Raw genomic sequence first — 50929 nt, forward strand, 5'->3', positions numbered from 1 at the left:
CGCGCGCCAGGCTCCACGCCCGCCGCGCGGCCACCCCAGGCTCCGCGGGGCACCGCACCGCGGCCGCCGACCCTCGGCGGCGGCGCCCGGGCGGGCAGGCCTCCGGGCGAACGCCCGCACGCCACAACTCCGCCGGTAACCGCCGCGGTGGCACAAACCGCCGGCGACAAACGCCCCCGCGCCACAACCCCGCCTGCCACCGCCCCCGAGCGACACAAGCGGCCGGCTGCGAACGCCCGCGTACCAGAGCTTGACCAGCGCCCCAGCGACACAAGCCGCCAGAGGCACCCCGCGCCACAGCTCCACAGCGGCCGCGCCCACCGGCCCCGGCAACCCCACCCAAGCCGCACCACACCGCCGCCTCAGGCTGGCGCGGCCATGCGACCAGGCGTCAGCTCGCCTACGCGGCCACCGGCTCCAGCAGCCAGAGGCCGCCCGCGATCAGGCAGCTGATCGTTGCCACCGCGAAGACCAGTACCCACAGCACCGGGGGTACCGCCGTGAGGCGGCCCAGCTGGTCCGCGTCGGAGTCGCGGGCCTGGCCTCGGCGTCGCTTCGTCTGCAGCTCCGCCACCGGGCGCACGCCGCCGAACAGGAGGAACCACGTCACCAAGTAGCTGAACGGGGCCTGCACCTCGACCGGCGCGACGAACGCCACCAGCGCGAGCACCACCGCACTGGCGACGACGGTGAACACCCCGTAGGCGTTGCGCACCATCACCAGCACGCCGAGCAGCAGCAGCGCGATCAGGACGAGGACCGTCCCGGCCAGGTCGACACCCAGCAGGCTGGCGAACAGCAGCCCCAGCACCGACGGCGCCAGGTAGCCGGCCATCGCGGTGAACGCCATTCCCGGGCCCTCGGGCTTGCCGCGCGAGACGGTGACGCCCGAGGTGTCCGAGTGCAGCTTGATGCCCTGCAGGCGCCGTCCGACGAGCACCGCCGCCAGCGCGTGGCCGGCCTCGTGCACGATCGTGATGACGTTGCGGACCGTCCGCCAGGGTGTCCCGCCGACCAGCACGACCAGCAGCGCCACCCCACCGGCGACCAGCGTGATCACCGCGGGCGCCTGGGCCTGCTCGAGCAGCGAACCGGCCGTGGCGGGGTCGGTGGCAGCCGCGCGCAAGGTCGACAGGGCGTCACCGGCCGGGCCACCGTGGGCGAGTTGAACGGGCGAGCTCACCCGGACACCTCACCACAGGCGACATCTGGCTACGGTGAGTCCCCACCGCTCGCGATCATCCGCCTTCCGGTATCGGGTCGTTGCATTCTCCTTTCCGCAGATTGACGTGGGCAGGACGTGGCCCGGCTCCGGCTCGGCCGCCGCAGTCCCGAGGCCGGGAGCGACAACGCGAACAAGCCATCACAACCGGGAGGCGACGCGCGCTCGCCGCCGGCACCTCAGGTCAGGAACCTCCTTTCCAACCGCCTCGGACCGGGCTGAGACCGCCGGCGGCGGTGAAGTGCCGCCGACGACCAGCCGGCAGCCCGCCGGGACCGCGGACGCCGTCAGCTCATCGCGACTCCCGCAACCGTGCCTCCCCCTCCACTCGGAACAAGAACGACACCCAGCTCCGGAACGGCGCCCAAGCCGCCGCGATCTCTGCCAGCTCGGCGACTCCCGCGTCCGGCACGTGGTACGCCTGCCGCATGAACTCGTGGAGGCGGGTCTCGGCGAGTGGGAAGACGTCCGGGTGGCCGGCGCCGCGGATCAGGACCAGCTCCGCGCCGAACCGGCCGATTCCCGGCAGGAGCTGCACCTGTTTCAGCGCCTCGTCCGGTGGCATCGAGCGCAACGTCGCCGCGTCGAGCAGGCCGTCGGCGGCCGCCTGAGCCACTGCCCGCAAGCGGTGCAGCTTCTGCCCCGGGGCGCCCGGCAGGTACTCCAGCTTCGCCAGTGCCGCGGGCGGCGGGAACGACGGCAGCCGCAGCCCGGCCACCTCGACTTCCGCGCCGTAGCGCTCGGTCAGACCGCGCCGCAGCCGGACCGCCTGGGACATCCAGATCCGGTGGCTCAGCACCGCCCAGCACGCCGCCTCGTACGGCGACGCGAACAGGACCGGCCGCAGTCCCGGATGCAGGTCCTGCAGCATCGACACGACCGGGTCTCGCTCGCCGGCGCCCCGGAACCCCGAGCCGTCGATGTCGAGCGAACACATCCGCTCGACCTGCGCCACCACCGCCTCGGCCTGCGAGGCGGGCGCCCGGACCTCGATCGCCACCTCGCCGGGCGATCTCTGCCGCAGCACCGCGCCCACCGGGGTCCACTCGCCTTCGAGCGGGAACGCCAGCCGAAGCACGCCAGGTTCCGCTTCCGGCAGCCCGAACGGGGCGAAGCCGGTCATGAACCCGGCCGCCGCGGCCACATCGAACTCGCCGCGCACCGTGATTTCGCTGTCCAGCAGGGAAATGGTCATCAGTCCTCCTCGGATCGAACCTTCGACTGCGACGCTAGGCACGACCACCGACAATTCCGGGCCTCGAACGCCTGATCCCGATTCGGTTCACTCGATCGAGTGCAGCAGAACTGGCATACTGCCGGTATCCGAACCTCGGGAGGGCCTGTGCCGACCAGCCGAACCACCGCCCGCGAGCGGGTGAACGCCCTGCTCGAGGCCCCCGCGGCCGCCGACGACGGTGGGTTCCTCGACCTGCTGGGCACCGCGAGCCAAGCCGGCCCGCCGACCGGGCTGACCCAGCGGCTGATGCGCACGACGCTGCTCCCGCAGGTCTACGAGCGGTACTGGCGCCCCACCCTCGGCCGCGCGCTGAAGGGCCCGCTCGGCCCGAGCATGGCCGGCGAGGTCCGGCTCGCCACGAAGCTCCTCGACCTGAGCCCCGGCGACACCGCGCTCGACGTCGCCTGCGGCACCGGCCGGTTCACCCGCGCGTTCGGCGCGTCCGTCGGCCCGGACGGGCTCGCGATCGGCCTCGACGGCGCGCGCACGATGCTCGCCAAGGCCGTCGCCGAAGGCGGCCCGGACACCGTTGCCTACCTGCGTGCGGACGCGGTGCGGCTCCCGCTGCGGGAGTCCACTGTGGACGGCGTCTGCTGCTTCGCCGCCCTCCACATGTTCGCCGAGCCCGAAACCGCGTTGGACTCCTTCGCGCGCGTACTGAAACCCGGCGGCCGGGTCGTGCTCCTCACGAGCGCGCGCCGAGGGTGGCAACCCGCGCGACTGGCCGATTCGGCCGGCGGGATCCTCAGCGGGCAGCGGATGTTCGACCGCGGCGAGGTCTCCGCGAGCCTGCGCGCCCGCGGCTTCACGGAAATCACCGAACGGTACTTCGGTGTCACGCAGATCGTGGCGGGCCGGCTGAGCTGAGCGCCACGGATTGTCGGAGTCTGCGGTTAGCATCGCCCCATGACCCACCACGATCCCCTCCCGCCCGACGACAGCTACCTCCGTTCCCTGGTCGAAGCCACCGCCGACGCCGTCGCGGCCGCCGAACCACTGTCTTCCCCGCACACCGGGGCGGACGAGGCGACGCGCGCCGAAGTGACCGCCGCGGTCGAGCGCAGTTCACCCGATCTGGTGGCGTTGAGCCAAGATCTGCACGCGCACCCCGAAGAGGGCTTCGCCGAGCACCGTTCCGTACAGGCGGTGGCGGATCTCCTGAAGCGCCACGGGCACGAAGCGACCGTCGGCGTCGGCGGGCTCGACACCGCACTGCGGGTCAGCACGAAAGCGCAAGCGGGCCCGCACATCGCCGTCCTCGCCGAGTACGACGCGCTGCCCGGCCTCGGCCACGCCTGCGGTCACAACGTCATCTGCACCACGGCGACCGGCGGGTTCCTCGGCGCGGCCGCGGTCGCCGAGCGGCTCGGCGGCCGGGTCAGCCTGATCGGCACCCCGGCCGAGGAAGGCGGTGGCGGCAAGGAGATCCTCGCCCGCGCCGGCGTGTTCGACGACGTCGACGCGGTGATCATGCTGCACCCGTTCAGCCACGACATCGCGCTGCACCCGTTCCTCGGCCGCCGTCAGCTGGAGATGGTCTTCCACGGCGTCGGCGCCCATGCGAGCGCCCAGCCGTTCATGGGCCGCAACGCGCTCGACGCCGCCGTCGCGGCCTACCAGGGCGTGTCCGCGTTGCGCCAGCAACTCCCGCAGAGCGACCGGGTCCACGGCGTGTTCACCGACGGCGGCGCCCGGCCGAACGTCATCCCGGAACGCGCCGCGCTGCTGTTCTACCTGCGGTCCCAAAGCCCGGAGACGCTGCGCGACCTCGCCACGCGCATGACGTCGATCGCGGAAGGCGCGGCGGCGATGACCGGCTGCGGCGTCGAGCTGGTGTGGGACGCCCAGGCCGCGTACCTGCCGATCCGGTTCAACACCGCGCTCGCCGGCCGCTGGACGGTCAACCAGCTGGGCACCGGCCGCAAGCCGCTCCCGCCGGGCATCGTGCCGGAGTCGCTCACCGGGTCCACCGACCTCGGCAACCTCTCCTACCGGATGCCGGCGCTGCACCCGATGCTAGCGGTCTCGGGACCGACGGTCGCCTTGCACACCAAGGAGTTCGCCGAAGCGGCCGGTTCGCCGACCGGCGACGCGGGAGTCCGGGACGGCGCGCTGGGGCTGGCCCTGACCGCCGCCGACTACCTGGGCGACGCCGAGCTGCGGAAAGCGGTGCACGACGAGTTCGAGGCGGCGGGAGGTGCGCTCGACGTCCCGTCGTTCTTCGCCTGATGCCTTGATGGCTTGCTGCCTGAGGATTGCCTGAGTTTTCTCAGCTGATTCTTCTCAGCAAAGCTTGAGGTATTTCCACAGGCTGTTCACAAGCACGGGCGCGAATCTAGTGCCATGACCGAGAACGAGAGTCGGCCCGGCCCCGCCTCACCCGGTGGGCACCAGCCGCACCAGAGCACCCAGCAGTACGGGCCGTACGCGCAGCAGTCGCAGCCCCAGCCGCAGCAGAACTACGGCTACCAGCACCAGGCCGCGCCGAACCCTCTGTTCACCCACCAGATGCCGGCGGGCCAGGCGCCCGCGGCGCTGAAGACCAAGCCGCGCAAGGGCGGCCGCGTCGCGATGATCGTCAGCGCGACCGCCCTCGGCGCCGCGCTGGTCGGCGGGGTCGGCGGCGCCGCGATCGTCGGGCTCACCACGACTTCGGCCGACGGCACGACGACGTCGGTGAGCACGCCGGCCGCGAACGGGCAGACGGTCGCGAACTCGACCACCTCCGGCGACGTCAGCGGCGTCGCGGCGAAGGTGACGCCGAGCGTGGTCCAGATCAACGTCACGACCGACCAGGGCGAGGCCATCGGCTCCGGCGTCATCCTCACCGCCGACGGCCGGATCCTGACCAACGCGCACGTCGTCGACGGCGCCCAGAACGTCGTGATCACCACCTCCGACGGCAAGAAGTACCAGGCCAGCGTGGTCGGCGCCGACACCAAGGCCGACATCGCGGTGGTCCAGGCGCAGAACGCCAGCGGCTTGACGGCGGCGACATTGGGCGACTCGAGCAAGCTCGTCGTCGGCCAGGAGGTCGTCGCGATCGGCTCGCCGGGCGGGCTGCAGAACACCGTCACCACCGGCATCGTCAGCGCGCTCAACCGGAACCTGTCCGACATCGGCCAGGGCGAGCAGCAACAGCAGTCGCCCTTCAGCCGCACGTCGAACCAGTCGCAGGACTCGCCGAGCTACACCGCGATCCAGACGGACGCCTCGATCAACCAGGGCAACTCCGGCGGCGCGCTGGTCGACGCCCAGGGCAACGTGATCGGCATCAACTCGGCCCTCTACAGCCCGACGGCCTCGGCCAACGGCTCGGCGGGCAGCGTCGGGATCGGCTTCGCCATCCCGATCAACGACGCCAAGAAGATCGTCGACCAGATCGTGAACAACTAGGACGCGGACGAGCCGTGGTCGGGGCGGCTCGTTCACCTGCCCGCTTCGGGGAGCGGGGGAAGAGAGCGAAGGCCGTTTCGAGAGTCAATCGGGGGCTCTCGAAACGGCCTTCGTGCTGTTCAGAGCGTGTAGGTCAGGGTCAGCCGGTGGTCTTCGCCGTCGATCTCGATGTCCGCCTTCCCGGTGATGCCGGTCAGCTCGCCCGTCCCGGAACCGGGAAGGATCGTCACCGTCATCCCGGAGTCCTCGCCGGCGGTGTGGTGCAGGACGAAGCTGCCTTTGCGGGCGTCGACCGCGACCTCGAGCCGCTCGAAACCGACGTACGCGCGCGATGTCGCGTTGTTCGCCGTCAGAAGCTCGACCTTGCTGGTCCCCTCGACCGCCCCGGTGAACGTCTTGGCGATCGCCACCCGGGCGAGCTCGGTGCCGCCGAACTCGTCGGTCGCCTGCGGCTCCCACTGGTCGACGGTGAACGACGCGGTGGCGGTGCTGGTCATGGTGATCCCTTTCTTCGATGTAGGTACCAGCCTCCCAGCCATACCTGACAGCTTGCGTCAGGTTTTGTCAGCGCCTTCGATTGCCGAACAGCCCACGCGTGATCTCCCGGCCCAGCGCGCTCGCCGCCGACCGCATGAACGACTTCACGGCCGGGTTCTTCATCGCCGACTCGATGAATCCCGGATCGTCCTTGTTCTCGGGCGCGGGCTTCTCGGGTGCGGGGGCCGGGGGCGCGTCGGGAGCCGGCGCGGCCTCCGGAGCGGGTGCGGCGACCTTCGCGGCCAGCTTCTCGTACGCCGACTCGCGGTCGATGGTCTCCGAGTACTTCGCGTGCAGGTCCGACGAAGCGACCGCGGCCGCGACGGCCTCGGCGCCGATCGACCCCATCTTCGACCGCGGCGCGCGCAGCCGCGTCCACGCCACCGGCGTCGGCGCGCCCCGCTCCGAAAGCACCGTGACGATCGCCTCGCCGATGCCCAGCGACGTCAACGCGGTGTCGAGCTCGTAGTACTTCGTCTTCGGGTAGGTCTTGACCGTCTTGGCCAGCGCCGCCTGGTCGTCCGGGGTGAACGCCCGCAGCGCGTGCTGGATCCGGGCGCCGAGCTGCGAAAGCACGTTGTTCGGGATGTCCGTGGGCAGCTGCGTGCAGAAGAACACGCCGACGCCCTTCGACCGGATCAGCTTCACGGTCTGCTCGATCCGCTCGAGGAACGCCTTCGACGCGTCGTTGAACAGCAGGTGCGCCTCGTCGAAGAAGAAGACCAGCTTCGGCTGGTCGAGATCGCCTTCCTCCGGCAGCTCCTCGAACAGCTCGGCCAGCAGCCACATGAGGAACGTCGAGAACAACGCCGGCTTCGACTGCAGGTTGTCCAGCTCCAGCAGCGTGACGACACCCTTGCCGTCGGTCTGCCGCATGAGGTCGTGGACGTCCAGCTCGGGCTCGCCGAAGAAGTCCTCGCCGCCCTGGGCTTCGAGGTTGGACAGCGACCGGAGGATCACGCCGGCCGTCGCGGCCGAGACACCGCCGATGCCCTTGAGATCCGCCTTGCCCTCGTCGCTGGTCAGGTGCGTGATCACCGACCGGAGGTCCTTCGTGTCGAGCAACGCGAGGCCGCGCTGGTCGGCCCAGTGGAAGATCAGCCCGAGCGTCGACTCCTGCGTCTCGTTCAGGCCGAGCACCTTCGACAGCAGCACCGGCCCGAAGCTGGTGATCGTCGCCCGGATCGGCGAGCCCTTGCCACCGGTGCCCAGCGAGAGGAACTGGACCGGGTACGCCGTGCCCGCCCAGTCGTCGCCGAGCTCCTGCGAGCGCTTGCCGACCTTGTCGTTCGCCTCGCCGGCCGCGGCCAGCCCGGACAGGTCGCCCTTGACGTCCGCGAGCACCACCGGCACCCCGGCGGCCGACAGCTGCTCCGCGACCAGCTGCAACGTCTTGGTCTTGCCCGTCCCGGTCGCGCCGGCCACCAGGCCGTGCCGGTTCAGCGTCGCCAGCGGCAGGCGGACGGCCGCGGACGCGTCTGTCTGGCCGTCGATCACCACCGCCCCCAGCTCCAGGGCGGCGCCCTCACTCGCGTAACCAGCGGCGATCTCGCTCGCCGGCGACCCCTGTTCCGTCACTCTCAGCTCCCCGATCGTGTGTCCTGGACCACACCGGGAGCGTAACGCGCCGTACGCGCAGGTAACGCCCCTCATATCCCCGTGTCGGGTTAGGGTCACCAGGTGACCGACCGCCTAGTCTGGATCGACTGCGAGATGACGGGGCTCGACCTCGGCAAGGAAGCGTTGATCGAAATCGCCGCCCTCGTCACCGACGCGGAGCTGAACGTGCTCGGCGACGGAGTCGACATCGTCATCCACGCCGACGAGGAAAAACTCGCCGGGATGCCCGACGTCGTCCGCGAGATGCACGCCCACTCCGGCCTCACGGAAGAGGTCCGCGCCTCCACCGTCACGCTGGAAGAGGCCGAGCGCCGCGTCCTCGACTACATCCGCGAGCACGTCCCCGAATCGGGCACCGCGCCGCTGGCCGGCAACTCCATCGCCACCGACCGCGGCTTCATCGCCCGCGACATGCCGGCCCTCGACGCCCACCTGCACTACCGGATGGTCGACGTGTCGTCGGTCAAGGAGCTCGTGCGCCGCTGGTACCCGCGCATCTACTACGCCAAGCCGGAAAAGGGCCTCGCGCACCGGGCGCTCGCCGACATCAAGGAGTCCATCGGCGAACTCGACTACTACCGGCGCGTCGCCTTCGTCCCGCAACCCGGCCCGACGAGCGACGAAGCCAAGGCGGCGGCCGCTGAAGTGCAGGAACAGCAGCAGAGGTAGCCCCCTGCAACCCCGGCAAGGGCACCCGCTACGATTACTGCCATCGAGGTGATCGCAACAGGGTTCCCTCGCTGATGGTGGGCGTAGCTCAGCTGGTAGAGCACCTGGTTGTGGTCCAGGAGGTCGCGGGTTCGAAACCCGTCGCTCACCCCATCACCCCAGTTTGGATCTTCGGTCCGGGCTGGGGTTTTTGCTGCGCGCGACGTTCGGCCGTTGGTGGTAACCCTCACGACCGGATGGCTCAACGTGCGAGCGTCCCGCCGCGGGTGCACCGTGTTCTGGTGGCACGCTCAGGACCGAAGCTCAAGCGGAAGAAGAAACTGCGGTACGAGGACATCACCGTCGTCGACCGGTCGCTGCTGAAGCGGGCGGTGGGGGCCGCCGCGCTCGGCAACGCCATGGAGTGGTTCGACTTCGGCGTCTACGCCTACATCGCCGACACCATCGCCGAGGTGTTCTTCCCGCCCACCGTCTCGCCCGGCGTGCGGCTGATCGGGACGTTCGGCGCCTTCACCGCCGCCTTCCTCATGCGGCCGCTCGGCGGGCTCGTCTTCGGGCCGCTCGGCGACCGGATCGGCCGGCAGAAGGTCCTCGCCGTCACGATGATCATGATGGCGATCGGCACCCTGTGCATCGGGCTGATCCCGTCCTACTCCTCCATCGGCGTCTGGTCGCCGATCCTGCTCGTGGTCGCCCGGATGGTGCAGGGGTTCTCCACCGGCGGCGAGTACGGCGGCGCGACCACCTTCATCGCCGAATACTCCCCCGACAAACGCCGCGGCTTCATGGGCTCCTGGCTCGAGTTCGGCACGCTGTCCGGGTACGTCCTGGGCGCGTCCGTCGTCACCGGCATGAAGGCCTGGGTGCCCCACGAAACGCTGCTCGACTGGGGCTGGCGGGTGCCGTTCCTGGTCGCCGGGCCGCTCGGCATCATCGGGCTCTACCTGCGGCTCAAGCTCGAGGAGACACCTGCGTTCCAGAAGCACGCCGAAGAGGCCGAGAAGCGCGGCCGCACCGGCGAGCCGTTCTGGAAGATGTTCACCGACTACTGGCCCGCGCTGCTCATCTGCGTCGGCCTGGTGCTCGTGTTCAACGTCACCGACTACATGCTGCTGTCGTACATGCCGACGTACCTGTCCGAGCAGCTGCACCTCGACGCCACCCACGGCCTGCTGCTGATCATCGTCGTCATGGTCGTGATGATGCTGATCATCCTGGTCGGCGGGCGGATCACCGACAAGGTCGGCCGCAAGCCGGTCATGATGGCCGGCTGCGTCGGGTACGTCGTGCTGTCGTGGCCGCTGATGCTGCTCGTCCACGACGGCGGGCTCGTCCTCACCTTCCTCGGGTTGATGGGCCTCGGGCTGCTGCTGCTCTGCTTCGAGGTCTCGATGCCGGCCGCGCTACCCGCGTTGTTCCCGACGGCGATCCGGTACGGCGCGCTGTCGATCGCGTTCAACATCTCGGTGTCGCTCTTCGGCGGCACGACCCCGCTGGTGATGCAGTCGCTGATCTCCGCGACCGGCCACGACTTCTGGCCGGCGTGGTACATGATGGCCGCCGGTGTGGTCGGCGCGATCGCGGTGTACTTCAGCCGCGAGACGGCGAACAAGCCGCTCTGGGGCTCCGGTCCCGCCGTGGCGAGCGAAGAGGAAGCGCGGGCGCTGGTGCGCGAGTCGTCGACGGGCTAAGCCGCTTCGAGCAGCAGCCCGGCCAGCTCGGCAGGCATCGTGATCATGCAGTCGTGCCCGGTCGGCAGCTCCCGCACCGGCTCGCCCGGTGGCACGGCGCGCCGGGTGATGCCCGTCGGCTCGCCGCCGACGCAGTGGATGTGCGTGCGCGGGATCGCCTTCGCCGCCGGGTCGGCCAGCCGGACCGGTTCGGTGAGGCAGCGCACCGGCTGGTCCGACAGCATCGAGCGCAACCAGGCGACGTCCTCGGGGTCGGTGACGCCGAACAGGCCGTCCAGCGGCGGAACGCGCCAGCCGTCGACGGCGTTGTCGATCAGCTGCTTGGTCATGGGAATGACGTCGGCCGCGGTCTCGCCGTCTTCGGGGACCATCGCGTCGAGGAACACCAGGCGCGCGACCCGCTCCGGCGCCCGGTCGGCGGCGCCGGAGATGACCATCCCGGCGTAGCTGTGCCCGACGAGCACGACGTCGTGCTCGCTTTCGAGCAGACTGGCGATGTCGTCGATGTGGGTGCCGAGGCCGACTTCCGGGCTCAGCAGGTGGGCTTTGTCGCCATATCCGGTCAGCGACGGCGCGAGCACGCGGTGCCCGGCCGACTCCAGCAGGGGGACGACGCGGTCCCAGCTCCGCCCGGTGTGCCAGGCGCCGTGTACCAGCAAGAACGTGGACATGGAACCATCGTGATCAGGCGGCCCGCATGGGGCAATAAGGCACTTTCGAGTGCCCCGGTTCTCAGGAGGTAACCGTGCAGGACGCGTGCGAGGCCCGCGAAGTCCTCGGGATCGTCGGGGACAAGTGGGCGCTGCTGGTCGTGCGGATGCTCAAGGACGGGCCGCGGCGCTTCACCGAGCTCAAGCGGTCCATCGACGGGATCAGCCAGCGCATGCTGACGGCGACCCTGCGCGACCTCGAGCGCGACGGGATCGTGATCCGGACGGTCGTGGAGGTCATGCCGCCGCACGTCAGCTACGAGCTGACCACGATGGGCCGGACGCTGCGTGAGGCCACGGCGCCGCTGCTGGAGTGGAGCATCGAACACCTGCCGCACATCGCGACGGCCCGCGCGGAGTACGACGACCGCTAGTTCGCGGCGGTCCGCCACTCGTCCCACGACAGCTGCCAGACGCTCCAGCCGTCGGTGGGCTCGAGCTTCGGGCCGCCGCTGTTCTGGACCGTGACGATGTCGCCCTTCTTCGACGTGTCCATCAGCCACTTCGTGTTGTCGGTGGACAGGTTGAGGCAGCCGTGGCTGACGTTGCTGTGCCCCTGCTGCCGCACCGACCACGGCGCGGAGTGGTAGAAGATGCCGCTGTAGGACAGGCGGACCGCGTACTGGACGAAGGTGCTGTACCCGCCGGGCGAGTCCTCGGGGACGCCGTAGGTGGCGGAGTTCATCGTGTAGCCGGTGTGCTCCTGCATCACGGTGTAGGTGCCGGCCGGGGTGTTGTGGCCCGGTTTGCCCATGGAGGTCGGCATGGTCTTGACCTCCTTGTCGTTGATCGACACGGTCATCTGGTGGGTCTGGCCGTCGGCGACCGCGACGAGCTTGTCGCCGATCGCGCCGGTGATCGTCTTGTCCTCGCGGCCGTAGCTGCCCTTGCCGAGCGCCTTGCCGTAGACGGCGGCGTCGATCTTGATCTTGGTGCCGCTCTTCCAGTAGTCCTTCGGCCGCCAGGTGACCTGCTTGTCGCCGGACCAGCGGAAAGCGCCTTCGGCGGCGGGCTCGGCGGTGACCTTGAGCGCCTTCTCGGCGGCGGCCTTGTCGGCGACGTTCCCGCTGAAGGTGAAGATGAGCGGCATCCCGACACCGACGGTCTCGCCCTCGGCGAGGTTCACCGAAACGCTGAGCTGCCGCGCGGGCTTGACGGTGCTGAAGCTCGCTTCGGCGTTCACCGGCTTCCCGTCGGAGCCGGTCGCGGTCGCGGTCAGGGTGTAGGCCTTGTTGTAGCCGAGCGGCTCGGCGGAGTCCCAGCCCGAGCCGTCGGCCCGCGCCTTCCCGGCGACGACCTTGCCATCGGCGCCGGTCAGCTTGACGTCCCCGACCTTCCCATCGGCCACGGTGACGCTGACGGGCTCCCCGGGCGCGACGTCCTTCGCATCCTTGGCAGGACTGAGCGTGAGCACGGCGGGCTTGGCCACGGGCTTCGGCGCACTGGAGGACGCCGGCTCCTTCGGCGGTTCACTCGAAGGAGTACTGCTACAGCCGGCCACCGTGAGGCCGATCACGCTTGCGGCCAAGATCAGCCGCACCCCCACACGCGTCATGTCCACCTGCCTGTTTCGCCGTCGATGTCCGACTACAGTGTGCCCGACCAGCCCCGACACCGGCACGGCAACGTCCGAACCGGGGTTGGGGACCCCCCGTGAAACGGCCCCTGAACCGGGTGCTAATCTTTTCCACGTCGCCGAGGGAAACCTCCGGCAGACACCGGCGCCATTAGCTCAATTGGCAGAGCAGCTGGCTCTTAACCAGCGGGTTCGGGGTTCGAGTCCCTGATGGCGCACACCCCACCACCTCAGGCAGATCTTCATTGGCCTGGGGTTTTGTGGTATTCGGACGACTTTCTTCCGCTTGCGCACCGTCCACTGTGGTCTCCTGCGAGCCCGAGGGGAGCCCGAGAGCGCAGGCCCGGTGCAACGGCTTCCTCGGGATGATCCCGGCCACCTTCAAGGCCGCGTCGTCCAGCACTTCTTTGGCGACACTCGTGTAGAGGTCCATAGTCACCCTGATCGACGAGTGCCGGAGCATGTGCTGGATCACCTTGATGTCCACCCCGGCACCCAACGCCAAGGTAGCGGCGCCGTGCCGGAGACCGTGCAGGGTGATCGGAGGCAGACCGGCCAGCCTGATCAACCGCGCGAACTCGTCCGCCACGTCGGCCGGATGCAACGGGCTGCCGTCGAGCTCGGTGAAGAGCAAGTCCGTGTCGACCCAGGCAGCGCCCAAGCGGGCCTTGGCCTCGTCCTGCTGCGCCAGATGCATCCGCAGGACCAGCACCGTGTTCGGGTTGATCGGCACGATCCCCTCCGACGACGGTGTCTTCGGCTTGCTCTGGCCGGTCTCCCACCCGTACTGCACGATCTGGTTGGCCACCTCGATCGTGCCCGCGTCCAGGTAGGTGTCCGAACGACGCTGACCACACGCCTCACCCCGCCGCAGACCGGTGTGAGCGACCAGGTCGAACAACGGATAGAGCCGGTGGTTGACCGCGAAGTCCAGGAACTGCCCGGTCAGCACCGCGTCCCACACCATCACCGGATACGGCACCACCCCGGTCTGCCGCCACCGCGCCACCCGCTCCGGAGTCCACAACATCGGCTTCGGCCGCACCGCCGGCGGCAACTCCACCAGCTTCGCCACGTTGTGCGTCAGCAGACCCTGATCGACGTGCGGCCGCAGGATCGCCCGCAGCGTCTCCTTGATCCGATGCAACGACGTCGGCCCGACCGGACGCTGCCACTTCACCGCCGCCACCTTCCGCGGGTCGCCGCCGGCCCGGTACTCGGCGATCAGCTCGTTGTGGTCAACGATCGCCTCGAACATCGCGTCCAGATGCCCGACCCGCAGCCGGTCCTCCCGGATCTTGCCCAGATGCGGCCGCAGGTACAGCCGGACATGCGACTCGTACGAGCGATACATGTTCCGGCTCACCGTGCGCTTCTTCCGCGCCAGGAACCCATCGAACACCACGTCCATCAGCGGGTGCTCCAGCACCTGCGCACCGGCCCGGACGAGACGACGCACGTTCTCGATCTCGGGCAGTGGCCCCTTCTGCGAGATCAGTCCCGCGAGCAAGTCCCCGATCTTGCGCGAGGTCTCGGCGTCGCCCTCCTCCGCGATCCCGAGCAGGTCTCGCACCCGCTGCAGCCCCTTCTCCGCCTCACCCGCGCTCTCGTACCCGCCGCGACGCCGCGGCCGGCGACTATTCTGCTCGTCCTTCGGCAACTCGATCCGGAAGTACCACTGCCCGTGCCGCTTGTTCGCCAGCTTCGGACACGCATCACCGAGCGACTTCCTGTTCTCGTCCCGGCAGGAACACCGCCGGTACACCGATCCATCGGCCACTGAGGACCTCTCCCCTCGTTCGTCAACCACCCACCAGGGGCTTTCTCGTCGCCCGATGCTCGCGCTGCGACCACCACTCGGGGAAGCCCGAGTCCAGGAAAGTTCACCGGATCAGGTGGCCAGCCCCAGCAGGCGCAGCAACCCGGACGTCGGCACCTTGTAGGTCGCGCCGGCCCGGAAGACGGGGCAAGGAAAGGAGCCACCGCGGGCAAGCGCATACGCCGTGGTCCGCCGGATTCCCAGCGCCCTGGCGGCCGTCATGAGGTCCACGACTGCCGGCAACCCGGCCACGTCCGCCAGGGTCATCGGCCGGCCCATATTGGCTGTCATGCGTACAGCCCCAGCCGTTCCAGCGCAAGCTGGTGGCACGCCGGATTCAGATCGATCCCGATGAACCGGCACCGATGCTCTCGCGCAGCGATACCGGTGGTCCCGCTCCCGGAGAAGGGATCCAGCACAGTTCCACCAGGACGGCAGCCCAGCCGAACGCAACGCCGCGCGATCTCCAAGGTCCCTTTCGCGGGATGGCCAACCCGGCCGCGGTCCGACGAGACACTCCAGACAGTGGTCTCGCCGATCTCGCAGAAGTCTCGGGACAGGATGAAGAGGTTCTCGTAGCAGTGTGAGAACCGGTCTCGCACGCTCTCGGGACGGGCGTTGGGCTTGTGCCAGATGATCTCGCGCCTCAGCCACCAACCGCGGTCCAGCAACTCCAGCACGACCCGCCACGGCACGCCGACGAGATCCTTCGCACGGTGCGACGCTTGCGGTGGACGGTGTGAACCGTACGGTGTCCGAGCCCGCTCCGCCGCGGTGCGAGCCGTCGAACCGGCCGCGACGTAGTGCCCCCACGATCCGCCGTAGCTGTCGCCGAGGTTCAGCCAAACAGAGCCGCCCGGAGCAAGTATCTGGGCCACCTCGTCGAATACCGCCGCGAGCCGGGCGACGTACGCCTCCACTACCGCTTCCCCGCCCAGTTGCCCGGCAACGCCGTAGTCCCGCAGGCCCCAATACGGTGGCGACGTCACTACGCAATCGACCGAGTGCTCAGGAAACTCGCGTAACGCTTCCGCGGCATCGCCTTGGCGGAGAATCACCTGGCCGTCGTCGTACTGGATCATGCGAAGCTCGGCTCATGCACGAAAAGCTCCAGTAGCCGGCCATCGATGGGGCACGTAGCCGTGATGAAACGTTCGACAATGCCTCCCACCCCAGGAAGGACAACGTCTCCGGGATTCTTGCCGTACCTGAGGCGGATCACGTCCGCATCGAAATGGTACCGATGATTCGAAACGAAGAAGAACCCGATCGCGTTCATAGAACTGTCTACGGCTAACGGCCCGACGAGTGCGTTCCGGAGTGTCCATCCTTGTTTCTTCAACACGTAGGCGACCTTCCAGCCCGCCAGCGCGCTCTCGAAGACCAGCAACGTTGACGCCGGCGGTGCAAGAACCCGGCGTAGCGCCGCCCACACACGGCAGATGTCGGCGACGACATCTGCCGAGGCCGTGGCAACGTCAGGCCGAGCCACCACACAGTCCACGGCTTGGCCGGCGATCCCCGCTATCCGAGCCAGCGCATCCGTGACAGATCGTCGAAAATCATCAGACACCAGAACAACCTCCGCGTCATCGGCTGACACGAGACACGGAGATCAAGAACCGATTCGATGCCCAGCCTTCAGACGCGACCCTGCCACAGCATCAGGGCGATGCGGACTCCGCGGGGGAGCACGGACAAGTGGCTCAAGGCAGGCAGATCTTGACGGCGGCGATGGCGGCGATCAGTCTCGCTGTCCTGCTGACAGGGTGCGACACCGACGATGGGAATGACACCAGCGCCACCGGCAACCTCTTGCGGGAGTATCAGCCGCGGTACGAAGCGGTGCGAGGCGTCCTCGACGGTTTCGCCTCGCGTGTGCCCGAGGCGAGTCCGACCGCCCCGGTTTGTGATCGACAGGTGGCGCCGGCCTTCGACCTCGCCGGGGGCGCGAGGTTGGGTGATCCGGGCAACACCGAGCTCGTCATGGCGGATCAGCTGGCTACACCGGAGGAGGCGCTCCGTGCCGAAGCGTCCCCTGCCGACTACACCAGGTTCTCCGTGACGCCCGGCTATCTCACGCACGGGCTCGGGGTCAGTCGCCTGTCTTCCTCCATGTCGCCCGGTGAGCTGGCGAACTTCCTCGGCTATAGCGGGTCTGCGGCCATGGTGAATGCACAAGATCAGCCGACCCGGCTCAAGCTGCTGCTCGACGCCGGCCTCGGCGTGCGGTACCTGGTCGCCGTCCGCACGGTGCGGTATGAACCGGCCACCCCGAGGCCGTCCGGCAGCGTGACCGTTGATGCGTACGTCCTCGACCTGGCCAAGGGCGACATCCCCTGCCGGTTCCAGGCCACCGGGGCGTCCCCGGGTGTCATGGTGTACGAGCAGTCAAGACCGGGCGACCTGACCCAGCTCGTTTACGAAGACATTCAGAACCACCTTGGAATAGCGGTCGATGACGTTCTGACTCGATTCAACGGCCAGAGGTAACGCTTCCTCCCGTCCGGCGTCAGGTTTCCGTGCGGTGCCAGCCTGGTCAGCCAGCTCGGTGGTTCCGCCGCGGCCGACTTGCAACGCCGCATCGCTGAGCACCTGGCCGGTGAACCAGGAAACCGGCCACGGCGGCGTTTCGGCCGCCTGAACTCCCCTACCGCCCGACTGTCTTGTCACGCGGACGACGGACCGCGCCGACGACACTTCGACCGGGACCTCCGAGCACCCTGAACCGGCTGCATTGGGAACTCGCCGCGCGTGCCGCCGTGCTCGATCCGGGTCAGGGGTCGCTGTGCACGAGCGAGGCCCAAGAATCGGGCCGGTCGGGGTAGACGCCTCGAAGGCCCAGCGACACGGCTCGCAGCGCCTCGGCGGCACCATCCGCTCCGGTCCTGCCAGGCAACAGGCGGTAGAAAGCGCGCGCGGCGTCGGCGGCGATCCGGTCGGACAGCGGCCAGAGACTGGCGACGACGTGCCGGAAGCCGGCCAGCTGTGGCCGACGCGGCTGCCTGAATCGCGGCAACGATCCTGTCGCCGTCGGCATGCCGTGACGTCCAGCTCGTGCGATGGTTCGCCGACGTGGTTGTGCGCCGATGCCCTGAAGCTGACTCCGCCAGCGTCCATGAGCGACTGGAGATGGCAAGACCGCAATCGGACGTCGAGCAGGACGGCGTAGGTACCTTTGAGCCATTGCAGGGAATATGGCTGTTCGAAGTACTTGGAGGTGCCGTGTGAGCGTGCCGGACGATGATGTCGAGGACGCCGGCGACTACTTGGACAAGTCGCCGTCCGCGGGGCGCATGGGCAAGGCCGTGGAGTACCTCGTGGCCGCCGCGTGCATTCTGGCCTCTCGTGGGGAGCTGAACGTCTCCACCTCGTTGGTGGACGACGAGGGCGTGGACCTGGTCTTCAACCGGCGCGGCAGCTCGGCCACGCTGGCTGTTCAAGTCAAGGCGCGGATGTCCGACAGCAAGCGGGTGCGGGCCGGGTCGTTCGTGGCGTTCGTCCGCTCGCAGACCTTCCGGCCGCGAGCCGACCTGGATCTTCTGTTCGTCGCGGTCGACGTGACCGAAGCGCGGTTGACAACCGCCTGGCTGGTGCCGAGCGAGGACTACGCCGCGCAAGCCGGGCCGCCGAACAGCCGGGGCAGACTGCGGTTTTATGCGTCACTCAAGCCCAATGCCCGGGACCGTTGGCGGGATTACCGGCTCACGCCGGCTGAACTCGCCCCGCGGGTGCTGGAACGGCTTGCCGAACGCGACGAGGTGTCCTGAATCGGCTTCGGCAGCCGGACTTCGGCGAAGTGGCCCGGAGGATCTCCTGGCCACCTCGCCGCCTTGTCGGACGCGGTTACTTGCGGACCATCGGTTTGTCGCAGCGACACTGGACCGCCCGGCAGCCCACAGGATGATTTTCTTGACCGAGAACACCTCACCGAATCGCGACTCGAGCGTTCCGGCACCGCCACTACGCCGATGGGGTGAATTCAGGGCAGGTCGGTAAACCATCCTCCCGATCAGTAGTGAACCGGGTTGACAGCCTTTACAGCAACTTCACGACGAGGAGCGTTTGTCTTGTCATCCAGAAGGTACAGCAGCCTCGCAAAGCGGCTCGCGTCCATTACCACTGTCGGTGGCACTTTGGCAGTTGCCTTGCTCACCGGGGCGGATACTGCCTCAGCTGCGCCGCCCGGATTCGCCGGCCCGTTCTCGGCCGAGTGTAAGGGGATCCGAAAGGTAGCCGTACATGTATCGAAAGATGTGAACACCATGCTCGAAGCTTGGTGGGATCCGGCAGGCAACACCGTCTGCGCGAGGATGTCCGACACCATTCCTGGATCGCACCTATTGGGTGTCAACCTCGGACGCCCTGACTGGCAAACTGTGTTCTCCGATGTCGGAAACTACTCGACTTACGCCGGCGTAATCTACATCTCCATGGCCGGCATGACCGGGTCGGACTTTGTTCAAATTCACGGCTCGATCGTGATCGGCGATGTCGAACTCGACAGCGGCGAACACTGGATATCCAAGGCTGGCTATGGCGGGTGAACCCTGCTGCGGTGCGTAGCACTGTGTCGCAGGTGGACTGCCGCTGATCCTCGTCGGCTCGCCCAAACGACGAGCCAGACCGCACCGGCGACGGTGACCAGTAACGCGAACAGGTCGCCCACTGACCCCTTCACGCCGCGCGGCAGCACTGCCAGGCTGGGACTCCACACTTCGAGCAGGGCACACCGGCGCACGCGTTCCAGGCCCGACGTAGCGCGGCGTCGACGACGGCTGGATCACGTGTTGTCTTGCGGTGCAGCCGCCGCAGGTCGGCGAGGAGCACCAAGCCGGGTTCTGGCCGGCGGCCACTCAGCTCGGACATCGTCGTCCGCAACGCCGCCACGGTCCCGGACGACGTCGGTGCGTCGCCGGACAGGCGCACGTCGTACGCGCGAGCCGCGTCGGCGAGGTCACGGATGTGGGCCCGAGACCAGCGCGCGAGGTCGTGAGCCACGTGGTGGACCTCGTGCTCGACGACGTGCCGGTCGGCCACCTTGACCAAGTCCTTCGCGAGGGCGGTTTCCGACCGGTGCAGTTCACGGATGGCCAACCCGAGCTTCATCGCCGGCTCTCCTTCGTCCCGAAGTCCTCTCCGACGTCGGTCGCGGTTTCTTCCCCGGCGATCGCTGTCGTCCGACCGGGCTCAGCCCGGCGGATCGCCGCCGCGGCGTTTTTGAACAACGGTTGCTTCGACACCGGGTCCCAGTCAGTCAGCGTGAGCTCGTTCGCCGCACTCGCCTGCGGGGTCGCCGGTGTCGAAGTAGCCGTAGTGGAACGGCAGGAACAGCACACCCTCCCGGACGCCGCCCACCCGGATGCGGGCATGCACGCTCCCGCGAGGGGTGCTGACCTCCGCCCAGCCGCCTTCGTGGAGGTCGAGGCGTTTCGCGTCGACGTCGGACACCTCGACCCAGGACTCCGGGGCCGCCGCCTGCAGCTGCGGTGCGCGAGCGGTCTTGGTCCGGGTGTGGAAGTGGAAGATGGTCCGTCCGGGTTCATCGCCCGGTACTCGACCGGTTCCATCGGCGCGCCGGTGATCAGATCACGACCGTAGCTTTCGCAGTAGTCGGGTTGTGCGAAGAACTTGCCGTCGGTGTAGAGCCGCTCGGCGCCGTCCGGGTGGTCCTCGTCGCACGGCCACTGGATACCGCTGGTCACGCGGAGTTTCGCGTAGCTGAGACCGGTGTAGTCGCACGGCCGCCCGGCCGAAGCGCGTTTCCACGCTTCGAACGCGGACTCGGCGTCGTGCCACTGCGGGAGCGGTGCGCCGTCCTTGTCGCGGAAGTCCATCCGGCGGGCGTAGTCGAGCAGGATGTCGAGATCCGGCCGCGCCTCGCCGGGTGGTTCGACCGCCTTGTCCGACAGGTGCACGGTGCGGTCGGCGTTGGTGAACGTGCCGGTCTTCTCGCCCCAGATCGCCGCCGGGAGCACGACGTCGGCGAGTTCGGCGGTTTCGGTGCGGAAGGCGTCCTGGACGACGAGGAACAGGCGGTCCTGGCCGAGGATCGAGCGGATCCGACGCAGTTCCGGCAACGACACGGCGGGATTGGTCGCCGACACCCACAGGAACCGCAGCGTGCCGTTCTCGGCGTAGCGCAGCATCTGCATCAAGTGCGTCGGCGGCCCGTAGTGCGGGATCTTGCTCTGGTCGACGTTCCACAGCTCGGCGAGCTCGCTCACGTGGGAGTCGTTGGCCCAGTTGCGAAATCCGGTCAGGTCACCGTCCGCACCGCACTCACGCGTGTTCTCCGCGGTCGGCTGGCCGTTCATCTGCAGCACTCCCGCACCGGGCTTGCCGAGCATGCCGCGCACGAGGTTGAGGTTGTTGACCTGAACCGAGGCGGCACCGGCCTGATGAGACTGGTAGAAGCCCTGCAGCACCGTGCACAGCAGGCGCCCGGCAGATCCGAGCAGCTCGGCGGCGGCCCGGATCTCGCGTTCGGAGAGTCCGCAGATCGCCGCGACCCGCTCGGGCGGGTAATCGGCAACCATCGTCTGCAGGTCGCCGTAGCCGACCGTGCACCGCTCGACGTAGTCGTGGTCGACCCAGTCGTGCTCGATGATCTCGTGCAGCAGGCCGTTCATCAGCGCGAGGTTCGTCCCCGGCAGCGGCGCCAGGTGCAGGGTCGCGGCGCGGGCGACCGGCGTCTCGCGCGGGTCGACGCACAGCAACGCGGGTGGGTTCGGCCCCTCGAGCCGGTCGAGGATGCGCGACCACAGGACGGCCTGGGTTTCGGCGACGTTGTGCCCGAAGAGGGCGATGACGTCGGCGTGGTCGACGTCTGTGTAGGACGCCGGTTGGCCGTCGCAGCCGAAAGTTTCTTTGAGCGCGGCGGCGGCGGTCGCGGTGCAGAGCCGGGTGTTGCCGTCCAGGTGGTTCGTGCCGATGCCGGCGCGCGCGATCGCCGCGAGCGTGTAGTACTCCTCGGCGAACAGCTGCCCGCTGGTGTAGAAGCCGATCGCGCTCGGTCCCTGCGTGTCCAGCAGCTCCTTGCTGTGCGCGACGACCCGGCCCATGGCCTCCTCCCAGCTCGCCTCGACCAGCTCGCCGTCCTGGCGAACCAGCGGCGTGGTCAGCCGATCGGGAGAAGAGTTGGCTTGCCAGCCGAACAGATCCTTCGGGTCGAGCCGGCCGCGGTTCACCCGGTCGTCGGCCCGGCCACGCACTCCCACGATCGAGCCGTCCTTGACAGCGATGTCCAAGCCGTCGCCGTTCGAATGCAACACGGCGGCACTGCGAACCCACCGGTCGACGTCCTGGGGCCGCACTCCGTCGACGAGGTGGTGGTCCACCCTCGCCGGCCATGTCTCGCCGGCGCTGTACGGGGTACGCGTTCCCCACGGTCGCCTGATTCCGTCTCGCTTCGGCAAGTCGAACCTCCTGGTTGTGAACGCGTGTGGCGGATACCCCGGAGCGGGTGGTGGAAACGCCGACGTTCGCCGGTGAAACTGTTGGCTCATGGTCGTGAAGTCAGCATGGCGAGCAACCCGCCACACAGGATCCCGAGCACCACCACCGCGGCGAACAGCGCCACCAGGACCCGCTTCGGGAACGAACGGCCGACCATGACCAGGGAGGGCAGGCTGAGCGCGGGGAGCGTCACCAGCAACGCCCCAGCCGGTCCCGTCTCCGCGCCCGCCGCGAGCAGAGCAAGCACGATCGGCACCTCGCCGGCGGTCGGCACGACGAACAACGCACCCAGCACCGCCGGCAGCAGGATCAGCGGTCCGGGGCCGGCCGTGCCGTGGGAGAACCACGGCTTGGCCGCGCCGACTGCCATTACCACGACGAAGTACTCGGGAACCAGCGTGACGGCCAGGATGCCGAGCCGGCGTGCGAAGCGACCGATGACCGACGCCGGCCCCTGCCGCCGCTCCGGCGCGGCTTCGACCGGACCGGCATCCGCGGCTCCGAGACGAGCGACCAGCGGAACGACGACGAACACGAGAACCACGCCGGCGACGACGCGTACCGTCACCCAAGGCCACGGCAGCAGAACGGCCAGGAACACGAGCACCGCGGGGTTCAGCGCCGGATTTTCCGACCCAATAGGCCAGCGCGGGGCCAGGCGGCACGCCACAGCGCCGGGGGACGCCGCGATCGGGGCGGTGCAGCAGGTGCACATCATCGACGGCAGAGCCAGCGCGCCGCCCGTCCATGCGCCACGGCCTGCCGCGAATGCGCGCTGAACCCACGCTTGCGGGACGAGTGCTTCCATCGCGGCCGCGATCACGAGCGCCGCGACGAGCGCGACCCATCGGAGCCGAAGTAGCCCGTGGTGAACGACCACGCCGCGTGCCACGAGGGTGCCGGCGCTGACTTCAGCGGCAGCGATGCCGGGCCGGCGAACTTCCCCGTGGTCAGGGCGTCTGACACCTTCCCGGCATAGGGTCACCACTTCGCCCAGCCGAGCGCGCCCACGACCACCAGCACGAAGATCCCGATGCCCGCGACCGCCCGTCGGGAAGTTCTTGCGGCCTCTGCGCTCACGACGTCCTCCCACGCTGCCGTCGCGGTCGCAGGAGAGGTTGCCGCCGGCGCCGTCGGTGAAGCCTCGGGTGGAGTGCTGAAAACGTCAGGCAGTCGTCAGGTTCGATCGCCACTGAAGCCGCCAAAATGGACATCCCGGCGTCCGAGGAGCAGCATGCGGTATCGGCAGCACTGTCCGGTGGCCTCCGGCGCGGAGGTGATCGGCCAGTCCTGGACCGTGCTCGTGGTCCGCGAGCTGCTGCACGGCAGCACCACGGCGAGCCAAATCGCCCTGGGCGTACCGGAGATGTCCCCCGCGCTGCTGACCAAGCGCCTCAAGCAGCTGGTCGAGGCCGGCGTGGTGGTCCGCAGTGCGACAGGGGGCCGCACGCGGTTCGACTTGACTCCTGCGGGGCGGGAACTCGCACTGGTGCTCGAACGGCTGGGCCAGTGGAGCCGCCGCTGGCTGCCCCGCCCAGGAGTGCCGATCTGAAGCCGCAGCTGCTGTTGCTCGGCATCTGCCGAAACGTCGACCACGCCCTGTTGCCTGCCGAACGAGTGGCCGTGCACCTGCGGTTCAGCGAAACACCGCCCCCGCGGTGGTGGTGGCTCGTGTTCAGTCCCGACGGGGTTTTCGCCACGGCCGCGGATCCGCGGCTGTCCGCGGCGGTCGGGATCGACTGCACGCTGTCGGCGCTGGCCGGGGTGTGGCTCGGTCATCTGTCCTGGCGCGAGGCGGTCGAGGACGGCGGGATCCGGTTGACCGGGAGCCGCGACTCGATCAGGCGGGCGATCGGCTGGGTGGGCCGAAATCGGTTCACAGCCGCCCCGCACTGACCACAGCCGCCTTCGCGGTCATGGCCTTCCACGACTCACTGATCGGTAGGCCCCGTCCCGCCGGCGACGATGGGAAACGACCACACTGATCACCGAGAAGAGCGCGATCACGATGCCGGCGAAGACGTCGTTCGCGCGGGCAAAGTCCCGATGCCCGGACGCCGGATAGCCGAGGACGAACGGTGCCACGATCAGCCAGAAGCCGGCGGCGACGTCGATCAGCCCCAGCCATGACGCCACCCGGGGCGCGATAAAACAACAGAGCGCCACGAGGGTCACGATGGTGCCGGACACGATGTCGTTCCAGTACCCGCCGATCCCGGCGAACGTCCGGCTGTAGTCGAGCGCGAACGGCGCGATGACCAACCAGACACCAACGACGAGCACCACCGCAGCGGGCAGACGTTCCTCGCGCAGAAGGCGGTCGTTGGTCGAGATCTTCGAAGCGGCCCGTTCCATGGCAACCAGCTCCTTCCGGTTCCACGCGACCTGACCTTGGCGGCTACCCGGCCACGGATGAGGCAAACGCAGGCGCACGCCAGCGGGCACGGACTCGGTGCCGGCGCTGTCAGCCGAGCCGACCGGCCAGGATCCGCGCCGCTGCCCGGAGGAAACAGTCGTGTTCGGCACGGGCGAGCGTGACGAGGCCGGACACGGCCTTCTCCTCCGTCACCCCCAGCTCGACGAGGTTGTCGATCGCCGCGCCGATCAGACCGGCGCTCTCGGCTGTTTCGTTTCGCCGGCCGGCGGACTGTTCACAGATACTCACATCCACTTCGGACACTGCAGTCACGCGAGGCGCACGCCGTATCACTCGAAATGATGAGAGGTGGGCCCAGGCACGAGGACGGGAGCTCAGGCGTTCCCCGTCACCTTCCGGCTGGCCCCCTCCAAGATTTCCATGGCCGCCATCGCCTCCCGGTGCCGTCCCAAAGCCAGTGCGATCTTCCGCTGCCGTCTGATGGCGCGAGCCAAGACAGGCAGGAAGAGTGCTGGTCGGCCGTCGACCAGCCGAGCATAGATCGACGCAGCCTCGGTGATCGCCGCCAGTGCTTCACGCCGTCGGCCCAAACCCTCAAGGAGGCGCCATTGCTGGGTCAAACTGCCGGCCAGGACGACCATCGCAGCGTCTGGTTCGCGCTTCTCGAACTCTCGGCTGACTTGCACAGCCTCCGTGGCGGCAGCGATGGCATCTTCATGCTGGGACAGCGCCGCAAGGCATTGCGAATGCTTGACCAAGCTCGTTGCGAGGTCACGCGAGTGCATGGGCCACACAGCGACGGCCACGCGGTAGATCGCGACGGCTTCACCGATTGCTTCCAACGCTTCTTGAGGTCTTCGAAGGCGGTAGAGATGCTCGGCCATCGTGCTCAGGCCGTGGGCCAACGGAGGCGCTACCGCTCGACGACCGAACAACTGTCGATAGATCTGCGTCGCCTCCACACTCACGACCAAACCTTCTTCGTACCTCTGCAAACGGCCCAGAACTACGGAGTGGACAGTGAGACCGTCCGCCAGGTCCCGCAGGTAGGGACCCGGAAGCTGGGTGACCAACTGGCGCCTGATGTTCGTCGCCTCGACTATTGCGGCCAGGCTTTCCTTGTGCCGTCCCAGGATGGCCAGCCGCATCGAGAGGTTGTTCAAGCGCAGGGACAGGTTGGGGCTGAGCGTACTACGCGGAAGGATCCGCCGGATCTTGCCGACCAATGCCGACTCCATCATCGCCGCGGTCTCCGCCAGCGGGCCGGATCGGGTCGGGATCCGACGCACCAGATCTCGCAGGGTTTCGATTCCGGCGTTCCCGTCCGCGGCAAGCGCCTCGAGGGCACGCACCAGTGGCGCGGGATCCTCCACTCGGGGAGCGACGGAGATCGCCGCGGCGAGGACATGACGATGCCGGCCGCAGAGCGCGGTCAGTTCGTCGGCAACGTGCTGACCGAAAACAGCATGCGATGCCGCGCGTGCCACCACAGTCAACAGACGCTCGGCGTCGGCTTCGCGGGCGGATCCGGCGAGCGCGTCGACGACACTCGCGCGAGCGGAGTCGAGCATCACCCGGCCGACGAGCCTTTCGGTCAGCCGGTCCGGTACCAGGCCCGTGAACACCCGAGGTTGCGCCACGGGATAGATCTGCAGCAGCCACTCCCGAACTGCGCGAGTCTCCGTGGCGGACAGCTCGCGGATCGCCGGCACGCGAGCCAGCACGCCATCCAGCCGGTCGACCGCGACGGGACCCAGTACGGTCGCAGCCGTCACGACCTCGTCGAGTATTGCCGCGGGCAGGGCCGGCAGCCCGGCGGTGCGAGCGGTGGTGAGCCAGTGCCGGCGCTCGTGGTCGAGCAACCGGTCTTCGAGGCCGCGGCCGGAGTCGGGTGGCGGCGAAGAGCTCGTCGTGGCGTCCAGGAGGTCCGCGAGTGCCGTCATCTGCACCGCCAGCACCGAATCGCCGCTCATCCGACGTTCGGGGCGGTTGATCAGTGAGGCCGCCGCGGCAGTCCACGCCGTTTCGCCGATGGCCGCCGCAAAAGCCTGTACCGCCGCGCGATAGCTACCCAGCCGGCTCTTGCGTGTGCCGTCCAGAACCGGCACCTCGGTCACGCGAGCCAGGTCCACGAAGTCCGCGGCAAGCTCACCCGCGACCGGCAGCTGCTGCCACCACGACGAGGCCGTGCGCGCGAGCATCAGAACCTTCACCGGAACGTCGGACGCGCGGGTGAGCAACACCTGAGCCAGCGCGTTCAGCTGGTCTGCGCGCCCTTCGGCATAGTCACACACCACCAGCACCGGAACCCGCGTGTCCCGCAGGACACCCAATGCGCGGGCCGATGCGTCGGCTTCGAGCCAGAGCACGGCCCAGCCCTGCCGGCCGACACGGTTGGCGAAGTGGTGAGCGAGCCGGGTCTTGCCCTGTCCGCCAGGACCGTGCGCCAGCCACGCCCCGACACCGGGCCGCGCCACCCAATCGTCGAGCTCACGCAACAGCGCTTCCCGGCCGTGGAACGGGACCACCGCGCGCCGTGCCGCCAACAGTCCGGCCGGTGACGTGTTCGCCGCTCGGCCCGGCGACCTGGAGAGCGGATCCGCTATCCCCTGCAGCTCGATTGCCTCACATCGGGTGCCGACATCGCCGCCATGAGCCTGGACCACCGCGGCGAATCCGGGGTCACGCAACAGCAACGAGACCGGCACGGCCTCGAGCACGGCATGTGCCCGGCCACCCGGCTCGGCGGCGATGACCGCCGTCAGGAGGTCGTCGCAGAACATAGCCGCGCCGGACAGACCACCCCACGGGCAGTCTCCCTCGGGCGGATGACCGTCCAGCCTCATCACGTAGCGATCTGTGACCAGGCGGTCGCCAGGATTGAGCGTCCCCGTCAGTTGCTCGACGTCGATGGGGCGGTTCGGGCGTTGGACGGTGTTGGGCACGCCCCAGCACTCGCACTCGATCCCCGGCCGATGGGTGATCGATCGCCCCCAACGCACCGCGCCGGGGAGGTTCTCCGGCCAGGCGAGGTCATCGACGAGGACCAGAGCCGCGTCATCTCGGCCTCCCGCTGTCCCGCACCAGAGGACGTGTGCGGTGAACGAACCCGTGCGCCCGGGGCGGAAGACGGTGACCTGAGCTCCCCCGGCCGAGACGACGTGCGCCGACGTGAGCACCAGGCGAGGCCCCACCACGTACCCGGAACCGGGGCCGCCTCGCCCGGTTACCGCCGCCACCCGCTCCCACGCCACCTCGGGGCCTCCTCAGGCTCAGCGGCCGACGTGCGCCGTCAAGTCGCCAGGTCCGGCCGGCCGATCCTGATCGCCGGAGACCAGGAGGTCACCGCCACCGGGCCGGCGCGGGGTCAGGGTCACCTTGACCTTGTGTGTGCGTCCGTGTGTCACCCCGCCTTCCACCCCGGCGGACACGACCCAGGCCTTGAACCCGGCCTTCCCCTTGACGTCCTTTCGCAGTTCCACCGCGAACTCGAGTTCGACCGGGCCGACGAGGAACTCGACGCCGGCTCCGGTGCTCTGCGTAGCCGCTTCGATCAGCTCGTCGCGCACCGAGGCGACGGCATCCACCAGCTCAATTTCCATGCCTACCCAGTCGGCCGACCGGCTCGCCGTGCTACACCATCAGCGCCCCGGAAAATCCTCGGCCACGTCGTCGCGGCTCGCCCGGCGCCACATGACCGCCGCTGCCACGCCACCGCCCACTCCGCCCGCGGCGGCGAGCGTGATGACCGCCGCCGGCCCCCACAGCTGGGCGAGCAGCCCGGTGGCGACGATCGCCACACCCTGGGAGGCGCGAAGCGCGGCGATCGCCAGGCCGATGGCCTGCCCGCGATGCTTCTGGGGCGCCGCAGCGACGTACGCCGCGTTGGTGACCATGTCGTGGGCCGACAGAGCGCCGGAGACCGTCCACAGCACCACACTGATCGGCAGAGCGGGCTCCCAGCCCGTCGGCAGCAGTACCGCGCTGGTGGCGACGACGAGCAGCCCGAGCCGGCGAAGCCGTCGCTCGGGTGCGACGGCGCGGAGGACGGTCAGCCCCAGCACCGTTCCGACGGGATTCGCGGCGAGCAGCCAGCCGACCGCGGCAGTGCCCGCACCCAGCTGGGCCGCGTACGGAACTGCCAGCCCTTCCGGCACGACATAGAAACCCGAGCAGCAGGCGATCGCCAGCAGCGCTCGGAGTCGCCGGTCGGCGATGACTACCCGCCAGCCGTTGGTGACCGTCGCCCACCGCCCTGGCCCCCGGGCCGTTGTCGTTGGCGGCCGGTGGGCGCCGAGACCGGTGCCGATCACCGCCGCCGACAGGACGAACGTCGCGGCGTCGACCAGCAACGCGCCCGCCGGTCCGAGTGTGCCCACGACGGCCGCGCCGGCGCCGAACCCGGCCGCGAGCCCCACCTGGTAGGTGGTTTGCATGATCCCGATCCCGACGGTCAGGCGGTCGCTGTCGAGGATGTCGGGCAGGACCGCCGTCCGCGCCGCCTGGAACGGTGCCGCGGCCAGCTGGACCGCGGCCAGCAGCACGATCCGCACCCACAAGGGGAGCGCCGGGATCGCCATCGCCGCGACCAGAGCAGCCCGGGCGAGATCGGTGACGACCAGGACACCCCGACGGGAGAACCGATCGGCGACGTGGGCGAGGGCGGCGCCACCGATCAGGTCGGGCAAGTAGGTGAGCGCGTAAGTGAGGGCGGCGAGCCCGGCCGACCGGGTCCGGTCGAACACCAGCACGGTCAAGGCCACCCTCGCGAGCTGGTCACCCGCGATCGACAGGAGATGGGCGGCCCAGAGCCGGCGAAACTCCGGCACCGCGACGACGCTGCGGTAGGTCGCCGGACGCTGCGGGGTCGAGGCCATGCCTGCTATCGCGTCAGGGGGCGGCCGGGCCGGGCTCGGCCAGGCAGACCTGGTCGCGTCCGGCGGCTTTGGCCCGGTAGAGGGCGGCGTCGGCGGCGCGGATCAGGTCGTCGACGCTCTCCAGCCCGGGCGCCGGGTACCGCACGGCGCCGATCGAAACCGTCACCTGTGCGACCCCGTCCGCGAGACCACCCAGCCCGGTGAGGTCGAGGCCGGCGATGCGATGCCGGATCCGGTCGGCGATCGCCAGCAAGGTCCGGTCGTCGGCGACGTCGGGCAGCGTGATGACGAACTCTTCGCCGCCCCAGCGGCCCGCCACGTCTTCGTGCCGGATTTCGCCGCGAATGGCGTCGGCGACCGCGCGCAGGACCTGGTCACCGACCGGATGGCCGTGGGTGTCGTTGATGGCCTTGAACCGGTCGACGTCCAGGAGCAGCACCGCGAACGGCCTCGCCGTGCCCAGGACCTTCTCGGTGGCGTGGGTCCACCAGCGAGGTGACGCGAGCGCGGTCTTGGCGTCGAGGCGCGACTGCTGCTGGAACTGCCACACCAGCAGCCCGCGGTGCAGCGCGACGAGGACCACGACGACCGCGGCGAGCAGGATCGGCGCGGTGGCGACCAGGAAAGCCGCCAGCACGCCCAGCGAAAGCGCCCCGGCCTCGAGGACGTACTCCCCCGCGTTCGAGAACAGCCGCTTCACCGTGATGTCCGGCGTCGACAGCGCGAGCGCGACGTAAACGAGCGCGGTGTTGATGAACCAGCGCAGCAGTCCGGCGGCGACCAAGACCACGCCGTCGAGCAGGCCCGGCACCGGGACGCCGGCCGGGGGTCCCGGGTAGGCGTGCATGCCTGCGGCGAGAACCGCCACCGCCGCCTGGGTCGCGATCAGCACCGTCGCCGCGGAAAAGACCCAGCGATACAACGGCACCGGGCGCCCGGACGGCCAGATCCGCCACCACGCCACCGCGTAGGTCCAGATCACCATCAGCGACGCGAGCGCGGGAGGTAGGACGATCAGCCCCGCGAAGCTCCAGACGCTCTTCAGGTCGACGTAAGGAGCACCCTCGATGCGCAGGTACTCGCGCTGCCGCTCCGCGTGCCGGGTGAGCTCGATGTGCGCCGCCGCCGCGGCGGCCAGAACCGCCGCGCGCACCAGGTCGGCCAGCCGGACCGGCACCGTGAAAGCGGTCGCCGCCGTGACAGCCAAAGCACCGAACACGACAATCACGACATAGCGTTGGACCGGCGCGGGCATCGCCCGCACAGCCCACTCCCTGCCTTTTCGCATTCGCCCCACCTGGTCCGACGCACCGTGACCGACCGATGACGGTAGCCGATCGGCCTCGACCCCGACCAGACCCGAAAGGCGGCGGCGAGCGGGCCGCACACGCGTCACCTGATCGGCCTAGCTGCACACTGCACACGTAGCTGCGGTCGAGGAGGAGGTGATCACTGTGCGCGACACCAACTGGACTGTGCGCTGATCACGACCCCCTGTCCCGTCTCCCGAGATTGGAGCCCGCCATGCGCGACACGAACTGGTGATGGATGACCAACACAGGAAACACGATGACGGGCGGGCTCGCCTCGACCGGGCGGCCCGCCCGTCGCCATCGTGCGACTTCCGTCAGGTTTGGCGCACCGGCGACCTGGGCAGAGACATCACGCAGAGTTGTATGCGCGAAAGGCTTCACGGATGTCTTCCCCCACGGACGAGCCGGCTGCTCTCGGTGACGACGAGACGGCGGGGCTCGCCGCACTCACCGAAGCAGCAGCGGACCTCCAACGCCGAATCACCGAACACCTCGCCGGCCTTCGCCGCGACATCGCCGCGAGTCCCGCGCTCAACGACGACCGTCCCGTTTGATCGGCGAATGCGGTGTCACCCTCGAGATTCAGTCACCGGGCGGGGTGAGCCGGGTCGGTGCACCCTGTGGGACATGACGGAGGCGCCCACCCCTGACCCGCACGCTGAGCTCGCCCGCCGGCGAGCCGAGCTCGACGAGCTCGCGCAGGTGATGGCGGCGACCCCGCCCCCGGAAGGTTTCGCCGACCACTGCTGGTGGACCGCGGAAGTCGATCGTTATGTCCACGACGAAGCGACGACGCAGCCCGTGGCCATGGCGGCCGCCCAGACGGTGATCGCGTGGCACCTCGCGTGGCTGGCCACGCAACCCCGGATGTCGCGATCGCTGGCCTACCAGAAGCTGGGGTCCCGTCTTGCTGCGCTCTCCGCCCACGCGCGGGAGCCGAGCTCCGACCGACGCGAGGAGCAGATCGACGAGCGCACGGAGCTGAGCCGCGTCATCGCGGACCTGACCGCGATCCTGGAAGCACTCGGCTGACGGGCGTATTGTCCGGCCGATGACACGAGTGCTGGTCGTCGGTCTCGATCCCGCCAAGCTCGAGGGCTGGGATCCGGCACCCGCGCAGGCGGCGATAGCCCGCGGTCAGGCCCGCTTCGAAAATCACCGCGTCGAAGCCGACTATTGCCTGGTGACGCTCGACGACCACCCCGAACAAGCCATCACGAAGGCGCTGGCGGTCACCGACTACGACTGCGTGGTGATCGGCGGGGGCATCCGAACGCATGAACCCTTGCTCGAGCTCTTCGAGCGGGTCGTCAACCTGGTCCGGCGGCACGCCCCTGCCGCGGCCATCGCGTTCAACAGCACCCCCGAAGACTGCCTCGACGCGGCTCTGCGCTCATTGCGCTGATCGGAGATCGATCGAGCCGACGCGCGCTTCAGGCACCGGCCAGCAGCACTCCGGTCGTCACCGCTCGCGCGCGGTACGGGTGACCGAACGCTGTCGATAGGTGAGGTAAGCGCTGAGGCCGCCAAGAGCGAGCAGCAGCGCGCCCACGACGACGTCGTCGACAACCGCGCGACGGGGGTCGGTGACCCCGAACAGCGTGCCCAACGTGAACGGCGTCAAGAGCAGCCAGCAGCCGAGCACGGCGTTCGCCACGCTGAAGAGCGGCCAGTCTCGGGGCACGATCGTCCTCGCGAGCGCCAGCACGCTGACGATCAGGGCGACCAGGACATCGCTACCGGTAACCGTCACCGCAGACGAATAGTGCAGAACGTACGGCGCGAACCCCACCCAGACCCCGGCCAGGAACACCAGTGAGCTGGGCAGGCTCGGCGTCAGCGAGCGTTCGGTTCCGGGGCCGACCCAGAAATGACTTCCGGCCACTTGACCAGCCATGACACCTCCCCGATTGAGGTACACAGCAATTATTTCACAAGTCAACAGTCTCCGCAGCCGGCTCACCAGTTCGTCAGGATCAGGTGGTTCACCAGCAGTGCCGTCGCGGCCTGCGCGGCCAGCCACCACCGGCGCGAACCCCACGGCAGCAGCGCGGCCGCCGGGAGCAGCCAGACACCGAACGGCAGCCAGATGCGCTCCACTTCCGCCTTCGACAACCCGGAGAGATCGGCGAACGCGACCGCGAGCATCGCGGCCACGACGATGAGCAGGACGGGATCGCCGGTCAGCGCGCGCTTCGGCTTGGTCAGGCAGACCTTGACGAGGGTGCGGCGCAGGCCCGCGACGACGGCGGGTCCGCAGGCGATCAGGAAGGCCGCGAGATCGGCCCAGACCCAGTACGAATACGGCCGCAGGTGCGCGATGCCCTGGTAGTAGCGCTCGACCACGAGGTGGTAGCCCTGCACCCACCAGAATCCGGCGGCCGCGAACACGGCCACGACGAGCAGCGCGGCAGCGATCGCGACGACGGCGACCTTCCACTGCCTGCCGACGACGAGAACCGCCAGCGCGACGAGGCCGAGCAGCACCAGCCCGTAGGAGAGGAAGATGCCGAACCCGAGCAGGAGGCCACCACCCGCCGCCGCCGACGTCGCGTAACCGCGGCCGTCGCGGAATCCTCGCGCGGCGAGCGCCAGCAGGGCGATACCTGTCGCGGTGACACCGGCGAACAACCCGTCGGCCGACGCACCGATCCAGATCGCTCCGGGCGTCAGCACCGCGAAGGGCGCGACGGCGCGCGCCGCGTCAGGACGTCCGAGCAGAGCCAGCGTCGCCGGAATGGCAACCGCGACGAGGCAACCGGCGAGCACACACGCCGTCGCCGCCCACGCCCCGCCACCGAGACCGATCCGGTCCAGCCAGACGAACACCAGCGTCGCACCCGGCGGGTGACCGGCGACGTGCGTCGTCCAGAAATGCGGAGCGCCCTCCAGGATCCGAGCCGAAAACGACTGCAACATCGACGGGATGTCAGGGATTTTGGGCACCTCGTGCAGGTACTCGTTGTCGCTCGCCAGCCGCGATGTGAATCCGCGCTGCCACCCGTCGACCATGACCAGAGCCATCGTCCAGCCAAGCGACGTCACGTAGCCCAACGCGAGCAACCGACGCCCTTCGAGCCGCCCGGCGAGACTCGGCCCCCAGATCACGACGGCGGCAGCGATCAGCAGCGCGGCCAGGGAGCCTGGTCCAACGTGCGGCAGCCAGTCGCCGAAGATCGGCGGAGCGTGGGCGTAAATGACCACACCCGAGTCCGGGCGGTTGAAATACAGTCCCACTGTGGTCGCCGCTGCGACCAAGGCCACCGCGAGCACGACGGCGACTACGTCGGCCAAATGACCGTTGCCGCGTTTAACCAACGAAAACACCATGACGGATACCCGATTCAATCACGACTAAACCTGCCCCATCGAGTGATTTACCCGCCGAAAAAATAGGGGATCATTTGCGCTCCGGAGCAATACCTGCCGCAGGGGGTGCCGAATTACGGATGTGAGCGATTCGATCGATGTGATCCTGCCGTGCCTGAACGAGGCGGAGGCATTGCCGGCGGTGCTGGGTGCACTGCCGGAGGGCTACCGGGCACTGGTCGTGGACAACGGCTCCACCGACGCGACCGCGGAGGTGGCGAAGCAACTGGGTGCCTCGGTGGTGACGGAGCCGCACCGCGGTTACGGCGCGGCGGTGCAGGCGGGCGTGTGGCATGCGAGCAGCGAAGTGGTCGCGGTGCTCGACGCCGATGGGTCCATTCCGGCCGCGATCCTGCCCGTCCTGGCCGGGGAGGTCCTGGCCGGCCGCGCTGACCTGGCGGTGGGCAGGCGACGACCGGTGGCCGGCTCCCAGCCCTGGCACACGCGCTGGGGCAACGCGGTGCTGACCTGGTGGGTTCGGCGGCGCGGTCTGCCCGTGCACGACATCGCGCCGGTCCGGGTGACGAACCGGAAAGCGCTGCTCGCCCTCGGGGTGACCGATCGCGCGTTCGGCTACCCGTTGGAACTGCTGGTGCGCGCCGCCGCGGCGGGCTGGACCGTCGCCGAGGTCGACGTGGCCTACCGGCAGCGGCTCGGCGGGGAGTCGAAAGTATCCGGCTCGTGGCGCGGCACGCTGCGCGCGACCCGCGGCATGGCCGGGGTGGTGGTCCGGACATGGACACACCGGTGATCGTGCTGGTGCTGGCGAAGGCACCCCGAGCGGGACTCGTGAAGACCCGGTTGTGCCCGCCCGCCACGCCACGGCAAGCGGCACAGGTCGCTGCCGCATCCCTGATGGACACCCTGGAAGCGGTGGTGGCCACGCCCGGCGCCCGGCCCGTGCTGGCCATGGCCGGAGACCTCGATGACGCGGAGGCCGCGCCGCAGCTTCGGCGAATGTTGGACGGCATACCGGTGGTGCGGCAGCGTGGAGCCGGTCTCGGAGAACGGATCGCGGCAGCGCACAGCGACGCGGCCGCCCTGTTCCCCGGCCAGGCGGTGCTGCAGATCGGGATGGACACGCCGCAGGTCACACCGTCGCTCTTGGACAGTTGCCGGTGCAGTCTGGCGGCACCGGACGTCGATGCTGTGCTCGGGCCGGCCGACGACGGTGGCTGGTGGCTGCTGGGCCTGCGCGACCCTCGGTGCGCCGCGGCCATCACGTCCGTTCCGACGTCGCGTGCCGATACCGGGGAGCGAACGTTCGACGCGTTGCGCGACAGCGGCCTGCGGGTGTGCCCGCTCCCCCGCCTGTCCGATGTGGACACCTTCGACGACGCGCGCGCGGTGGCGGCCGCGCTCCCAGGTTCACGCTTCGCCTCGGCGGTAGGAGACATCGGATGAGCGGGGCCGGCACCGCGTTCGACCCGGCGTTGACCGGCTCCGATTCGTGGCTGCACCTCGACGACGGCCGTCGGCTGCGGCTCGACACCCGCCGCTGGCATCGACGCGCCGACCGTGCCGACGGCTGGTTGCTCGACCGCTGCCCCGGCCCGACTCTCGATCTCGGTTGCGGACCTGGGCGCCTGGTCGCCGACCTGCACTCACGAGGTGTTCCGGCACTCGGCGTCGACTGCTCCTCGGAGGCGTTGCACTACTGCCGCGAGCGCCGCGCACCAGCTGTCCAGGCCGACTTGTTCGACGCGCTGCCGGCCGAAGGCGCCTGGCAGCACGTTCTCCTAGCCGACGGCAACATCGGGATCGGTGGCGATCCTGTACGGCTACTGAGGCGGGCAGCTTCGCTGCTGAGCCCGGGTGGGTCGGTCGTACTGGAAACGACCCCGGCGTGGCCGGGACTCTGGCGCGGACGGGCTCGCTGGCCTCACCAATCCGATTCGGTCGACGGCTGGTTCCCTTGGGCAGTGGTCGGCCCGGACGCACTCCCGGCGCTCGCCGCGGCGGCCGGGCTGCGCGTCCGGGAGCAGGCTCGGCGCCGCCGTCGGCAGTTCGCCCGGCTGGAGCCGGACTCCGGCGGAATCAGCACGACGACGACGGCGGCGAGGGCGCCATGACCGGCAAGGACGACAGCCGGACAACCGATACGAGCGCGGAGCCGTACGGTTTCCCCGCTCGGCTGTGGCGTGCGCTGGCGCGGCACCGGCCGCCCGGGCTGGGCCGCACCCGAGCGTGGCGAAGCCCGCTGCGCGGTCCCTGGCTCACCTCGATCTTCGGTGCGGTCCTGCTGGTGACCTTGCCGGTCGTGATCGTCACCGGGCTGTTGTCCTACGTCGCCTACGGTCCGCAGTTCGGCCAGGCGATCCCCGCCGACGTCGGGTGGTTGCGGTTGCCCGGCTTCGACTGGCCGGCCGATCCCCCGTGGCTCTACCGGCTGACCCAGGGCCTCCACGTCGGCTTGGGGCTGGTGCTGGTCCCGGTGGTCCTGGCCAAGCTGTGGTCGGTGGTGCCCGAAACTGTTCGCCTGGCCGCCTGCCCGGTCGATCGCGCAGGTCCTCGAACGGCTGTCGCTGCTGCTGCTCGTCGGCGGAATCCTGTTCGAAATGGCAACCGGCCTGCTCAACATCCAGTACGACTACCTCTTCGGGTTCAGCTTCTACACCGCGCACTACTACGGTGGCTGGATCTTCCTCGGCGCGTTCGCCGCCCACGTCACGTTCAAGCTGCCGGTGATGATCCGGGCCTTGCGTTCACGCTCGCTGCTCACCGAACTTCGCACGTCCCGTCGTGACACCCAGCCGGAGCGTGCGGACAGCGATCTCGTCGCCGCCGCCCCGGCCGCCGCGACCATCAGCCGGCGCGGAGCACTCGCCTTGGTCGGCGGAGGCGCCGCGCTGATCGCCGTGCTCACCGCTGGCCAGAGCATCGGCGGGATCACCCGCTACGCCGCGCTGCTGCTGCCGCGCGGGCGCCGGCCCGGCGACGGCCCCACCGGTTCCCCGTCAACCGCACCGCGGCTGCCGCGGCGATCACCCCGGCCGACACCGCGGCCGGGTGGCGGCTGACGCTCACCGGCGGGCCACGGCCGGTGACGCTCGCGCGGGCGGCGTTGGCGGAACTTCCGCAGCACACCGTGGACCTGCCCATTGCCTGCGTCGAGGGATGGTCCACCGTCCAAACCTGGACCGGCGTGCGGCTCACCGACCTCGCCGCGATCGCCGGCGTGCCGTCGCCCCACAGCGCCCACGTCAGGTCGCTGGAACGGGCCGGTGCCTTCAACCAGGCCACCTTGCAAGCGAACCAGACCCGGCACCCGGATTCGCTGCTCGCCCTGCGGGTCAACGGAGCGGATCTCTCGCCCGACCACGGCTACCCCGCGCGGATCATCGTTCCGGCCCTTCCCGGCGTGCACAACACGAAATGGGTCCGGTCCATCGAGTTCCGGGCCAGCTGACATGCGTGCCACGCTCGCCCGCGTCAAGCGCTTCTACGGCGGCCACCCGCTGCACGTACTGACGTTGCTCGCTTGCTTCGCCTTGGCCGGGTACGCCGTCGCGAAGACCGCCGTGAGTCCTCAATGGCCGGCGATGCTCGTGTGGTTCCTCGCCGCCGTCGTCGGCCACGACCTGGTGTTGTTCCCGATCTACGCCCTCGCCGACCGATCCCTCACCACGGTCTTGCACGCGCTGCGCCGAAGCCCGCGCACTCGTCCGCCAGTGCCGGCGGTGAACCACATCCGGATCCCCACCCTGGCCGCGGCACTGCTGTTCTTGATGTTCTTCCCCGGCATCATCCGCCAAGGCGGCGACACCTACGCGGCCGCAACCGGCCAGGACCAGGAACCTTTCCTCGAGCGCTGGCTCTTGCTCACGGCCGCGTTCTTCGCCGTCAGTGCTGGTGTGTATGCGCTGCGCCTGTGGCGCCACCGCCGCCGCACGACCGGGAAACGGGTCCGGCGCCACGAGGGGGAGGGATGACACCGAGCCCGCGATAACCAGAATATGCCTTTCCGGGCGTTCCGCGCGCCAGACGGTCAGCGGGTGCGCCCAGGCAGCACCGCCCAGACGACCTTGCCGCCCGACCAAGCCGGGCTACAGCCCCAGACCTTGGCGATCTCGGCCACCAAGCGCAGGCCGAGACCGGGTTCGAGGGCGTCGAGCCGCTCACGCAGGACCGCCGGGCGCGGATCGTCGTCGGAGACGGCGATGGTGAGACGCCCCTGACGCAGTTCCAGCCGGAGCCACGGGTCCGCGGCGGTGTGCTGCATCGCGTTGTCGACGAGTTCGGTGACGACCATCTGGGCATCGTTTGCCAGGTGTGCGAGCGACCATTCCGCGCAGATCCGCCCCACGAACATCCGGGCGAGCGCGGACACGTGCGCCGATCGGGCCAGCAGCTGGGTCACGCGCCGCCGCGGGGGCCTGGCAAGCCCGGCCTTCGCCGCGGCGAAGTCGTGCTGCACGGAGACGAAGTTGTCCACTGACCGCGCGGCCGGGAGAGCTCTGGTGTCCTGCCGCGCGACGACGATGGCGAACGGGATCCCCGGCCAGTCCGTCACCCGCATGGCCACGAGCGCGAACACGCTGGTCAAGGTGTCGTCCGCGATGGTCAAGCCCTCGATGTCGGCGATGAGGCCATGGGGCGCGTCCGCCGCGATCTTGAGGAGGCCATCGCGCAGGACAGGGTAGGTCGCTACATCGAGAACACCGGTGACCGTCGCCGTCGTGACGCGGTCACCCTGCTGCGGCGTTACCACCAGGCGATCACCGCTCGCCACGACGTTCCTCCCTTCAGTCGAGCCGAAGGTCCGGTCGTCGAGGGTACGCAGACGACGCGGACACGAGTGAGTGATCGATCGTGTAAGACTTTCGTAAGGGGGTAACGGCGAACCGGACTGGGACGAGAGATCGGCGGGTGGGCACAATGCGGGCGGTAACCGATTCCCGAACCGGCCCCAGGCTGCTTGTCCGCACGACCGTCGCGGACGGCATCATCCTGCTGACGGTGGCGGGAACGGTGGGGAACAGCGCGCCGGACGCTTTTGTCGATGAACTCACGGAGGCCTGCCTGCTGTGTGCCGGCGTGGTCATCGTCGACGTCAGGTGCTGTGAGATCAAGGGACGGATGGTGGCCGACCTGGTTTGCGACGTGGTGCACCGGACCCGGGGCCGGTGTCGCGTGCAGGTGATCACGGCTGACCGGGAAATTGCCGACGCCTGCTTCGCAGTCGGCGTCTCGTGCACGCAGCGCCCGAGCAACTTACGGGCCCCTTACGGACTCGCCGTCCGCAACGTCCGACGACCGGAATCCACCTAAGCTGCTCACTTCCAGCGAGGAGGTGTTTCGAGTGCGGCTGGCCCGTTGGTGCTTGGCCGGTGTCCTCCTGGCAGGCTGCTCGAATCCCGGCGCCGAGAAGCCCGCTGAACTCCCACCCGCGGCCGAGCCGGCCGCAGCTCCGATGCCGGCCCGCCCGCCGGCAGGCCAGGTGGTTCCGCTGGGCAAGTCACCGGAAGGCGTCGTCGCCGACGGGGTCACCCACCTCGCCGCTGTCGGCGTTCGCGAGCCGAACGCGCTCGCGCTCGTCGACACGCGGAACGGGGCGGTAGTCAAGCGCGTTCCGCTGCCCGGCTGGCTGCGGCACCTGCAGCTTGCCGCGCCGGGCGGTCCGGTCCTGGTGCCCGACGAGACGTCCAACTCCTTGCTCACCGTCGCGCTGCCCGGCGGCGAGGTAACGGCGAAGGTCATGACCGGCGTTGTCCCGCACGACGCCACGCGGGCCGCCAACGGTTCGTACTTCGTCGCGAACGAACTCGGCAAGAGTGTGGTCGTCGTCCGCGACGGGCGGGTGATCCACACCTTCACCGACGTCGCCCAGCCCGCCGGGCTCGCCGCGGTCGGAAACCTCGTCGGCCTCGTCGACGTGCGGCAGAACGACCTCACCCTGTACAACGCCGACACCCTCCAGCAAGTCGGCCGAGTCCCGGCCGGTGCGGGCCCCACCCATGTGCTCGCCGACAAACGGGGCCGGCTCGCGGTCGCGGACACCCGCGGCAACGCCATCCTGCTGTACCGGCTGTCGCCCAAGCTCGAGCGGATCGGCGAACTGTCGCTTCCGGGCACGCCGTACGGCATCACCTACGACGCCGTCCGCGACCGCATGTGGGTGACGCTGACCGCGCGCAACGAAGTCGTCGGCATCGATCTCTCGGCCGGCGCACCTCGCGAAACCGCGCGGTTTCCGACGGTCCGCCAGCCGAACACCGTCGGCGTCGATCCGGCGACGGGCCGGCTGCTGGTGACCGGCACGGCCGACGGCGTCCTGGAACTGATCGACCCGTAGCACCCTGCCGGCGGTCAAGCCCGGGGAACGATCGCAACCGGACACACAGCTTTCCGAACCAAGGATCGCATCCGGCGTGGCGCGTACCGCTCGCCGACGACCAGCAGCGCGGCATCCGACGCTCGTGCCGGCAGTTGCCGCGTGGGTCGTCCTTGGGCCAGTGCGAGCTCGAACGGCACGTCCGGAAAGCCGGTGACCACATCGGCCAGCGCCGGGACAAGAGGAGACATGGGCTCCGGCGGGCAATCCGGTCCGAACGCCGGCGGCGTCCGGCGCGACCACGCTTGCACCACGCGCACCGCCGTGGCATCCCGGTGCGCGAAGGCGAACGCGAACCGCAACGCCGGCACGCACGTGTCCGCCGCGTCCACTCCGACCATCACCGGGCGCGGCGATTCGCAGCGCCGGGCCCGGCCGTTGACCACGACGACCGGGCACTGTCCGCGCGAAGGCAAGACGTTCCCTCGGCCCGGTCCGACGACAAGGACTGCCGCTTCGACCGCATCGACCAGCTCGAACAGGGCAGCCGGTGTCGGCTCGAGGACGATGCCGGAGACCGATAGGCCCGGGTGCTGCGAAGCCAGCCCGGCGACCAGCCGGTCGAGCTGCCACACCGGCCGGTCACCGCTGTCCGCCAAGGCCAGCGCGGCTTCCGGATAGCCGGAGACGAAACCGGGGCTGGTCGGACGGGCCACCACCAGCTCACGACCACGCCGCCCGGCCTCGGCGGCGGCCCACCGCACCACCGGCCAGGAGGTCCGCGCATCCTCGAACTCGACGACGACGGCTCCCGGCGCAAACCTGCCAGGCTGTGTCATGTGCCTGGGCATCCGGTCTCAGCGGGCCGCGGCGCGTGAAGCCAGCAGCCGCTGTTCCTCAGCCGGGTATCCGCGCTCATCGTGATGCAGCCCCTTCCCGGTGCTTCCGCTCCGTCAGGTTCCCACCGTGGTCGCCAGACTGCACGCCAGGCTGACTATTGCTTCGACCAACAATAGTAAAACCGCAGGTGAGAGGCTTCCACGCCCCGTCGGTTGAACGTCGCGCCACTCCAGAGCAGGTGTAGAGCCGACCCGGGCCGGGTACTCGCGGGCCGACCCGGAAGACGGCGGAGGGACACCCCATGGCTCAGACAGTCGGTGACTACCTGCTCCAGCGCCTGCGCGAATGGGGCGTCGAGCAGGTCTTCGCCTACCCCGGCGACGGGATCAACGGCATCGTCGCGTCCTTCGGCAAGGCGGACAACCAGCCGCGCTTCGTCCAGGCGCGGCACGAGGAGATGGCGGCGTTCTCGGCCGTCGGCTACGCCAAGTTCAGCGGCAACGTCGGCGTCTGCATGGCCACCTCCGGCCCGGGTGCGATCCACCTGCTCAACGGCCTCTACGACGCCAAGCTCGACCACGTCCCGGTCGTCGCCATCGTCGGCCAGACCGCCCGCAGCGCCATGGGCGGCAGCTACCAGCAGGAAATCGACCTGCAAGCCCTCTACAAGGACGTCGCCAGCGAATACCTCGTCGAGGTCAACGTCGCCGAGCAACTGCCCAACGCTCTCGACCGGGCGATCCGCACCGCGCAGTCCTCCCGCTGCCCAACTGCACTGATCATCCCCGCCGACCTGCAGGAAGAACCGTACGAAGCGCCGAAGCACGCGTTCAAGCAGGTGCCCTCCAGTCCGCCGAGCACGTCCTGGCCGGCCCCGGTCCCGCCGGAGCGCGATCTTGACGCCGCCGCCGAGGTGCTCAACGCGGGTGAGAAGGTCGCCGTCCTGGTCGGCCAAGGCGCGCGCGGCGCGGCCGAGGAAGTCCGCCAGCTCGCCGAGGTGACCGGCGCCGGTGTCGCAAAAGCGTTGCTGGGCAAGGACGTCCTCTCCGACGAGCTGCCGTACGTGACCGGCGCGGTCGGCCTGCTCGGCACCCGGCCCAGCTACGAGCTGATGCGCGACTGCGACACCCTGCTGATCGTCGGCTCGAACTTCCCGTACAGCCAGTTCCTGCCGGACTTCGGCCAGGCGCGCGCGGTGCAGATCGACCTGGACGGCCGGTTCATCGGGATGCGCTACCCCACCGAGGTCAACCTCGTCGGCGACAGCGCGGCCACACTGCGCGCACTGCTGCCCAGGCTGACGAGCAAGCCGGACCGGTCCTGGCGCGAGACGATCGAGAAGAACGTCGCCTCCTGGTGGGACACCGTCGACAAGGAAGCCGCGGTCGACGCCGAGCCGGTCAACCCGATGGCCATCGTGTCCGAGCTGTCGAAGCGGATCCCGGAGAACGCCATCGTCACCGCCGACTCCGGCTCGTCGACCAACTGGTACGCCCGCAACCTCCGCATCCGCGGGGACATCCGCGGGTCGCTGTCGGGCACGCTGGCCACGATGGGCCCGGGCGTGCCGTACGCCATCGGCGCGAAGTTCGCCCACCCCGACCGGCCGGTGATCGCCCTCGTCGGCGACGGCGCCATGCAGATGAACGGCCTCGCCGAGCTGATCACCATCGCCCGCTACCACACCTTGTGGAGCGACCCGACCTGCGTGATCTGCGTCTTCCACAACAACGACCTCAACCAGGTCACCTGGGAGCTGCGCGCGATGGGCGGCGCGCCGAAGTTCGAAGAGTCCCAGAGCCTGCCGGACGTCGACTACGCCGGCTTCGCGCTTTCCCTCGGACTCACTGCCCTCACCGTCGACAAGCCGGACCAGCTCGCATCCGCCTGGGACACCGCGCTGTCGGCGGGCAAGCCGGCCGTGCTCGACGTCCGGTGCGACCCGGAGGTGCCGCCGATCCCGCCGCACGCGACGTTCGAGCAGATGAAGTCCGCCGCCCAGTCGGTACTCAAGGGCGATCCCGACGCGTTCCACCTCATCGCCCAGGGCGTCAAGACGAAGCTGCAGGAGTTCCTGCCCGGCAGGAAGAACTGATGCGCTCGCCAGACATCGAGCGGGTCCGCGCGAACGCCTACAAGGTGGCCACCCCCGCCCCCGAGGGCGACGGCACGCTCGAGTGGGACAGCACGACCATCGTCGTCGTCCGGGTCGACGCCGGCACGGTGAGTGGCGTCGGCTGGACCTACGCCGACGCCTCGTGCGTCCCGCTCATCGAAGGCAAGCTGGCGTCGACGATCGCCGGAAAGCCACTGGTCGACGTCCCGGCCTGCTGGACGGCGATGCAGCGCGCGATCCGCAACCTCGGCCGGGCCGGCCTGGTGTCGTGCGCGTTGTCCGCGGTCGACGTCGCGCTGTGGGACGCCGCGGCGCGGTGGCTCGACCTGCCGGTGAGCCGCCTGCTCGGCCGCGTCCACGAGCGGGTCGACGTCTACGGCAGCGGCGGCTTCACCACCCTCTCCGAACCGGAACTCGCCGACCAGCTGGAAGGGTGGGTGCGTCGGCAGCAGATCCCTCGCGTGAAGATCAAGATCGGCGAGTCCTGGGGCTCGGAGACAGCGCGCGACCTCGACCGCATCATGCTGGCGCGAGAGGTCATCGGGGACGACGCGGCACTGTACGTCGATGCCAACGGCGCCTACACGATCGGGCAGGCAAACCGGCTCCTCGGGCCGCTACGGGCGGCCGATGTCACCTGGTTCGAGGAGCCCGTGTCCAGCGACGACCTCGCCGGGCTCGGGCAGCTGCGTTCGCCTGGCGGACCGGACATCGCCGCCGGGGAATACGGCTACGACCTGCCGTACTTCGCGCGGATGCTCCCGGTCGTCGACTGCCTGCAGATCGACGTCACCCGCTGCGGTGGATTCACTGAATGGCGCCGGGCCGCCGCGCTCGCGGCCGCCGCCAACCGGGAGGTCTCGGCGCACTGCGCACCGAACCTGTCGGCGCACGCAGGAGTCGCGACCCCGAACTTCAGGCACATCGAGTGGTTCGCCGACCACGACCGCATCGAAAAGCTGTTCTTCGACGGTTGCCTCGACCCCGCGGGCGGCACCGTCAGCCCATCCCTGTCCGCGCCCGGCCACGGACTCACGCTCCGGGCCGACGTCGCGGCCGAGTACTCGGTCTGAAGGAGGAGTTCGTGACCCAGGTGGAGCTGCCCGACCCGGTGATCAGGCACCCGGAACGGCCGGACGTCGACCTCGACGCGCTGACCCGTGCGCTGAGGGACCGCGTCCAGGGTGAAGTCCGCTTCGACCGCGGCACGCGTGCCGCCTATTCGACCGACGCGTCGAACTTCCGCCAGGTCCCGCTCGGCGTGGTCGTCCCCCACACGCCGGATGACGCGGTGGAAGCCCTCGCGGTCGCTCGGGAGTTCGGGGCGCCGGTGCTCTCCCGCGGCGGCGGCACCAGCCTCGCCGGCCAGTGCACCAACACCGCCGTCGTACTCGACTGGTCCAAGTACTGCACGGAACTCGAGTCCGTCGACGAACGAGCGCGCACCTGCGTCGTGCAACCAGGCATCGTGCTCGACGAGCTGAACCGGCAGCTGGCCGGCACCGGCCTGCGGTTCGGGCCCGAGCCGGCGACCCACATGAACTGCACGCTCGGCGGCATGATCGGCAACAACTCCTGCGGCGCCACCGCGCAGCGCACCGGCAAGGTCGTCGACAACATCGCCCGCCTCGAAGTCCTCCTGGCCGACGGCACCCGGTTCTGGTGCGGGGAAACCACCGACGAGGAGTACGCCGAGCTCGAACGCCACGGCGACCCGCGGGCCGCGATCTACCGGCAGCTGCGCCGCCTGCGCGACGAATACGCCGAGGAGATCCGCCGCCGCTTCCCGGACATCCCCCGCCGGGTCTCCGGCTACAACCTCGACTCCCTCCTGCCCGAGCACCACTTCGACGTCGCCGGACTGCTCATCGGCAGCGAATCCACTTTGGTCACCGTGCTGCGCGCGGAACTGAAGCTGGTGCCGGTCCTGCCGGAGCGAACCCTCGTCGTGCTCGGCTACCGCGACATCGCCACCGCCGGCGACGCCGTCCCTGCGATCCTCCCCCACGAGCCGGTCGCTTTGGAAGGCGTCGACCACAAGTTGATCCGCGACCAGCAGATCAAGGACATGAACCCGCAAGCACTGGCCGAAATGCCGGAAGGCCGCGCGTTCCTGATGGTCCAGTTCGCCGCCTCGACGCACGAGGAGGCCGACCGCCAAGCGCAGACGATGCTCGACGCCCTGCAGGACACCGAGCACGAAGCCGATGTGGCGTTCCTCGACGACCCGGCGCGCGAGCATGAGCTGTGGCAGGTTCGTGAGGCCGGTTTGGGAGCCACCGCGCACGTGCCCGGCAAAGCGGACACCTTCGAAGGCTGGGAGGACTCCGCGGTCGCCCCCGAGCGGCTCGGCGACTACCTCCGCCGGCTTTCGGAGCTCTACCAGGAGTTCGGCTACGCCAGCGACACCGGCCCCAGCCTGTACGGCCACTTCGGCCAAGGCTGCGTCCACACCCGGATCCCGTTCGACCTCTACACCGCCGACGGCGTCGCCACCTACCGGCGCTTCATGGAACGGGCCGCCGACCTCGTCGCCGAGTTCGGTGGATCCTTCTCCGGCGAGCACGGCGACGGCCAGTCCCGTGGTGAGCTGCTGCCGAAGATGTTCGGCGACGAAATCGTCACGGCGTTCGGGCGGCTCAAGGCGATCTTCGACCCGGATGACCGGATGAATCCCGGCAAGATCATCGCTCCGTACCGGCTCGACGAAAACCTTCGCCTCGGCGGTGACTGGGCTCCGGCGGACCCGCAGGACCTGCACTTCCGCTTTCCCGACGACGGCGGCTCGTTCGCCCAGGCCGCCAACCGCTGCGTCGGCGTCGGGCGTTGTCGCCAGCACAGCACCAGCGGCAGCGACGTCATGTGCCCCTCTTACCAGGTCACGCACGAGGAAGAACATTCCACGCGCGGCCGCGCGCGGCTCCTGTTCGAAATGCTCGACGGCCACGGCGACAGCCCGGTCCACGACGGCTGGCGCTCCACCGAGGTTCGCGATGCTCTCGACCTCTGCCTGTCCTGCAAGGGGTGCAAGACGGATTGTCCGGCCAATGTGGACATGGCGACCTATAAGGCGGAGTTCCTTTCGCACCACTACGAAGGCCGCCCGTGGCGACGCCCGCGGTCGGACTTCACGATGGGCTGGCTGCCCGCCGTCGCGCAGATCGTGGGAAGACTCCGCGCCGGAAAGGTCGTCAACGCACTCACCCACACGCCCGGTCTGCGCCGGCTGGCGACGCTCGCCGCCGGCGTCGAGCACCGCGAAGTCCCCTTGTTCGCCGGGGAGACCCTGCAGCAGTGGTTCGCCCGCCGCGGCACACTCGCCGACGGCGCCCGCGGAACCGTCCTGTTGTGGCCCGACACGTTCACCAACACCTTCCACCCGCACGTTGGCCAGGCCGCGGTCCGGGTCATCGAGGACGCGGGGTGGCGGGTCACCATGCCACTGAACCCGCTGTGCTGCGCCCTCACCTGGATCTCCACCGGGCAGCTCGGCGCCGCCAAGCGCATCCTCACCCGGACCGTCCGGGAACTGGCCCCGCACCTGCGAAACGGCGGCCTGGTGGTCGGCTTGGAACCGAGCTGCACCGCGGTGTTCCGTTCCGACGCCTACGAGCTGTTCCCCGGTGACCAGGACGTCCGGCGGCTGCGCGCGCAGACCGTCACATTGGCAGAGCTGCTCACCGAGCACTCGCCCGGCTACCAGCCGCCACGACTGGACGCGAAGGCGATCGCGCAGGTGCACTGCCACCAGCACGCCATCATGGGCTGGGATGCCGACGAGCAGCTGCTCGAAGCCGCCGGCGTCGACGCCGAGCACCTCGACTCCGGCTGCTGCGGCTTGGCCGGGAACTTCGGCTTCGAGAAGGGCCACCTCGACGTCTCCGAGGCGTGTGCGGAACGGGTGCTGCTGCCCCGGGTGCGGGACGCCGCGCCGGACACCGCGGTGCTGGCCGACGGCTTCAGCTGCCGCACCCAGCTGCACCAGCTGGACAGCGGCGGACGTGAAGGCGTCCACCTGGCCGAGCTTCTCGAGTTCGGCTTGACCAAGCGAGACGCGCGATGACCCGCGGGGGCGCGGCCGCACGGGCGGTGTGGGGTGGCGGCGTGCTGATCGTCGCAAGCCGCCTGCCGGTGCCGCGGAAAGTGGCACTGGCACTGGGGTTGCGGCACCTCGCACAGGCGGCGGTCACCCTCCGGCGGCCGGACGGCGTCGTGGCGCGCTGGGGATGGACCGCCGACGTCGCGCACAGCCTGAGCATGCTCGGCCTGGCCGCCGTCTCCCGCCGGTGGCGCGCGGCGGCACTGGCGAACGCGGCCGTGGCGGCCGCTTGGGCCTGCGTGGCCCGGACCACCCGAGAACGGAGGTAACCATGACAGGCAAGGAAAACCAGGTCGTCGTCGTGACCGGCGCCAGCGGCGGGATCGGCCGGGCCGTCGCCCGGGCCTTCGGCGCGCGACACGCTCGCGTCGCTCTGCTCGCCCGGGGTGAGCAGGGACTCGGCGCCGCGGCGGACGACATCACCCGCGCCGGCGGGACGGCGCTCGAAATCCCCACCGACGTCGCCGACTTCACACAGGTCGACGCCGCCGCCGAGCGCGTCGAGAAGGAGTTCGGCCCGATCGACGTGTGGGTCAACGTCGCGTTCACGTCGGTGTTCGCGCCGTTCAGCGAGATCGAGCCGGCCGAGTTCCGGCGCGTCACCGAGGTCAGCTACCTCGGGTACGTCCACGGCACGAAAGCCGCGCTGAACCGGATGAAGCCACGCGACCGCGGCACGATCGTGCAGGTCGGGTCGGCGCTCGCCTACCGCGGGATTCCGCTGCAGAGCGCGTACTGCGGCGCGAAGCACGCCATCCAGGGCTTCAACGAGGCGTTGCGCTGCGAGCTGCTGCACGATGGCAGCCGCGTCCGGACGACGATGGTGCAGATGCCGGCCGTCAACACCCCGCAGTTCTCGTGGGTGCTGTCGAAGCTGCCGGACCACGCGCAGCCGGTGCCGCCGATCTACCAGCCGGAGGTCGCCGCGCGGGCCGTGGTGCACGCCGCCGACCACCCGCGGCGGCGCGAGTACTGGGTGGGCGGCAGCACCGTCGGCACGCTGGCCGCGAACGCCGTCGCGCCCGGGATCCTCGACCGCTACCTCGCCCGCACCGGCTACCGGTCCCAGCAGACCGGGGCGGCCAAGCCCGCCGGCCAGCCGGCGAACCTCTGGCAGCCGGCCGACCGCGCCCGCGACTTCGGCGCGCACGGCGAGTTCGACGACAAGGCCACGCCCCGCAGCCTCCAGCTGTGGGCCAGCCGGCACCACGGCCTGCTCGCCGCCGCCGGGGGTGCCCTCGCCGCGACGGCGCTGGCGGCGTGGCGGCGAGCCCAGCCATGATCGACTGGCACGACTTCCCTCCACACGTCCTGCGCGAGTACGCGTTGCTGGCCGACGGCGAACGCGGCGCCCTGTGCGGCCCCCGCGGCGACATCGCGTGGCTGTGCGCACCCGGCTGGGGCGACAGCGCAGTGCTCTCCGCCCTGATCGGCGGCCGTGGCACGTACTCGGTCAGTCCCGTGGACACCTCCGTCTGGGGCGGCTACTACGAGCCCGGCACGCTCATCTGGCGCAACCGCTGGGTCAGCACCACCACGGTCGTGGAGTGCCGTGACGCCCTCGCCTACCCCGCGGACCCGCACCGCGTCGTCCTGCTGCGCCGGATCGAGGCGGTCGAACGGGATGTCCGGCTGCGCGTCCAGCTCGACCTGCGCGACGCCTTCGGGGGTCGCTCGATGCGCAAAATCGCCTGCGACGACCAGGGGACCTGGACCGCGCACACCGACGACCTCCGGATCCGCTGGACCGGCGCCGCCGACGCCCAGCTCGACGCCCACGGCCGGCTGGTCCTCGACCTTCCGGTATCCGGGGGCGCCCAGCACGATCTCGTACTCGAGATCAGCGACCAGCCGCTCCCGCGCCCCACTCAGGTCGCCGCACTCTGGTCGGCGACCGAACACGCGTGGCACACGGCCGTGCCGCCGCTCGAAGACACCGTGGCGCCACGAGATGCCCGCCACGCCTACGCGGTCCTCCGCGGCCTGACCACCGGTGGTGGTGGCATGGTCGCCGCCGCGACGATGGGCCTGCCCGAACGCGCCGAAGCCGGCCGCAACTACGACTACCGCTACGTCTGGCTCCGCGACCAGTGCTACGCCGGGATCGCCGCGTCGGTCGCCGAAGCACACCCCCTGCTCGACGAGGCCGTGGCGTTCACCAGCGCCCGCGTCCTCGAACACGGCGACAAGCTGTTGCCCGCCTACCGGCCCGACGGCTCACCGCCACCGGACGAAACCACCATCGACCTGCCCGGCTACCCGGGCGGAAACCCGATCGTCGGCAACCACGTCAACGGCCAGTTCCAGCTCGACACCCTCGGCGAAATGCTTCAGCTCTACGCGGCCGCAGCTCGCCACGACCACCTCACCGCGGACGTCGAACGCGCCATCGACCTCTGCGTCGACTTGATCGCCCGGCGGTGGGACCAGCCCGAAGCGGGCGTGTGGGAGCTGCAGGACGACTGGTGGGCGCATTCCCGTCTCGCCTGTGTCGCCGGACTCCGCGCGGTCGCTCACCACCGGAACGCCCGTCGCGGCGCCGAGCTGTCCGGACTGGCCGACAAGCTGCTCGCCGAAACCACCCGCCGGTGCATCGCCCGGCACGGCGCCTGGCAGCGCAGTCCCGCACTTCCGGGCACCGACGCCGCACTGCTGCTCCCCCCGGTCCGCGGAGCCCTGCCGGCCGCCGACCCCCGCACGACCGCCACGCTCGCGGCCGTCCGGGCCGACCTCTGCCAAGACGGCTACGTCTACCGCTTCGCCCCGGACGACCGGCCCCTGGGCGACGCGGAAGGCGCCTTCCTGCTCTGCGGCTTCGTCATGTCCCTCGCCGAATGGCATCAGGGCAACCACGTCGAGGCGTTCCGCTGGTTCGAACGCAACCGCGCGGCCTGCGGCACACCCGGCCTGCTGGCTGAGGAGTACGACGTCCGCCAACGGCAGCTGCGGGGCAACCTGCCTCAAGCGTTCGTCCACGCGCTGCGGCTCGAAACCGCACACCGCCTCGCCGGTGTCCCCTGAACGACTGAATCGGTGTATCAGCCAACTGTTTCATCGCGATGTACCGTGAACACGGCGCCGGACCTGCTCCCGGCGTCCGCTGGCCGCCCACACTCGGCCAGGCAGGGGCGCTGTCGCTCCACAACCGCCACGGAGTCCGACGACAGCGCCCCTGCGACCGCCGTCCGGGAACCGGTCAGCGACCAGCTGGATACCAACAGTTGCATCAGGTAACAATCACGTCGACGCCGGTTGGACCGCGATGCCCGTGGGTAGGCCGCAGGCGAAGGAGGCCCCTGAGATGGTCGATACCGCGAAAACGCACCTGACGGCGCCCGGCGATGACCGGCGGCTCAAGAAACACTTCGGGACCATCGGCCTGCTCTTCACGGCCGTCGGGTCGGTGATCGGCTCCGGCTGGCTGTTCGGGGCGATGAACGCCGCCGAGCTGGCCGGGCCCGCCGCGATCGTCTCGTGGGTGATCGGCGCGGTCATGTTCATCCTGATCGGGATGACCTACGCCGAGCTCGGCACGATGTTCCCGCACTCGGGCGGCGTCGCCCGGTTCCCGCACTACTCGTTCGGCTCCTTCGCCAGCTTCTCCATGGGCTGGGTCACCTGGATCGCCGCCGCCGCGGTCGCGCCGATCGAGGTGCTGGCCGTCGTCCAGTACGCGACGAACTACCTGCCGTGGCTGGAAACCCTCGACGCCGACAAGAACCCGACGCT

At 69.7% G+C, this 50929-nt stretch carries 51 protein-coding genes, 2 tRNA genes and 2 pseudogenes; 31 read left to right on the top strand and 24 right to left on the bottom strand.

The window, feature by feature from the left end:
• Window positions 1–400: 400 nt before the first annotated feature.
• Window positions 401–1183, bottom strand: a complete 783-nt coding sequence (locus M8542_RS47785; protein ID WP_257927084.1) for a M50 family metallopeptidase — start codon at window positions 1181–1183, stop codon at window positions 401–403.
• A gap of 331 nt (window positions 1184–1514) precedes the next feature.
• Window positions 1515–2417, bottom strand: a complete 903-nt coding sequence (locus tag M8542_RS47790; protein ID WP_257927085.1) for a DNA-3-methyladenine glycosylase family protein — start codon at window positions 2415–2417, stop codon at window positions 1515–1517.
• 147 nt (window positions 2418–2564) lie between these two features.
• Between M8542_RS47790 and M8542_RS47795 the strand changes: the two genes are divergently transcribed.
• From M8542_RS47795 to M8542_RS47805, 3 genes are all read left to right on the top strand, one after another.
• A complete protein-coding gene (locus M8542_RS47795) occupies window positions 2565–3326 on the top strand; it encodes a methyltransferase domain-containing protein (protein ID WP_257927086.1) in 762 nt (253 codons plus the stop codon).
• A gap of 39 nt (window positions 3327–3365) precedes the next feature.
• Window positions 3366–4688 (top strand): M20 family metallopeptidase, encoded by a 1323-nt coding sequence (locus M8542_RS47800; protein ID WP_257927087.1) that lies wholly within the window; start codon window positions 3366–3368, stop codon window positions 4686–4688.
• Window positions 4689–4802: 114 nt separating this feature from the next.
• On the top strand, window positions 4803–5855 hold the full coding sequence (locus M8542_RS47805) for a S1C family serine protease (RefSeq protein ID WP_257927088.1): 1053 nt from the start codon (window positions 4803–4805) through the stop codon (window positions 5853–5855).
• A 119-nt stretch (window positions 5856–5974) separates the two neighbouring features.
• Here the strand turns inward: M8542_RS47805 and M8542_RS47810 are convergent, their stop codons facing one another.
• Both M8542_RS47810 and M8542_RS47815 read right to left on the bottom strand, forming a co-directional pair.
• Entirely contained in the window at window positions 5975–6352 is a 378-nt protein-coding gene (locus M8542_RS47810) for a DUF3224 domain-containing protein (RefSeq protein WP_257927089.1), read from the bottom strand.
• 67 nt (window positions 6353–6419) lie between these two features.
• Window positions 6420–7970 (bottom strand): helicase HerA-like domain-containing protein, encoded by a 1551-nt coding sequence (locus M8542_RS47815; RefSeq protein ID WP_257927090.1) that lies wholly within the window; start codon window positions 7968–7970, stop codon window positions 6420–6422.
• A gap of 102 nt (window positions 7971–8072) precedes the next feature.
• On the opposite strand from M8542_RS47815, the gene orn reads away from it, so the two are divergent.
• The 3 genes from orn (at window position 8073) to proP (ending at window position 10372) form a co-directional block, all read left to right on the top strand.
• Entirely contained in the window at window positions 8073–8681 is a 609-nt protein-coding gene (orn, locus tag M8542_RS47820; RefSeq protein WP_257927091.1) for an oligoribonuclease, read from the top strand.
• Window positions 8682–8758: 77 nt separating this feature from the next.
• Window positions 8759–8834 (top strand) — tRNA-His (locus M8542_RS47825).
• A gap of 83 nt (window positions 8835–8917) precedes the next feature.
• Window positions 8918–10372, top strand: coding sequence for a glycine betaine/L-proline transporter ProP (gene proP / locus M8542_RS47830; RefSeq protein ID WP_257927092.1), 1455 nt, complete (start codon window positions 8918–8920; stop codon window positions 10370–10372).
• On the opposite strand, the gene M8542_RS47835 is transcribed toward proP, so the two are convergent.
• Entirely contained in the window at window positions 10369–11043 is a 675-nt protein-coding gene (locus tag M8542_RS47835; protein WP_257927093.1) for an alpha/beta fold hydrolase, read from the bottom strand. The two genes, proP and M8542_RS47835, sit on opposite strands and share 4 nt — an antisense overlap.
• 74 nt (window positions 11044–11117) lie before the next feature.
• On the opposite strand from M8542_RS47835, the gene M8542_RS47840 reads away from it, so the two are divergent.
• On the top strand, window positions 11118–11456 hold the full coding sequence (locus M8542_RS47840) for a winged helix-turn-helix transcriptional regulator (RefSeq protein ID WP_257927094.1): 339 nt from the start codon (window positions 11118–11120) through the stop codon (window positions 11454–11456).
• On the opposite strand, the gene M8542_RS47845 is transcribed toward M8542_RS47840, so the two are convergent.
• Window positions 11453–12637 (bottom strand): L,D-transpeptidase, encoded by a 1185-nt coding sequence (locus M8542_RS47845; RefSeq protein WP_257927095.1) that lies wholly within the window; start codon window positions 12635–12637, stop codon window positions 11453–11455. The genes M8542_RS47840 and M8542_RS47845 overlap by 4 nt on opposite strands.
• A gap of 166 nt (window positions 12638–12803) precedes the next feature.
• Here M8542_RS47845 and M8542_RS47850 point away from each other — a divergent pair.
• A tRNA-Lys gene (locus M8542_RS47850) sits at window positions 12804–12876 on the top strand.
• Window positions 12877–13124: 248 nt separating this feature from the next.
• Here M8542_RS47850 and M8542_RS50735 read toward each other — a convergent pair.
• From M8542_RS50735 to M8542_RS47870, 4 genes and pseudogenes are all read right to left on the bottom strand, one after another.
• A pseudogene (locus tag M8542_RS50735) lies at window positions 13125–14069 on the bottom strand (tyrosine-type recombinase/integrase); the annotation flags it as partial.
• A gap of 480 nt (window positions 14070–14549) precedes the next feature.
• Window positions 14550–14744, bottom strand: coding sequence for a helix-turn-helix domain-containing protein (locus M8542_RS47860; RefSeq protein ID WP_257927097.1), 195 nt, complete (start codon window positions 14742–14744; stop codon window positions 14550–14552).
• A 20-nt stretch (window positions 14745–14764) separates the two neighbouring features.
• On the bottom strand, window positions 14765–15559 hold the full coding sequence (locus M8542_RS47865; protein ID WP_257927098.1) for a DNA-methyltransferase: 795 nt from the start codon (window positions 15557–15559) through the stop codon (window positions 14765–14767).
• Complete coding sequence (locus M8542_RS47870) at window positions 15556–16050, bottom strand: hypothetical protein (protein ID WP_257927099.1); 495 nt, start codon at window positions 16048–16050, stop codon at window positions 15556–15558. Before M8542_RS47870 ends, M8542_RS47865 begins: the two co-directional genes overlap by 4 nt.
• Before the next feature lie 149 nt (window positions 16051–16199).
• Between M8542_RS47870 and M8542_RS47875 the strand changes: the two genes are divergently transcribed.
• Complete coding sequence (locus M8542_RS47875; protein WP_257927100.1) at window positions 16200–16970, top strand: hypothetical protein; 771 nt, start codon at window positions 16200–16202, stop codon at window positions 16968–16970.
• Window positions 16971–17253: 283 nt separating this feature from the next.
• Here the strand turns inward: M8542_RS47875 and M8542_RS50520 are convergent, their stop codons facing one another.
• Complete coding sequence (locus M8542_RS50520) at window positions 17254–17664, bottom strand: CHAT domain-containing protein (protein ID WP_308210344.1); 411 nt, start codon at window positions 17662–17664, stop codon at window positions 17254–17256.
• A gap of 40 nt (window positions 17665–17704) precedes the next feature.
• Here M8542_RS50520 and M8542_RS47885 point away from each other — a divergent pair, with 40 nt between their 5' ends.
• Entirely contained in the window at window positions 17705–18247 is a 543-nt protein-coding gene (locus tag M8542_RS47885) for a hypothetical protein (RefSeq protein WP_257927102.1), read from the top strand.
• Between the two features lie 495 nt (window positions 18248–18742).
• Window positions 18743–19024, top strand: a complete 282-nt coding sequence (locus M8542_RS47890; protein WP_257927103.1) for a hypothetical protein — start codon at window positions 18743–18745, stop codon at window positions 19022–19024.
• 130 nt (window positions 19025–19154) lie between these two features.
• Here the strand turns inward: M8542_RS47890 and M8542_RS47895 are convergent, their stop codons facing one another.
• The 3 genes and pseudogenes from M8542_RS47895 to M8542_RS50525 form a co-directional block, all read right to left on the bottom strand.
• A complete protein-coding gene (locus tag M8542_RS47895; RefSeq protein WP_257927104.1) occupies window positions 19155–19586 on the bottom strand; it encodes a hypothetical protein in 432 nt (143 codons plus the stop codon).
• Window positions 19583–21985, bottom strand: a pseudogene (locus tag M8542_RS47900) (molybdopterin oxidoreductase family protein). Before M8542_RS47900 ends, M8542_RS47895 begins: the two are co-directional and overlap by 4 nt.
• Entirely contained in the window at window positions 21982–22827 is an 846-nt protein-coding gene (locus M8542_RS50525; protein WP_257927105.1) for a permease, read from the bottom strand. The pseudogene M8542_RS47900 and the gene M8542_RS50525 overlap by 4 nt, the downstream one beginning before the upstream one ends.
• Before the next feature lie 342 nt (window positions 22828–23169).
• Here M8542_RS50525 and M8542_RS47910 point away from each other — a divergent pair, with 342 nt between their 5' ends.
• Window positions 23170–23487 carry a winged helix-turn-helix transcriptional regulator gene (locus tag M8542_RS47910; RefSeq protein ID WP_257927106.1) on the top strand — a complete coding sequence of 106 codons (318 nt, stop codon included), beginning with the start codon at window positions 23170–23172 and terminating at the stop codon, window positions 23485–23487.
• A 119-nt stretch (window positions 23488–23606) separates the two neighbouring features.
• Window positions 23607–23831, top strand: a complete 225-nt coding sequence (locus M8542_RS47915) for a hypothetical protein (protein WP_257927107.1) — start codon at window positions 23607–23609, stop codon at window positions 23829–23831.
• Between the two features lie 18 nt (window positions 23832–23849).
• Here the strand turns inward: M8542_RS47915 and M8542_RS47920 are convergent, their stop codons facing one another.
• The 6 genes from M8542_RS47920 to M8542_RS47945 form a co-directional block, all read right to left on the bottom strand.
• Window positions 23850–24290 carry an SPW repeat domain-containing protein gene (locus M8542_RS47920; protein ID WP_257927108.1) on the bottom strand — a complete coding sequence of 147 codons (441 nt, stop codon included), beginning with the start codon at window positions 24288–24290 and terminating at the stop codon, window positions 23850–23852.
• A gap of 109 nt (window positions 24291–24399) precedes the next feature.
• Window positions 24400–24615: a hypothetical protein gene (locus M8542_RS47925; RefSeq protein ID WP_257927109.1), complete on the bottom strand. Its 216-nt coding sequence runs from the start codon at window positions 24613–24615 to the stop codon at window positions 24400–24402.
• 71 nt (window positions 24616–24686) lie between these two features.
• Complete coding sequence (locus M8542_RS47930; RefSeq protein WP_257927110.1) at window positions 24687–27566, bottom strand: tetratricopeptide repeat protein; 2880 nt, start codon at window positions 27564–27566, stop codon at window positions 24687–24689.
• 18 nt (window positions 27567–27584) lie between these two features.
• A complete protein-coding gene (locus M8542_RS47935; RefSeq protein WP_257927112.1) occupies window positions 27585–27899 on the bottom strand; it encodes a trypco2 family protein in 315 nt (104 codons plus the stop codon).
• A gap of 54 nt (window positions 27900–27953) precedes the next feature.
• The gene (locus tag M8542_RS47940) at window positions 27954–29189 is read right to left on the bottom strand and encodes an MFS transporter (protein ID WP_257927113.1); all 1236 of its coding nucleotides are present in this window, start codon (window positions 29187–29189) and stop codon (window positions 27954–27956) included.
• Window positions 29190–29202: 13 nt separating this feature from the next.
• The gene (locus M8542_RS47945) at window positions 29203–30417 is read right to left on the bottom strand and encodes a GGDEF domain-containing protein (protein ID WP_257927114.1); all 1215 of its coding nucleotides are present in this window, start codon (window positions 30415–30417) and stop codon (window positions 29203–29205) included.
• A gap of 468 nt (window positions 30418–30885) precedes the next feature.
• On the opposite strand from M8542_RS47945, the gene M8542_RS47950 reads away from it, so the two are divergent.
• From M8542_RS47950 to M8542_RS47960, 3 genes are all read left to right on the top strand, one after another.
• Window positions 30886–31056, top strand: coding sequence for a hypothetical protein (locus tag M8542_RS47950; RefSeq protein WP_257927115.1), 171 nt, complete (start codon window positions 30886–30888; stop codon window positions 31054–31056).
• 73 nt (window positions 31057–31129) lie between these two features.
• Window positions 31130–31534: a hypothetical protein gene (locus M8542_RS47955; protein ID WP_257927116.1), complete on the top strand. Its 405-nt coding sequence runs from the start codon at window positions 31130–31132 to the stop codon at window positions 31532–31534.
• 19 nt (window positions 31535–31553) lie between these two features.
• Window positions 31554–31907, top strand: coding sequence for a hypothetical protein (locus tag M8542_RS47960; RefSeq protein ID WP_257927117.1), 354 nt, complete (start codon window positions 31554–31556; stop codon window positions 31905–31907).
• 57 nt (window positions 31908–31964) lie between these two features.
• Here the strand turns inward: M8542_RS47960 and M8542_RS47965 are convergent, their stop codons facing one another.
• Window positions 31965–32465, bottom strand: a complete 501-nt coding sequence (locus tag M8542_RS47965) for an SPW repeat protein (RefSeq protein ID WP_257927118.1) — start codon at window positions 32463–32465, stop codon at window positions 31965–31967.
• On the bottom strand, window positions 32462–33832 hold the full coding sequence (locus M8542_RS47970; protein ID WP_257927119.1) for a hypothetical protein: 1371 nt from the start codon (window positions 33830–33832) through the stop codon (window positions 32462–32464). The genes M8542_RS47965 and M8542_RS47970 overlap by 4 nt, the downstream gene beginning before the upstream one ends.
• A gap of 121 nt (window positions 33833–33953) precedes the next feature.
• Between M8542_RS47970 and M8542_RS47975 the strand changes: the two genes are divergently transcribed.
• From M8542_RS47975 to M8542_RS48000, 6 genes are all read left to right on the top strand, one after another.
• A complete protein-coding gene (locus M8542_RS47975; RefSeq protein WP_257927120.1) occupies window positions 33954–34622 on the top strand; it encodes a glycosyltransferase family 2 protein in 669 nt (222 codons plus the stop codon).
• Window positions 34607–35275 carry a TIGR04282 family arsenosugar biosynthesis glycosyltransferase gene (locus M8542_RS47980; protein ID WP_257927121.1) on the top strand — a complete coding sequence of 223 codons (669 nt, stop codon included), beginning with the start codon at window positions 34607–34609 and terminating at the stop codon, window positions 35273–35275. Before M8542_RS47975 ends, M8542_RS47980 begins: the two co-directional genes overlap by 16 nt.
• Window positions 35272–35943 carry a class I SAM-dependent methyltransferase gene (locus M8542_RS47985; RefSeq protein ID WP_257927122.1) on the top strand — a complete coding sequence of 224 codons (672 nt, stop codon included), beginning with the start codon at window positions 35272–35274 and terminating at the stop codon, window positions 35941–35943. The genes M8542_RS47980 and M8542_RS47985 overlap by 4 nt, the downstream gene beginning before the upstream one ends.
• A gap of 486 nt (window positions 35944–36429) precedes the next feature.
• A complete protein-coding gene (locus M8542_RS47990; protein WP_257927123.1) occupies window positions 36430–36891 on the top strand; it encodes a hypothetical protein in 462 nt (153 codons plus the stop codon).
• A 23-nt stretch (window positions 36892–36914) separates the two neighbouring features.
• A complete protein-coding gene (locus M8542_RS47995) occupies window positions 36915–37280 on the top strand; it encodes a molybdopterin-dependent oxidoreductase (protein WP_257927124.1) in 366 nt (121 codons plus the stop codon).
• 1 nt (window position 37281) lies between these two features.
• A complete protein-coding gene (locus tag M8542_RS48000) occupies window positions 37282–37803 on the top strand; it encodes a hypothetical protein (RefSeq protein WP_257927125.1) in 522 nt (173 codons plus the stop codon).
• Window positions 37804–37859: 56 nt separating this feature from the next.
• On the opposite strand, the gene M8542_RS48005 is transcribed toward M8542_RS48000, so the two are convergent.
• A complete protein-coding gene (locus M8542_RS48005) occupies window positions 37860–38603 on the bottom strand; it encodes an ATP-binding protein (RefSeq protein WP_257927126.1) in 744 nt (247 codons plus the stop codon).
• A 146-nt stretch (window positions 38604–38749) separates the two neighbouring features.
• On the opposite strand from M8542_RS48005, the gene M8542_RS48010 reads away from it, so the two are divergent.
• A complete protein-coding gene (locus tag M8542_RS48010; protein ID WP_257927127.1) occupies window positions 38750–39142 on the top strand; it encodes a hypothetical protein in 393 nt (130 codons plus the stop codon).
• Window positions 39143–39284: 142 nt separating this feature from the next.
• Window positions 39285–40166: a YncE family protein gene (locus M8542_RS48015; RefSeq protein ID WP_257927128.1), complete on the top strand. Its 882-nt coding sequence runs from the start codon at window positions 39285–39287 to the stop codon at window positions 40164–40166.
• Window positions 40167–40180: 14 nt separating this feature from the next.
• On the opposite strand, the gene M8542_RS50530 is transcribed toward M8542_RS48015, so the two are convergent.
• Entirely contained in the window at window positions 40181–40780 is a 600-nt protein-coding gene (locus tag M8542_RS50530; RefSeq protein WP_257927129.1) for a universal stress protein, read from the bottom strand.
• A gap of 506 nt (window positions 40781–41286) precedes the next feature.
• On the opposite strand from M8542_RS50530, the gene M8542_RS48025 reads away from it, so the two are divergent.
• The 7 genes from M8542_RS48025 to M8542_RS48055 all read left to right on the top strand — a co-directional run.
• Entirely contained in the window at window positions 41287–43080 is a 1794-nt protein-coding gene (locus M8542_RS48025; protein WP_257927130.1) for a thiamine pyrophosphate-requiring protein, read from the top strand.
• Window positions 43080–44174 carry an enolase C-terminal domain-like protein gene (locus M8542_RS48030; protein WP_257927131.1) on the top strand — a complete coding sequence of 365 codons (1095 nt, stop codon included), beginning with the start codon at window positions 43080–43082 and terminating at the stop codon, window positions 44172–44174. Before M8542_RS48025 ends, M8542_RS48030 begins: the two co-directional genes overlap by 1 nt.
• Window positions 44175–44185: 11 nt before the next feature.
• A complete protein-coding gene (locus tag M8542_RS48035; RefSeq protein WP_257927132.1) occupies window positions 44186–47164 on the top strand; it encodes an FAD-binding and (Fe-S)-binding domain-containing protein in 2979 nt (992 codons plus the stop codon).
• A complete protein-coding gene (locus M8542_RS48040; protein ID WP_257927133.1) occupies window positions 47161–47469 on the top strand; it encodes a hypothetical protein in 309 nt (102 codons plus the stop codon). The genes M8542_RS48035 and M8542_RS48040 overlap by 4 nt, the downstream gene beginning before the upstream one ends.
• Window positions 47470–47471: 2 nt before the next feature.
• Window positions 47472–48482 (top strand): SDR family oxidoreductase, encoded by a 1011-nt coding sequence (locus M8542_RS48045; protein WP_257927134.1) that lies wholly within the window; start codon window positions 47472–47474, stop codon window positions 48480–48482.
• Window positions 48479–50221 carry a glycoside hydrolase family 15 protein gene (locus M8542_RS48050; RefSeq protein WP_257927135.1) on the top strand — a complete coding sequence of 581 codons (1743 nt, stop codon included), beginning with the start codon at window positions 48479–48481 and terminating at the stop codon, window positions 50219–50221. The genes M8542_RS48045 and M8542_RS48050 overlap by 4 nt, the downstream gene beginning before the upstream one ends.
• Window positions 50222–50501: 280 nt before the next feature.
• Window positions 50502–50929: APC family permease (locus M8542_RS48055; RefSeq protein ID WP_257927136.1), on the top strand; the 428-nt coding region annotated here is incomplete at its 3' end.

Origin of the sequence: Amycolatopsis iheyensis (genome assembly GCF_024703995.1) — a bacterium.
Classification (GTDB): domain Bacteria; phylum Actinomycetota; class Actinomycetes; order Mycobacteriales; family Pseudonocardiaceae; genus Amycolatopsis; species Amycolatopsis iheyensis.

Bases quoted from the DNA above. Each gene is read 5' to 3' on its own strand.
- M8542_RS48010 (WP_257927127.1), top strand. From the start codon at position 38,750: ATGCGGGCGGTAACCGATTCCCGAACCGGCCCCAGGCTGCTTGTCCGC.
- M8542_RS47940 (WP_257927113.1), bottom strand. From the start codon at position 29,189: ATGGCCTCGACCCCGCAGCGTCCGGCGACCTACCGCAGCGTCGTCGCG.
- M8542_RS48015 (WP_257927128.1), top strand. From the start codon at position 39,285: ATGCCGGCCCGCCCGCCGGCAGGCCAGGTGGTTCCGCTGGGCAAGTCA.
- M8542_RS47835 (WP_257927093.1), bottom strand. From the start codon at position 11,043: ATGTCCACGTTCTTGCTGGTACACGGCGCCTGGCACACCGGGCGGAGC.
- M8542_RS47800 (WP_257927087.1), top strand. From the start codon at position 3,366: ATGACCCACCACGATCCCCTCCCGCCCGACGACAGCTACCTCCGTTCC.
- M8542_RS47985 (WP_257927122.1), top strand. From the start codon at position 35,272: ATGAGCGGGGCCGGCACCGCGTTCGACCCGGCGTTGACCGGCTCCGAT.
- M8542_RS47960 (WP_257927117.1), top strand. From the start codon at position 31,554: ATGACACGAGTGCTGGTCGTCGGTCTCGATCCCGCCAAGCTCGAGGGC.
- M8542_RS48000 (WP_257927125.1), top strand. From the start codon at position 37,282: ATGCGTGCCACGCTCGCCCGCGTCAAGCGCTTCTACGGCGGCCACCCG.
- M8542_RS47895 (WP_257927104.1), bottom strand. From the start codon at position 19,586: ATGAAGCTCGGGTTGGCCATCCGTGAACTGCACCGGTCGGAAACCGCC.
- M8542_RS48050 (WP_257927135.1), top strand. From the start codon at position 48,479: ATGATCGACTGGCACGACTTCCCTCCACACGTCCTGCGCGAGTACGCG.
- M8542_RS48030 (WP_257927131.1), top strand. From the start codon at position 43,080: ATGCGCTCGCCAGACATCGAGCGGGTCCGCGCGAACGCCTACAAGGTG.
- M8542_RS47860 (WP_257927097.1), bottom strand. From the start codon at position 14,744: ATGACCCTGGCGGACGTGGCCGGGTTGCCGGCAGTCGTGGACCTCATG.
- M8542_RS50520 (WP_308210344.1), bottom strand. From the start codon at position 17,664: ATGGCTCAAAGGTACCTACGCCGTCCTGCTCGACGTCCGATTGCGGTC.
- M8542_RS48045 (WP_257927134.1), top strand. From the start codon at position 47,472: ATGACAGGCAAGGAAAACCAGGTCGTCGTCGTGACCGGCGCCAGCGGC.
- M8542_RS47950 (WP_257927115.1), top strand. From the start codon at position 30,886: ATGTCTTCCCCCACGGACGAGCCGGCTGCTCTCGGTGACGACGAGACG.
- M8542_RS47810 (WP_257927089.1), bottom strand. From the start codon at position 6,352: ATGACCAGCACCGCCACCGCGTCGTTCACCGTCGACCAGTGGGAGCCG.
- M8542_RS47955 (WP_257927116.1), top strand. From the start codon at position 31,130: ATGACGGAGGCGCCCACCCCTGACCCGCACGCTGAGCTCGCCCGCCGG.
- M8542_RS47865 (WP_257927098.1), bottom strand. From the start codon at position 15,559: ATGATCCAGTACGACGACGGCCAGGTGATTCTCCGCCAAGGCGATGCC.
- M8542_RS47910 (WP_257927106.1), top strand. From the start codon at position 23,170: ATGCGGTATCGGCAGCACTGTCCGGTGGCCTCCGGCGCGGAGGTGATC.
- M8542_RS48040 (WP_257927133.1), top strand. From the start codon at position 47,161: ATGACCCGCGGGGGCGCGGCCGCACGGGCGGTGTGGGGTGGCGGCGTG.
- proP (WP_257927092.1), top strand. From the start codon at position 8,918: ATGGCTCAACGTGCGAGCGTCCCGCCGCGGGTGCACCGTGTTCTGGTG.
- M8542_RS47890 (WP_257927103.1), top strand. From the start codon at position 18,743: ATGCTCGAAGCTTGGTGGGATCCGGCAGGCAACACCGTCTGCGCGAGG.
- M8542_RS47790 (WP_257927085.1), bottom strand. From the start codon at position 2,417: ATGACCATTTCCCTGCTGGACAGCGAAATCACGGTGCGCGGCGAGTTC.
- M8542_RS47845 (WP_257927095.1), bottom strand. From the start codon at position 12,637: ATGACGCGTGTGGGGGTGCGGCTGATCTTGGCCGCAAGCGTGATCGGC.
- M8542_RS47980 (WP_257927121.1), top strand. From the start codon at position 34,607: ATGGACACACCGGTGATCGTGCTGGTGCTGGCGAAGGCACCCCGAGCG.
- M8542_RS48025 (WP_257927130.1), top strand. From the start codon at position 41,287: ATGGCTCAGACAGTCGGTGACTACCTGCTCCAGCGCCTGCGCGAATGG.
- M8542_RS47805 (WP_257927088.1), top strand. From the start codon at position 4,803: ATGACCGAGAACGAGAGTCGGCCCGGCCCCGCCTCACCCGGTGGGCAC.
- M8542_RS47920 (WP_257927108.1), bottom strand. From the start codon at position 24,290: ATGGAACGGGCCGCTTCGAAGATCTCGACCAACGACCGCCTTCTGCGC.
- M8542_RS47990 (WP_257927123.1), top strand. From the start codon at position 36,430: ATGGCAACCGGCCTGCTCAACATCCAGTACGACTACCTCTTCGGGTTC.
- M8542_RS47970 (WP_257927119.1), bottom strand. From the start codon at position 33,832: ATGGTGTTTTCGTTGGTTAAACGCGGCAACGGTCATTTGGCCGACGTA.